General features: G+C 59.0%; 49 protein-coding genes, 4 tRNA genes and 1 riboswitch. Of the genes, 19 read left to right on the top strand and 34 right to left on the bottom strand.

The genetic code is table 11. The annotated features are described in order from the left end of the window. The first annotated feature begins 209 nt into the window (after positions 1–209). The gene (locus tag ACP7E4_RS02855) at positions 210–539 is read left to right on the top strand and encodes an Arc family DNA-binding protein (protein WP_020290519.1); all 330 of its coding nucleotides are present in this window, start codon (positions 210–212) and stop codon (positions 537–539) included. Positions 540–670: 131 nt separating this feature from the next. On the opposite strand, the gene mgtE is transcribed toward ACP7E4_RS02855, so the two are convergent. Continuing rightward, complete coding sequence (gene mgtE / locus ACP7E4_RS02850; protein ID WP_020290520.1) at positions 671–2,113, bottom strand: magnesium transporter; 1,443 nt, start codon at positions 2,111–2,113, stop codon at positions 671–673. A gap of 322 nt (positions 2,114–2,435) precedes the next feature. On the opposite strand from mgtE, the gene ACP7E4_RS02845 reads away from it, so the two are divergent. After that, a complete protein-coding gene (locus ACP7E4_RS02845) occupies positions 2,436–2,942 on the top strand; it encodes a cell envelope protein SmpA (protein WP_426111452.1) in 507 nt (168 codons plus the stop codon). Positions 2,943–2,983: 41 nt separating this feature from the next. Here the strand turns inward: ACP7E4_RS02845 and ACP7E4_RS02840 are convergent. From ACP7E4_RS02840 to ltaE, 7 genes are all read right to left on the bottom strand, one after another. Then, positions 2,984–3,060: transfer RNA gene (locus tag ACP7E4_RS02840), tRNA-Arg, on the bottom strand. 72 nt (positions 3,061–3,132) lie between these two features. Further along, positions 3,133–3,209, bottom strand: a tRNA-Arg gene (locus tag ACP7E4_RS02835). A 106-nt stretch (positions 3,210–3,315) separates the two neighbouring features. After that, positions 3,316–3,406 (bottom strand) — tRNA-Ser (locus ACP7E4_RS02830). 62 nt (positions 3,407–3,468) lie between these two features. Next, a complete protein-coding gene (csrA, locus tag ACP7E4_RS02825; protein ID WP_020290522.1) occupies positions 3,469–3,657 on the bottom strand; it encodes a carbon storage regulator CsrA in 189 nt (62 codons plus the stop codon). A 169-nt stretch (positions 3,658–3,826) separates the two neighbouring features. Next, positions 3,827–5,059 (bottom strand): aspartate kinase, encoded by a 1,233-nt coding sequence (locus tag ACP7E4_RS02820; RefSeq protein WP_426111450.1) that lies wholly within the window; start codon positions 5,057–5,059, stop codon positions 3,827–3,829. Positions 5,060–5,152: 93 nt separating this feature from the next. Next, positions 5,153–7,777, bottom strand: a complete 2,625-nt coding sequence (gene alaS, locus ACP7E4_RS02815; RefSeq protein ID WP_426111448.1) for an alanine--tRNA ligase — start codon at positions 7,775–7,777, stop codon at positions 5,153–5,155. 144 nt (positions 7,778–7,921) lie between these two features. Further along, on the bottom strand, positions 7,922–8,926 hold the full coding sequence (gene ltaE, locus ACP7E4_RS02810; protein ID WP_426111446.1) for a low-specificity L-threonine aldolase: 1,005 nt from the start codon (positions 8,924–8,926) through the stop codon (positions 7,922–7,924). Positions 8,927–9,121: 195 nt separating this feature from the next. Then, positions 9,122–9,277: riboswitch (FMN riboswitch) on the top strand. A 127-nt stretch (positions 9,278–9,404) separates the two neighbouring features. Between ltaE and ACP7E4_RS02805 the strand changes: the two genes are divergently transcribed. Beyond that, positions 9,405–9,917, top strand: a complete 513-nt coding sequence (locus ACP7E4_RS02805; RefSeq protein WP_426111444.1) for a 6,7-dimethyl-8-ribityllumazine synthase — start codon at positions 9,405–9,407, stop codon at positions 9,915–9,917. A gap of 159 nt (positions 9,918–10,076) precedes the next feature. Here the strand turns inward: ACP7E4_RS02805 and astE are convergent, their stop codons facing one another. From astE to acs, 14 genes are all read right to left on the bottom strand, one after another. Further along, positions 10,077–11,087 carry a succinylglutamate desuccinylase gene (astE, locus tag ACP7E4_RS02800; RefSeq protein WP_426111442.1) on the bottom strand — a complete coding sequence of 337 codons (1,011 nt, stop codon included), beginning with the start codon at positions 11,085–11,087 and terminating at the stop codon, positions 10,077–10,079. A gap of 12 nt (positions 11,088–11,099) precedes the next feature. Then, positions 11,100–11,390, bottom strand: coding sequence for a hypothetical protein (locus ACP7E4_RS02795; RefSeq protein ID WP_020290528.1), 291 nt, complete (start codon positions 11,388–11,390; stop codon positions 11,100–11,102). A gap of 65 nt (positions 11,391–11,455) precedes the next feature. Then, on the bottom strand, positions 11,456–12,802 hold the full coding sequence (astB, locus tag ACP7E4_RS02790) for an N-succinylarginine dihydrolase (protein WP_426111439.1): 1,347 nt from the start codon (positions 12,800–12,802) through the stop codon (positions 11,456–11,458). Between the two features lie 46 nt (positions 12,803–12,848). Continuing rightward, entirely contained in the window at positions 12,849–14,318 is a 1,470-nt protein-coding gene (gene astD / locus ACP7E4_RS02785; protein WP_426111501.1) for a succinylglutamate-semialdehyde dehydrogenase, read from the bottom strand. Then, the gene (gene astA, locus ACP7E4_RS02780) at positions 14,315–15,340 is read right to left on the bottom strand and encodes an arginine N-succinyltransferase (protein WP_065834962.1); all 1,026 of its coding nucleotides are present in this window, start codon (positions 15,338–15,340) and stop codon (positions 14,315–14,317) included. Before astA ends, astD begins: the two co-directional genes overlap by 4 nt. Positions 15,341–15,417: 77 nt before the next feature. Beyond that, positions 15,418–16,449: an arginine/ornithine succinyltransferase subunit alpha gene (aruF, locus tag ACP7E4_RS02775; protein ID WP_426111437.1), complete on the bottom strand. Its 1,032-nt coding sequence runs from the start codon at positions 16,447–16,449 to the stop codon at positions 15,418–15,420. 149 nt (positions 16,450–16,598) lie between these two features. Then, positions 16,599–17,819, bottom strand: a complete 1,221-nt coding sequence (locus tag ACP7E4_RS02770) for an aspartate aminotransferase family protein (RefSeq protein WP_426111435.1) — start codon at positions 17,817–17,819, stop codon at positions 16,599–16,601. A gap of 245 nt (positions 17,820–18,064) precedes the next feature. Then, positions 18,065–19,045 carry a transcriptional regulator ArgR gene (gene argR / locus ACP7E4_RS02765; protein WP_426111433.1) on the bottom strand — a complete coding sequence of 327 codons (981 nt, stop codon included), beginning with the start codon at positions 19,043–19,045 and terminating at the stop codon, positions 18,065–18,067. A 158-nt stretch (positions 19,046–19,203) separates the two neighbouring features. Continuing rightward, positions 19,204–19,968: an ABC transporter ATP-binding protein gene (locus ACP7E4_RS02760; RefSeq protein ID WP_426111431.1), complete on the bottom strand. Its 765-nt coding sequence runs from the start codon at positions 19,966–19,968 to the stop codon at positions 19,204–19,206. Positions 19,969–19,990: 22 nt separating this feature from the next. Continuing rightward, positions 19,991–21,103, bottom strand: coding sequence for a succinylglutamate desuccinylase/aspartoacylase family protein (locus ACP7E4_RS02755; RefSeq protein WP_426111429.1), 1,113 nt, complete (start codon positions 21,101–21,103; stop codon positions 19,991–19,993). 1 nt (position 21,104) lies between these two features. Continuing rightward, a complete protein-coding gene (locus ACP7E4_RS02750) occupies positions 21,105–21,803 on the bottom strand; it encodes an ABC transporter permease (protein ID WP_426111427.1) in 699 nt (232 codons plus the stop codon). Further along, on the bottom strand, positions 21,800–22,489 hold the full coding sequence (locus tag ACP7E4_RS02745) for an ABC transporter permease (protein ID WP_020290538.1): 690 nt from the start codon (positions 22,487–22,489) through the stop codon (positions 21,800–21,802). Before ACP7E4_RS02745 ends, ACP7E4_RS02750 begins: the two co-directional genes overlap by 4 nt. 84 nt (positions 22,490–22,573) lie before the next feature. Further along, positions 22,574–23,350, bottom strand: a complete 777-nt coding sequence (locus ACP7E4_RS02740; RefSeq protein WP_426111425.1) for an ABC transporter substrate-binding protein — start codon at positions 23,348–23,350, stop codon at positions 22,574–22,576. Positions 23,351–24,415: 1,065 nt separating this feature from the next. Beyond that, the gene (gene acs, locus ACP7E4_RS02735) at positions 24,416–26,371 is read right to left on the bottom strand and encodes an acetate--CoA ligase (protein WP_426111423.1); all 1,956 of its coding nucleotides are present in this window, start codon (positions 26,369–26,371) and stop codon (positions 24,416–24,418) included. Positions 26,372–26,780: 409 nt separating this feature from the next. Here acs and ACP7E4_RS02730 point away from each other — a divergent pair, with 409 nt between their 5' ends. Next, a complete protein-coding gene (locus ACP7E4_RS02730) occupies positions 26,781–27,047 on the top strand; it encodes a DUF2790 domain-containing protein (RefSeq protein ID WP_426111421.1) in 267 nt (88 codons plus the stop codon). 183 nt (positions 27,048–27,230) lie between these two features. On the opposite strand, the gene ACP7E4_RS02725 is transcribed toward ACP7E4_RS02730, so the two are convergent. Next, positions 27,231–28,790, bottom strand: coding sequence for a sigma-54-dependent transcriptional regulator (locus ACP7E4_RS02725; protein ID WP_426111419.1), 1,560 nt, complete (start codon positions 28,788–28,790; stop codon positions 27,231–27,233). A 221-nt stretch (positions 28,791–29,011) separates the two neighbouring features. Between ACP7E4_RS02725 and phhA the strand changes: the two genes are divergently transcribed. The 6 genes from phhA to ACP7E4_RS02695 all read left to right on the top strand — a co-directional run bounded on the left by phhA (position 29,012) and on the right by ACP7E4_RS02695 (position 33,621). After that, positions 29,012–30,010: a phenylalanine 4-monooxygenase gene (phhA, locus tag ACP7E4_RS02720; protein ID WP_426111417.1), complete on the top strand. Its 999-nt coding sequence runs from the start codon at positions 29,012–29,014 to the stop codon at positions 30,008–30,010. Between the two features lie 13 nt (positions 30,011–30,023). Continuing rightward, positions 30,024–30,380 carry a 4a-hydroxytetrahydrobiopterin dehydratase gene (locus ACP7E4_RS02715; RefSeq protein WP_426111415.1) on the top strand — a complete coding sequence of 119 codons (357 nt, stop codon included), beginning with the start codon at positions 30,024–30,026 and terminating at the stop codon, positions 30,378–30,380. Then, positions 30,380–31,576, top strand: coding sequence for an amino acid aminotransferase (locus ACP7E4_RS02710; protein ID WP_426111413.1), 1,197 nt, complete (start codon positions 30,380–30,382; stop codon positions 31,574–31,576). The genes ACP7E4_RS02715 and ACP7E4_RS02710 overlap by 1 nt, the downstream gene beginning before the upstream one ends. A gap of 195 nt (positions 31,577–31,771) precedes the next feature. Beyond that, a complete protein-coding gene (locus tag ACP7E4_RS02705) occupies positions 31,772–31,915 on the top strand; it encodes a hypothetical protein (RefSeq protein WP_170826372.1) in 144 nt (47 codons plus the stop codon). A gap of 84 nt (positions 31,916–31,999) precedes the next feature. Then, positions 32,000–32,179 carry a hypothetical protein gene (locus ACP7E4_RS02700; protein ID WP_426111411.1) on the top strand — a complete coding sequence of 60 codons (180 nt, stop codon included), beginning with the start codon at positions 32,000–32,002 and terminating at the stop codon, positions 32,177–32,179. 239 nt (positions 32,180–32,418) lie between these two features. Continuing rightward, on the top strand, positions 32,419–33,621 hold the full coding sequence (locus ACP7E4_RS02695; RefSeq protein ID WP_426111409.1) for an MFS transporter: 1,203 nt from the start codon (positions 32,419–32,421) through the stop codon (positions 33,619–33,621). On the opposite strand, the gene arfB is transcribed toward ACP7E4_RS02695, so the two are convergent. The 5 genes from arfB to ACP7E4_RS02670 all read right to left on the bottom strand — a co-directional run bounded on the left by arfB (position 33,622) and on the right by ACP7E4_RS02670 (position 38,359). Then, positions 33,622–34,035 carry an alternative ribosome rescue aminoacyl-tRNA hydrolase ArfB gene (gene arfB / locus ACP7E4_RS02690; RefSeq protein WP_020290549.1) on the bottom strand — a complete coding sequence of 138 codons (414 nt, stop codon included), beginning with the start codon at positions 34,033–34,035 and terminating at the stop codon, positions 33,622–33,624. A 110-nt stretch (positions 34,036–34,145) separates the two neighbouring features. Beyond that, on the bottom strand, positions 34,146–35,555 hold the full coding sequence (locus tag ACP7E4_RS02685) for an amino acid permease (protein ID WP_426111407.1): 1,410 nt from the start codon (positions 35,553–35,555) through the stop codon (positions 34,146–34,148). A 326-nt stretch (positions 35,556–35,881) separates the two neighbouring features. Next, positions 35,882–36,673, bottom strand: a complete 792-nt coding sequence (locus ACP7E4_RS02680) for an ABC transporter permease (protein ID WP_426111405.1) — start codon at positions 36,671–36,673, stop codon at positions 35,882–35,884. After that, a complete protein-coding gene (locus tag ACP7E4_RS02675; protein ID WP_426111403.1) occupies positions 36,670–37,602 on the bottom strand; it encodes an ABC transporter ATP-binding protein in 933 nt (310 codons plus the stop codon). The genes ACP7E4_RS02680 and ACP7E4_RS02675 overlap by 4 nt, the downstream gene beginning before the upstream one ends. Positions 37,603–37,735: 133 nt before the next feature. Further along, positions 37,736–38,359 (bottom strand): glutathione S-transferase family protein, encoded by a 624-nt coding sequence (locus ACP7E4_RS02670; protein ID WP_426111401.1) that lies wholly within the window; start codon positions 38,357–38,359, stop codon positions 37,736–37,738. A 303-nt stretch (positions 38,360–38,662) separates the two neighbouring features. On the opposite strand from ACP7E4_RS02670, the gene ACP7E4_RS02665 reads away from it, so the two are divergent. Both ACP7E4_RS02665 and ACP7E4_RS02660 read left to right on the top strand, forming a co-directional pair. Next, the gene (locus ACP7E4_RS02665) at positions 38,663–41,110 is read left to right on the top strand and encodes an acyl-CoA dehydrogenase (RefSeq protein ID WP_426111399.1); all 2,448 of its coding nucleotides are present in this window, start codon (positions 38,663–38,665) and stop codon (positions 41,108–41,110) included. Positions 41,111–41,195: 85 nt separating this feature from the next. Then, the gene (locus ACP7E4_RS02660) at positions 41,196–41,606 is read left to right on the top strand and encodes a PA2817 family protein (protein ID WP_426111397.1); all 411 of its coding nucleotides are present in this window, start codon (positions 41,196–41,198) and stop codon (positions 41,604–41,606) included. A 107-nt stretch (positions 41,607–41,713) separates the two neighbouring features. Here the strand turns inward: ACP7E4_RS02660 and ACP7E4_RS02655 are convergent, their stop codons facing one another. After that, positions 41,714–42,619: a LysR family transcriptional regulator gene (locus tag ACP7E4_RS02655; protein ID WP_426111395.1), complete on the bottom strand. Its 906-nt coding sequence runs from the start codon at positions 42,617–42,619 to the stop codon at positions 41,714–41,716. Positions 42,620–42,830: 211 nt separating this feature from the next. Between ACP7E4_RS02655 and ACP7E4_RS02650 the strand changes: the two genes are divergently transcribed. The 5 genes from ACP7E4_RS02650 to ACP7E4_RS02630 all read left to right on the top strand — a co-directional run bounded on the left by ACP7E4_RS02650 (position 42,831) and on the right by ACP7E4_RS02630 (position 48,838). Beyond that, complete coding sequence (locus ACP7E4_RS02650; protein WP_426111393.1) at positions 42,831–43,439, top strand: cysteine dioxygenase; 609 nt, start codon at positions 42,831–42,833, stop codon at positions 43,437–43,439. Beyond that, positions 43,436–45,019, top strand: a complete 1,584-nt coding sequence (locus ACP7E4_RS02645) for a rhodanese homology domain-containing protein (RefSeq protein ID WP_426111391.1) — start codon at positions 43,436–43,438, stop codon at positions 45,017–45,019. The genes ACP7E4_RS02650 and ACP7E4_RS02645 overlap by 4 nt, the downstream gene beginning before the upstream one ends. A 92-nt stretch (positions 45,020–45,111) precedes the next feature. After that, positions 45,112–46,116: an ABC transporter substrate-binding protein gene (locus ACP7E4_RS02640; RefSeq protein ID WP_426111389.1), complete on the top strand. Its 1,005-nt coding sequence runs from the start codon at positions 45,112–45,114 to the stop codon at positions 46,114–46,116. A 46-nt stretch (positions 46,117–46,162) separates the two neighbouring features. Continuing rightward, positions 46,163–47,515 (top strand): LLM class flavin-dependent oxidoreductase, encoded by a 1,353-nt coding sequence (locus ACP7E4_RS02635; RefSeq protein ID WP_426111387.1) that lies wholly within the window; start codon positions 46,163–46,165, stop codon positions 47,513–47,515. A 129-nt stretch (positions 47,516–47,644) separates the two neighbouring features. After that, positions 47,645–48,838: an acyl-CoA dehydrogenase family protein gene (locus tag ACP7E4_RS02630; protein WP_426111385.1), complete on the top strand. Its 1,194-nt coding sequence runs from the start codon at positions 47,645–47,647 to the stop codon at positions 48,836–48,838. Positions 48,839–49,026: 188 nt separating this feature from the next. Here ACP7E4_RS02630 and ACP7E4_RS02625 read toward each other — a convergent pair whose 3' ends face one another. From ACP7E4_RS02625 to nirB, 4 genes are all read right to left on the bottom strand, one after another. Beyond that, positions 49,027–51,297 carry a molybdopterin guanine dinucleotide-containing S/N-oxide reductase gene (locus ACP7E4_RS02625; RefSeq protein WP_426111383.1) on the bottom strand — a complete coding sequence of 757 codons (2,271 nt, stop codon included), beginning with the start codon at positions 51,295–51,297 and terminating at the stop codon, positions 49,027–49,029. 37 nt (positions 51,298–51,334) lie between these two features. Beyond that, positions 51,335–52,255 (bottom strand): ABC transporter substrate-binding protein, encoded by a 921-nt coding sequence (locus tag ACP7E4_RS02620; protein WP_426111499.1) that lies wholly within the window; start codon positions 52,253–52,255, stop codon positions 51,335–51,337. 333 nt (positions 52,256–52,588) lie between these two features. Beyond that, complete coding sequence (nirD, locus tag ACP7E4_RS02615; RefSeq protein WP_426111381.1) at positions 52,589–52,939, bottom strand: nitrite reductase small subunit NirD; 351 nt, start codon at positions 52,937–52,939, stop codon at positions 52,589–52,591. Continuing rightward, positions 52,936–55,500: a nitrite reductase large subunit NirB gene (gene nirB, locus ACP7E4_RS02610; protein ID WP_426111379.1), complete on the bottom strand. Its 2,565-nt coding sequence runs from the start codon at positions 55,498–55,500 to the stop codon at positions 52,936–52,938. The genes nirD and nirB overlap by 4 nt, the downstream gene beginning before the upstream one ends. Here nirB and ACP7E4_RS02605 point away from each other — a divergent pair. Both ACP7E4_RS02605 and yegQ read left to right on the top strand, forming a co-directional pair. Next, a complete protein-coding gene (locus ACP7E4_RS02605) occupies positions 55,490–55,909 on the top strand; it encodes a hypothetical protein (RefSeq protein ID WP_426111377.1) in 420 nt (139 codons plus the stop codon). The genes nirB and ACP7E4_RS02605 overlap by 11 nt on opposite strands. A 120-nt stretch (positions 55,910–56,029) precedes the next feature. Then, complete coding sequence (gene yegQ, locus ACP7E4_RS02600; RefSeq protein ID WP_426111375.1) at positions 56,030–57,355, top strand: tRNA 5-hydroxyuridine modification protein YegQ; 1,326 nt, start codon at positions 56,030–56,032, stop codon at positions 57,353–57,355. Between the two features lie 197 nt (positions 57,356–57,552). On the opposite strand, the gene ACP7E4_RS02595 is transcribed toward yegQ, so the two are convergent. After that, positions 57,553–57,628 (bottom strand) — tRNA-Gly (locus ACP7E4_RS02595). Positions 57,629–57,671 lie beyond the last annotated feature (43 nt).

The following is a 57,671-nucleotide window of genomic DNA, read 5'->3' as shown; positions in this document are numbered from 1 at the left end:
TCGCAATTCTGACAATCGGTGCTGGCAAATCGCCTTTATGTAGGTCAACATTTGTCACAGAATTGACGCCAAGGATCCGGCGTATTGAGGCATGATGGCGGCCTCTGAGACCAATCCGGATTGAACATTTTGCCAAATTGACTGTCAGAGAATGACATATTGCGGCGACTTGCTAGAACCGCTCCCCCCTGAACTAACCGGTTAAATATATGAGCCCTATGAAACAGGCTACTTATTCCAGCCGTACGGCTGACAAGTTCGTTGTACGCCTACCAGACGGCATGCGGAATCGTGTGCAAGAGGTAGCCAAAAATCATCATCGCAGCATGAACTCCGAGATCATTGCTCGCCTCGAACAAAGCTTGATTCAGGAAGGTGCGCTGGGCGATGAGCCAAGCCTGCGCCTTGATAGCCCTGAGCTGTCCCTGCATGAACGGGAATTGCTGCAACGTTTCCGGCAACTTTCGCACCGCCAACAGAATGCTCTTGTTTCCTTGATCGCCCATGACACCGAACTTGCTGCAGATAACGAAGCCTGACAGCAAGATCAAAAAACTAGCCAGCACGCTACTGGTTTTATTGTTGTAGTCATTTTCTTTAATGCCTGTAAGACGTATTTTCAAGACAAAAAAAACCGCCTCTCAGGAGGCGGTTTTTTTATGCATGCAAATCAAAGCAGGAAGATGGTTGCCAGACCCAGGAAGATAAAGAAACCACCGCTGTCGGTCATCGCGGTAATCATCACACTGGCCCCCATAGCCGGGTCGCGCCCCAAACGAGCCAGAGTCATAGGGATCGTAACGCCCATCAGCGCAGCCAGCAGAAGGTTCAGGGTCATCGCAGCAGTCATGACCACACCCAATGACCAGCTGCCATACAGCATGTAGGCGACAATACCGATTACCCCGCCCCACACCACGCCGTTGATCAAACCTACGACCAACTCCTTGCGCAGCAGACGCGACGTATTACCGGTACTGACCTGATCCAGTGCCATCGCCCGAACGATCATGGTAATCGTCTGATTGCCAGAGTTTCCGCCAATGCCCGCAACGATAGGCATCAAGGCAGCCAGCGCCACAAGCTTTTCGATCGAGCCTTCGAACAAGCCGATGACCCGGGACGCAATGAAAGCAGTCACCAGATTGACTGCCAGCCAGGCCCAACGGTTACGCAACGACTTCCAGACGGAGGCGAAGATATCTTCTTCCTCACGCAGACCCGCCATGTTGAGGACTTCGGTTTCGCTTTCTTCACGAATGAGGTCGACCATTTCGTCAATGGTCAGACGGCCGATCAACTTGCCGTTCTTGTCCACCACCGGCGATGAAATCAAGTCATACCGCTCAAAGGCTTGCGCGGCCTCGTAGGCATCGCCGTCCGGGTGAAAACTCACCGGATCATTAGCCATGACCTCGGAAACCTGCTTCTCAGGGTCGTTGACCAACAGACGCTTGATAGGCAGCACACCCTTGAGCACACCGTCGTAATCGACAACGAAAAGTTTGTCAGTGTGGCCAGGCAGTTCTTTGAGACGACGCAGATAACGCAACACGACTTCGAGACTGACGTCCTCCCGAATGGTCACCATCTCGAAGTCCATCAGGGCGCCGACTTGCTCCTCATCGTAAGACAAGGCCGAACGCACGCGCTCACGTTGCTGGCTATCCAGAGCCTCCATGAGCTCATGGACAACATCACGAGGTAATTCGGGGGCAAGGTCAGCGAGTTCGTCGGCGTCCATCTCCTTGGCCGCAGCCAACAGTTCGTGATCGTCCATGTCGGCGATCAGCGTTTCCCTGACGGAATCGGAAACTTCGAGGAGGATGTCGCCGTCGCGCTCAGCCTTGACCAGTTGCCAAACCGTCAGACGATCTTCAAGTGGCAGCGCTTCAAGAATGTAGGCGACGTCGGCGGAGTGAAGATCATCGAGCTTGCGTTGCAACTCGACGAGGTTCTGCCGGTGAACGAGATTTTCTACGCGGTCTTGATTCTGACCCTCCTGGCGGTGGGTCAGATCTTCAACGATACGCTGGCGCTGCAGGAGCTCGATGACTTGAGCCAGACGATCCTGCAGACTTTCCTGCGTTTTTTTTACTTCAATTTGAGTCATAGGCGAACTCCACTCCCAGCAGCGGAGCACGCCAGGAGATCAATCAGTTAATGCATGATTGTTGAAAAAAACTGTTGAGTAGCTACTGGGTAAGTCCATGGAGGGATTCCACAAGCCCCGGCGGGGCTGACGCGCGCAATCATACACCGCCTGAGCATGTCGCACGCTACAAAATTCAGCCTGGAACAAGCGCTTGCAACACAAACTTAAACAATGCGGGAGTCAGTACTACGACAACGCAACATCCGGCCAAGAAAACACGCTCGTCGACCAATCTGCATTTGTTTAGCCTTGGGGCCAGACACGTCACGGAGGACGCCGCATGAACTTCCAAACCCGCCAGTTACTACTGTGCAGCGCCCTGCTCTGCCTACCGCTATCCCTGCATGCGACCATCGTGCAGCGCTGCGAAGATCCTGCTGGCAATGTCACCTACACATCCCTTGGATGCCCAAGCGATCATGGCATGCAATTACAGAACGCCTTCAACGCTTCGCCTGGAAGCAGCGGCAATCCCGCGCTACTCCCGCCCCACGAGCCATCACTACGCCGACAAACCGCAGCAGCTCGCCAGGAAAAGGAACTGACGGTTGTAGGGCAGCGCGACGACGGCTGCGGCAACCGCTTGAGCGCTGAACAACGGCGCCGGGCGATCATCAATCAACAGACTCCAGCCGGAATGACCAAGCGCGACGTCGAAAGCTTGCTGGGCAGACCAGACAAAGTGGTGAGTCGAAACGGAGAAACTCGCTACACATACAACGAGAAGAAGGGCCGCAGCAGTCAGGTCACTTTCGATGAGATGGGCTGCGTAAAAGGCAAACGCTAGACGGCAAAAAGCCCGCATCGAGATGCGGGCTTTTTGGTGTTTGGTGCACTCGACAGGATTCGAACCTGTGACCGCTCGGTTCGTAGCCGAGTACTCTATCCAGCTGAGCTACGAGTGCATTGGCGTTTGATAAACCAGACCACCGCTGGCTTGAAGCAAGTTATCTGCATTACTGCAAACAACCTTTAAATGGTGCACTCGACAGGATTCGAACCTGTGACCGCTCGGTTCGTAGCCGAGTACTCTATCCAGCTGAGCTACGAGTGCATTTGTTGCCGCGCATTATAGGCCGTTGAATCTTCTGGTCAAGCACTTTATCTAGTAAATTCAAACACTTACAGATTAAGCCAGAAACAACGTACTACGCAAATAATGGCGGAGAACGGGGGATTCGAACCCCCGACACCCTTTTGAGGTGTACTCCCTTAGCAGGGGAGCGCCTTCGGCCACTCGGCCAGCTCTCCGCAACACGGGGCGTATAATAACCACCCTTTTCCCCGTTTGCAAACCAAAAATTCAATAAAAATTAATGGCTTGGTTCCTGGTCCTTCTCTTTCTTGATGCGCAGGTAAATCTCTTCACGGTGAACAGCGACTTCCTTGGGCGCGTTGACACCAATTCGCACCTGATTACCTTTGACGCCGAGCACGGTCACGGTAATTTCGCCATCACCAATAATCAGGCTCTCTGCGCATCGACGAGTCAGAATCAGCATACCTTTCTCCTCACGCATTACATTCAGGGACAACAGTCGTCAGAACCGGCAGGCCGCATCAGCGTTCGAGCGGGCGCAGCCTGAGTATTGACCAGCGCAAAGAAAAGAACAGGCTTTGCGCCATCAATAAACCAAAAGGCGCGGTCAAGCCGCGCCTTTTGACCATGCATTACTCACCCTGTCGGGGCGCATCCAGCTCGAACGCAGTGTGGAGGGCACGTACTGCCAGCTCCAGATACTTTTCTTCGATCACCACGGAAACCTTGATTTCCGACGTCGAGATCATCTGGATGTTAATGCTCTCTTTCGCCAACGCTTCGAACATACGACTGGCAACACCCGCGTGGGAACGCATACCGACGCCGACAATCGACACCTTGGCAATCTTGGTATCGCCAGAAACCTCACGCGCACCGATTTCGCTGGCGGTCTTTTCAAGCACCTGCAAGGCCGCCTGATAGTCATTGCGGTGAACGGTGAAGGTGAAGTCGGTGGTGTTATCGTGCGCAACGTTCTGCACGATCATGTCGACTTCGATATTCGCGCCACTGATCGGCCCGAGAATCTTGAAGGCCACGCCCGGCGTGTCTGGCACACCACGGATGGTCAGCTTGGCTTCATCGCGGTTGAAAGCGATGCCGGAAATGATCGGCTGTTCCATGGATTCCTCTTCATCAATGGTAATGAGGGTGCCCGGACCCTCCTTGAAGCTGTGCAATACGCGCAGCGGAACGTTGTATTTGCCGGCAAACTCGACAGCGCGGATCTGTAGCACCTTGGAACCGAGGCTGGCCATTTCCAGCATCTCTTCGAAGGTGATCTTGTCCAGGCGTTGAGCTTGCGACACCACTCGCGGGTCAGTGGTATAGACGCCATCGACGTCGGTATAGATCTGGCACTCATCAGCCTTGAGCGCTGCTGCCAGCGCCACGCCAGTGGTATCGGAACCACCACGACCCAGGGTCGTGATGTTGCCGTTCTCATCGACGCCCTGGAAACCGGCGACAACTACCACACGACCGGCCTTCAGGTCAGCGCGAATTTTCTGATCGTCTATCTGCAGGATACGCGCCTTGTTATGCGCGCTGTCCGTCAAGATACGAACCTGATTGCCGGTATAGGAAACCGCTGGCACACCACGCTTGATCAAGGCCATGGCCAGCAACGCGATGGTTACCTGCTCACCCGTGGAAACGATCACGTCCAGTTCACGAGGAACCGGCTGATCGCTGATCTGCCTGGCCAGTTCGATCAGACGATTGGTCTCACCGCTCATGGCCGACAGCACCACGACCAGGTCATCGCCTGCTTCGCGGAATTTTTTGACCTTGTCAGCGACCTGCTCGATGCGCTCAACGGAGCCTACCGAGGTGCCTCCAAATTTTTGTACGATTAAAGCCATCTCAAAGCCGCCTCAGCCCATTAAGGGCGCCCATTAAACGTTCAAACCCAAGCGCCAAGGCCTGCTGCCGCGCAACAGGCCTGGAAGGTCGACTTAAATACCCTGCTCGACAAAAGGAACAGTCAACGCCAGCGCTGCATCCAGCGCACTCGCATCGACGCCGCCGCCTTGCGCCATATCAGGACGACCGCCACCTTTACCACCCACGGCGGCGGCCGCCTGCTTCATCAAATCACCGGCTTTGAGTTGGCCAGTCAGGTCCTTGGTCACGCCTGCAACCAGTACGACCTTATCTTCATGAACACCGCCGAGCAGGATCACTGCGCGACCGAGCTTGTTCTTCAACTGATCGACAAGCGCCAGCAGCGCCTTGCCATCCTGACCGTCCAGGCGTACGGCCAGTACTTTCACGCCTTTGACATCCAGTGCAGCAGACGACAGATCGTCACCCGCAGCGCTGGCAGCCTTGGCCTGCAATTGTTCCAGCTGTTTTTCCAGCAGACGATTGCGCTCGAGCACAGCCGCAAGCTTGTCCAGCAGGTTGTCGCGATTGCCCTTGATCAGGGTCGCGGCTTCCTTGAGTTGATCTTCGGCCGAATTAAGGTAGGCCAGGGCCGCAGCGCCAGTCACCGCCTCGATACGCCGTATGCCGGCAGCAACGCCGCCTTCGCTGACGATCTTGAACACCGCGATGTCGCCGGTGCGTTCGGCGTGAATGCCACCGCACAGCTCAACGGAGAAATCACCGCCCATGCTCAGGACCCGCACGCTGTCGCCGTACTTCTCGCCGAACAGCGCCATGGCGCCTTTCTGCCTGGCGGTCTCGATATCGGTTTCAATCGTCTCGACAGCGGTGTTCTTGCGCACCTGCTCGTTGACGATTTCTTCCAGGGCTTTCAACTGCTCCGGCTTGATTGCTTCAAAGTGGCTGAAGTCGAAGCGCAGACGCTGACTGTTGACCAGCGAACCCTTCTGGGTCACATGTTCGCCCAGCACCTGACGCAAAGCGGCGTGCAGCAAGTGCGTCGCCGAGTGGTTCAGCGAAGTGGCATGGCGAACCTCAGCCTCCACTTCGGCATTCACCGCAGCGCCAACCTTCAGGCTGCCAGCCGCCACAACGCCATGATGCAGGAACGCACCACCGGTCTTGGTGGTGTCACGCACGTCGAAACGCACGTCGCCCGCCTGAATGAAACCACAATCGCCGATCTGACCGCCGGACTCGGCATAGAAAGGCGTGGTGTCGAGGATCACAACGCCCTCTTCACCTTCGCCCAACTGTTCAACCGCCTTGCCGTCCTTATAAAGAGCAACGACGCTGGCATCACTGCGGGTGGCTTTGTAGCCGATGAAGTTGGTCGCCACGTCAACCTTGACCAGGCTGTTGTAGTCCATGCCGAACGAACTGGCCGAACGGGCGCGCACGCGCTGGGCCTCCATCTCGCGCTCGAAACCTTCCTCGTCGAGGGTCAGGTTGCGTTCGCGGGCGATGTCGCCGGTCAGGTCCATCGGAAAACCGTAGGTGTCGTAGAGTTTGAACACTACGTCGCCGGGAACCACGGTGCCTTTGAGCTCAGCCAGATCCTGTTCGAGGATTTTCAGGCCCTGTTCAAGGGTCTTGGCGAACTGCTCTTCTTCAGCTTTGAGCACACGTTCAATGTGCGTCTGTTGCTGGGTCAGTTCCGGGAAGGCAGTGCCCATTTCGGCGACCAGCGCGGAGACGATCTGATAGAAGAAACTGCCCTTGGCGCCCAGTTTGTTACCGTGACGGCACGCACGACGAATGATGCGCCGCAGCACGTAACCGCGACCGTCGCTGGACGGCAGCACGCCATCGGCGATCAGGAAACCGCAGGAGCGAATGTGGTCAGCCACGACTTTCAGCGAAGCCTGGTTGTCATTGGTGCAGCCGATGGCCCTGGCCGCAGCGGCCAGCAGGCTCTGGAACAGGTCGATCTCGTAGTTGGAGTTCACGTGCTGCAAAACGGCGCTGACCCGCTCCAGGCCCATGCCGGTATCCACCGACGGCGCTGGCAACGGGTGCAACACGCCATCGGCAGTGCGATTGAACTGCATGAACACGTTGTTCCAGATTTCGATGTAGCGATCGCCATCTTCCTCCGGCGAGCCTGGTGGCCCGCCCCAGATGTCAGCGCCGTGGTCGAAGAAAATCTCGGTGCACGGGCCACACGGGCCGGTATCGCCCATGGTCCAGAAGTTGTCCGAGGCGTAGGGCGCGCCCTTGTTGTCGCCGATACGGACCATGCGCTCGGCAGGTACGCCGATTTCCTTGGTCCAGATATCGTAGGCTTCGTCATCGGTGGCATAGACCGTGACCCAGAGTTTTTCCTTGGGCAGGTTCAGCCATTTGTCCGAGGTCAGGAACGTCCAGGCGTAGGTGATGGCGTCGCGCTTGAAATAATCGCCAAAACTGAAGTTGCCGAGCATTTCGAAAAAAGTGTGGTGGCGCGCGGTGTAACCGACGTTGTCCAGGTCATTGTGCTTGCCACCGGCGCGCACGCACTTCTGGCTGCTCACGGCACGGGTGTAGGCCCGTTTTTCCTGGCCCAGGAAGCAATCCTTGAACTGGTTCATGCCCGCGTTGGTGAACAGCAGGGTTGGGTCATTGCCCGGGATCAAAGAGCTGGAGGCGACACGGGTGTGGCCCTGCTCTTCGAAGAAGCCCAGGAAGGCTTCACGGATTTCTGCGCTTTTCATAGGTTCTTCCACGGAGACTGCGGCCAGAGGCAAGTGCAAAACGTCAATTGACGTAGCGACGGCAAAGGGCCGCATTATATAGGCGTTGCGTCGTCGGTACAGCGTGTTTGTTCGATAGAAACAAGCTACTGGACTATCGGCACTTCAAGCACGGGCAAACTCGGCGAACGTCGCGATGACTTGTTCGATCTGGGTACGGGAAACATTCAGGTGCGTGACCATACGCAGGCGCGGTGCGGCGCTGAGCCGGATGCCACGCTCGGCGCAGAATGTCTTCAGCGCTTCTGACCGATTATCGATCTGCACATAAACCATGTTGGTCTGTACTGGCTCCACCTGATAGCCAAGATCGGCCAGACCCCGGGCGAGAAACTCCGCATTGTCGTGGTCATCCGCCAGGCGCTCGACCTGATGATCCAGCGCATACATCCCCGCCGCAGCGAGCATTCCCGCCTGACGCATGCCGCCACCGACCATCTTGCGCAGACGGCGCGCCTTGCCGATCAATTCCCGCGAGCCGCACAGCACTGAACCAACGGGCGCACCCAGGCCTTTGGACAGACACACCGAAACCGAATCGAAATGCTGGGTGATGTCCCGCGCACCGACGCCCAGTTTGACCGCTGCGTTGTAAAGACGCGCGCCATCGAGATGCAGCGCAAGGCCTTGCTCCTGCGTCAGCTTGCGCGCGGACGCCAGATAAGCCAGCGACAGCACTTTGCCTTGCATGGTGTTTTCCAGTGCCAGCAAACGCGTGCGGGCGAAGTGAAAATCATCCGGTTTGATGGTCGCCAGCACCTGCCCCAGATCCAGCGAGCCATCGGGCTGCACCTCAATTGGCTGAGGCTGAATGGAACCGAGCACCGCCGCGCCGCCACCTTCGTATTTATAGGTGTGCGCTTGCTGGCCGACGATGTACTCGTCGCCACGCTCGCAATGGGCCATCAATCCCAGCAGATTGCTCATGGTGCCGGAGGGTACAAACAATGCAGCGGCAAAGCCCAGTTCTTCGGCAAGCCGCGCTTCCAGAGTGTTGACGCTCGGATCTTCGCCATACACATCGTCACCCAACGGTGCTTGCGCCATGGCGGCCAGCATGCCGGTGGTTGGCTGAGTAACTGTGTCGCTGCGCAGATCAATGACCGTCACGTGAAGCTCCTTGGGAACGAATTCGGGGTTTGAATCAAGGTATTACTAAGGCCATCGAGCGAGATAATCAAGGCGGCGCAACGCCAATGCATCAATTCGTTATAAGAAAAACGCAGCACTACCCGACTAAAGCGTTTATGCATATTTCAGAAACTGTGATAAAAACTGCCCGCCGACACATTATTGCTATCGGTAAAACGTTCTCAGGGCGGGGTGCGACTCCCCACCGGCGGTAATGACGCGCAATGCGTTTAGCCCGCGAGCGCTTGCACTGCCAAAGCGGTGCAAGGTCAGCAGACCCGGTTGGATTCCGGGGCCGACGGTTATAGTCCGGATGAAGAGAGAACGGGATTGGCAGCAAAGGACCGTCCGTACAGCAATGCCATGAACTCAATCGTTCTGGCGAAGTGTGTTCGTACCCCTTGAATCCCTTTCGATCCAAAGCGCCCTGTTTTTTCACAAACAGGAGACAGAACACATGCAACCCACCGCAATAGACAGCAAAAGCAAAAACCATTCGAACGAACGTATCGCGTTTATCCAGGCCTGCTGGCACAAAGAAATTGTCGATCAGAGCCGAATCGGCTTTGTCGCTGAAATGGCCACGCATGGCTACACCGAAGCCGATATCGATTTCTTCGAAGTCGGTGGTGCGTTTGAAATCCCTCTGCACGCCAAGTTGCTGGCCAATAGCGGTCGCTATGCGGGCATTGTCGGTGCCGCGCTGGTGGTTGACGGCGGCATCTACCGACATGATTTCGTCGCCCAATCGGTGGTCAGCGCCTTGATGCAAGTGCAGCTGGAAACCGAAGTACCGGTGTTCTCGGTGGTGCTGACGCCGCATCACTTCCACGCCGGCGAAGAACATCAGAAGTTCTTCTTCGAGCATTTCCTGCACAAAGGCCAGGAAGCGGCGAAGACTTGCGCCGATACCGTGAACAAGCTGCGCGACCTGCGTCGCGGCCTGACCTTGCAGAAGGCCGTAGGCTAAACAGCAAAACTGTGGGAAAGGCCTGGTGTGGGACCGGCTTTAGCCGGGAAGGCAATTGATGCCTTCGCGACTAAAGTCGCTCCTACGGCCGATTCGTGGGCAAGCCTCGCAACAACGGATCTACGGATAGGACGTCCAGGCGACGCAGAGATTGCTTCTCTACACGCCCAACCCATCATCCGTAGTCGGCACAATCAATATCCCCGCACGCAGGCCATTCTTGACCTTGGGATTAGGGAAAATGATGCGCGCACCCTCCTCCTCGACGATCCAGCGCGAATCGGCCAGATCTTCAGCCAGCACGTAGCCTTTATCCAGTTCGGAAAAGTTTTCCACGTCGACCGGCAAGTGCAGCCGGAACGCATCGCTGTGCTTGATGATTTCCCGCGCCACGCTGAACAGCTGCAAACCATCCAGACTTGCTTCGTCCTCGGTTTCGCTGCCATCGATGATCTGCACCAGCCGCGCATGCAAAGGCTTGATGTTGACCTGCTGGTTCTGCCCGAAAGGCCGGGCTTTGCCCAGTTCCAGGGTGAAAGACTCAGCGCCGAGCTTGTCGTAGGTATAAGAGCTGAACACGATGGACGGCTTGTTCTGCAACAGCACCGCTTCCATCCCCGCTGCCCGCAGCCGCGCCAGTTCACGACGGGAATGCTGGCGACCTTCTTTCCAGGGGTACAACGCGAATTGCTCGATCTTCGAGCCGCGAATTGCGGTGTGCAGGTCGTAATGCAGGCGATAGCGGTCCGGCAGGCTGAAAAAGGTATCGGCCAGACGCTCCAGCTCACAGGCACGCAGCGCTTCCGGGCCGCCGCTGAGTTCGTGACCGCCGTTAAACAACCGGTTGACGTCCTGTTCGACGTAGCGCTCGCCGCGACGAATCGCTTCGGGATTGCCAAACAGAAAAAGAATTCGTGCGCGAGGCTTGAGCTCGTTGCGCGCAATGCTGTGGATCAATTCGTCCAGCAGCTCGATGGGCGCGGTTTCGTTGCCGTGGATACCGGCGGACAGCAGCAGGTCAGTGCCGTTGTCCAGATCCTGCGGCGGACGCACTTCCAGCGCCCCTTCGCTCAGCCAGCGCAAGCGCACGCCGCCGACAGTCGTTTGAGTCTTTTCCGCTGGTTCACGTCCAGCCAGGGTCAGTTCAAGCAGTTTGCCGAGGGCGAGCATTGGCGGTGTTCCTTAGTGATCGTGATTGCAGTCCGGACCGTGGACGTGCTCTTCGTCGTCGCCAACCTCAGCCGGCTCCATTTCCAGTTGCAGGCTGACCAGATTGGTGGCCAAAGGGCGCAGCAACAGATTGGCGTATTCGGCATCGCCTTCTTCGACGTCAACGCCGATCAGCAACTGGCCACGGCCATCGTGCTGGATCCACAATTCCTTGCCCTGCCACATGACAGCGACGCGGGTGCAGGAAGTTTCCAGCTGGGTGCCATCGGTGTCTTCAAGGATCAACTGCAGGGTGTCGCTCATAATCGAATTCTCTATAGAGAGGAAAAATCTGGCGCCCGATGTCTTGCATCAGACGCGCCTCGGGGTCAAACACACTGGAAAGGATAGACCGCGCCCAGTTTAAGGATCTGGGTCAATTCATCCAGTGCCGCGCGACATTCAAGCAACAGTTGCGGATCGGCCAGATCGGTTTCGCTCATGCGATCGCGATAGTGCTTATCGACCCACTCCGTCAGCGTGGCGTACAACGGCGCCGTCATGATAACCCCTGGGTTGACCGCCGCCAGCTCGGTTTCATTGAGCGCGACGCGCAAACGCAGGCATGCCGGGCCACCGCCGTTTTGCATACTCTGCTTGAGATCGAAGACTTTCACTTCCGCCACCGGGTTTGCACCGGCGATCAGGCCTTGCAAATAGCGCCAGACACGCTCGTTGCCGCGACACTCTTCCGGCACGATCAGCAGCATCGAGCCATCGGCGCGGGACAGCAATTGACTGTTGAACAAGTAAGAGCGCACTGCGTCCTCGACCGTAACTTCGGCGCGGGGCACGCAAATCGCACGCAACTGGCCGCCGCAAGCGGCGAGCTTTTCCTGCAACTCGGCGAGCATGCTGTCAGTGTGGATGAACGCATCCTCGTGATAGAACAACACCTCGCCATTGCCGACGGCGATCACATCGTTGTGGAACACGCCCTGATCAATGACCGACGGATTCTGCTGGCCATAGACCACTCCGCTGTCGCTCAAGCCATGCAGGCGCGCCACGGCTTGCGAAGCTTCCAGCGTCTGGCGGGCCGGGTATTTCTGTGGTGCGGGATAGCGCGTGTCGAACGCGCTGCGGCCGAACACGAAAAACTCGACGCCGGCTTCGCCGTAATCACGGCACAGGCGGGTGTGGTTGGCTGCACCTTCGTCGCCAAACTGCGCAACCGCAGGCAAGGCGGCATGATGGGCAAAGTGTTGCTGATTGGCGAACATCGCCCCGAGCACACGGCTCGTCGTGGGGTGTTCGATGCTGCGGTGATATTTGCAGTTGAGGTTGGCGGCCGTGAAATGCACGCGGCCATCGGCAGTGTCGGCGCTCGGGCTGACCGTTGCGGCGTTGGCGACCCACATGCTCGATGCGGAGCAGCTGGCGACCAACAAAGGCATGGCTTGCTTCGCCGCTTGCTCGATCACTTGCGCATCGCTGCCGCTGAAACCCAGCTTGCGCAGGCCGCCAACATCCGGACGCTCCTGCGGGGCCAGTACACCTTGGGTAAAACCCATCTCCATCAGCGCTTTCATTTTCGCCAGGCCCTGCAACGCCGCTTCACGCGGGTTCGAGGACTGCTGGCTGTTGCTCTGGGACGCGACGTTGCCGTAGGACAGTCCACCGTAGTTGTGGGTCGGCCCTACAAGGCCGTCAAAATTGACTTCACAGGATTTCATCGGCACGGCTCCGTGGATCTTTTTTTATAGGCGTCAGGACGGCACATCAGGAAAGCCGCACGCCCGGCGTCAGGGTTGCAGGCAAGGTCAGGCTGCTGCTTTCCAGTGAAGCCACCGGATAGGCGCAATAATCGGCCGCGTAATAGGCGCTGGCACGATGATTACCCGAGGCGCCAACGCCACCAAACGGCGCGCTGCTGGCTGCGCCGGTCAATTGTTTGTTCCAGTTGACGATGCCCGCCCGGCTTTGCAGCCAGAACTGCCGGTAACGGCTTTCCGAGTCGGACAACAAGCCTGCGGCCAAGCCGTATTGAGTGTCGTTGGCTTCGGCGATAGCCGCATCGAAATCAGCGTAGCGGCTGACTTGCAGCAATGGCCCGAAAAGCTCTTCGTCGAGACGATCACTGACTTTGGTCACTTCGAGGATGCCCGGTGTCAGCAAGGCTGCCGAAGTCTGCGGTTGAGTCATTTCCAGCAAGGCAACGGCGCCATTGGCCAGCAGTTGTTCCTGCGCGGCCAGCAATGCCTGGGCGGCATGCAGGGAAATTACCGATCCCATGAACGGCGCAGGCTGTTGGTCGAAGGCACCGACTTCAATCGTGCGCGTCACTTCAACCAGACGCTCGATAAAGGCATCGCCCCACTTGCCTTGCGGCACCAGCAGGCGACGGGCACATGTGCAGCGCTGGCCGGCAGAAATGAACGCAGACTGGATAACGGTGTACACCGCCGCTTCGACATCGGCGACCTGATCCACCACCAGCGGGTTATTGCCGCCCATTTCCAGGGCCAGAATCTTGTCCGGGCGCCCGGCGAATTGTTGATGCAGCGCGTTGCCGGTGCGGCTGGAGCCAGTGAAGAACAAACCATCGATGCCGGAATTGGCTGCCAGCGCGATACCGGTTTCACGGCCGCCTTGCAGCAGATTCAGCACGCCTGCAGGCAAGCCGGCTTCGATCCAGCATTTGACGGTCAATTCGGCGACTTTCGGCGTCAGCTCGCTGGGCTTGAACAGCACGCTGTTGCCCGCCAGCAAGGCTGGAACGATATGGCCGTTGGGCAAATGCCCGGGAAAGTTGTAAGGCCCGAACACCGCAACCACACCATGAGGCTTGTGGCGCAGCACGGCAGTGGCGTCACCCAACGGGCCGCTCTTCTCGCCGGTCCGCTCACGGTAGCTCTGCACGGAAATCGCGATCTTGTTGACCATGCTGGTGACTTCAGTCGCGGATTCCCAAAGTGGCTTGCCGGTTTCTGCGCCGATGCAGTTGGCAAGGGCGTCGGCGTTGTTTTTCAGGCTGGCGGCGAACGCTTCCAGCACGCTGATGCGCTCGTCCAGCGAACGGCTGGCCCAGGCCGGAAAGGCCTGACGTGCCGCGCGTACCGCGACATCCACCTGCGCAGCCGACGCGCCTTGTCCGGACCACAGCACTTGCTGGGTCACCGGATTGAGAGATTCGAATGCTTCGCCATGCCCGGCCTGCCAGGCGCCAGCGATATACAGTGTGCTCATCAGATTGCCTCCCGGGCTGCGGACAACGGCACGGCGCGGACTTGATCCCCGGCACTGAGGCGCAGGCGCTTCGCCGTCATCGGGTCGACCACCAATGTGCCAGCAGCCAGCCGCGCTGCGGCCGCAGTGATGCGACAGCCTTCACGTTTGCGGTTGTGGATAAGAAATGGCGTCGCGTCATCACCCGGCGTGCCAATGGCCAGCACCAGCGCCTGACTGTCGCGCACGGCGCGGATTTTCGCGGTCTCGCACTCGATGGCCGGACCGGCATCGAAAATATCGACGTAACCCTGATAGCTGAAGCCTTCGCTCTTGAGCATGGCAAGCGCCGGTTCGGTATCGGCGTGTACGCGGCCAATAATGTTGCGCGCGTCTTCAGAGAGGAAGCAGGTGTACAGCGGGAACTTGGGCATCAGTTCGGCGATGAAGGCCTTGTTGCCGACGCCGGTCAGGTAATCGGCCTGGCTGAACTCCATCTTGAAGAAGTGCCGCCCCAGACTCTCCCAGAACGGCGAGTGACCTTCTTCGTCGGACATGCCACGCATCTCGGCAATGATCTTCTTGCCGAACAGCTGCGGGAACTCGGCAATGAACAGCATGCGGGCCTTGGCCAGCAAACGGCCGTTGAGGCCGGTACGCGAATCACTGCGCAGAAACAGCGAACAGAGCTCGGAGTTGCCGGTGAGGTCATTGGCCAGGAACAAGGTCGGGATTTCCCGATAAATGTTCAGTTCCTGGGAAGCGCTGACCGTCAGGCCGACCCGATAGTTGTACCAAGGCTCGCGCAGGCCGACCGCACCGGCAATTGCCGAAATGCCGACAACGCGCCCGTCGTCGTCTTCAAGCACGAACAGGTAATCGGCATCGCCACGCTCGGCTTCGCCACGGAAAGTTTTTTCCGCCCAGCCGACCCGATGCGCCAGGCGTTCTTCATTGGCGGGCAAGGTCGTCAGGCCGGCGCCTGTGCTGCGCGCTAACTCGATCAGCGCCGGCAGGTCACTGCTGCTTACGGGACGAACGATCATGCTATCTCCTCAGCGCGGATTCCCCGAAGGAGCCCGCGAAACTCGCTAAACCTGCAATCCAGAATCAATCGGCTGTCTCAGACCGCCACGATGCGCACGCTGGCGCCTTCACCGACGCCCAGGGCTTCGGCGGCTTCCAGACTCAACAACACCGGTTTGCCGGGTGCCCAGTCCAGTTCCAGCAAGACTGCGCGGTAATCCTGCAACAGGCCGTTTGCCACCAGATACAGCCGGCCGCCAGTGCCCGCGTCAGTGGACTTGTTCTGGTCGACTTTGACCGGCACCAGTCGGCTCTGGGCAATGGAGCGAATCCCCGAGACTCGTGCATGCAGGGTCGGCCCGCCGTCGAAGATATCGATGTAATGATCGGTCTCGAAGCCTTCGCGCATCAGGATGTCGAAGGTGATTTGCGCCCGTGGATGCACCTGGCCCATGGCTTCCTGGGCGGCGTCCGGCAACAGCGGCACGTAGATCGGGTAATGCGGCATCAGCTCGGCGAGGAAGGTCCGGCTTTTAAGGCCGCACAAGCGCTCGGCAGCAGCGTAGTTCAGGTCAAAAAAGTTGCGACCGATGGCATCCCAGAAGGGCGAATCGCCGTTTTCATCGCTGTAGCCAACGATCTCGGTCACCACGGAATCGGCAAAACGCTCCGGATGGCTGGCGACGAACAACAAGCGGCCACGGGAATTAAGCTCCGACCATGCGCTGCCCACCAGTTCGGGAACCACATAAAAGCTGGTCAGCAAGCTGTTGCCAGTCAGGTCATGGCACTGGGAAAGCACGTGAATCTTGTTGTGGATCTTCAGTTCGCGGGAAGCGTGAACGAAGGTCTCGTTGCGAAAGCTGTAGAAGGGTTCGGAATAGCCTGCCGAGGCGACAATCCCCGAGCAGCCGACCAGACGCCCGGTTTCGCTGTCTTCGAGGACGAAGAAGTAGCTCTCCTCACCGTTGAAGCTCACTTCGGCGGAGAACGACGCTTCGGAAGCGCTGATCTTGTCGCTGAGACGGCCAGCATCGTCGGGCAGGGACGTGACACCGATCGGGCTGTCGGCGGCGAGGCGTTGAACCTCCGCCAGATCAGCGATTTGCGCGGGGCGCATCACGAGCATGGTGCCACTCCTTACCAGAAAAAACGGCCGGACAGTTCCGGCACAGAAAAAAAGCGCCCTGTGAATCGCTATCCACACGGCACCCGAAAAATGCCCGACGCCCGCTCAAGGGGCAAGCGTCGGGGAGTGTTGCGCTGCAGCAGCTGTTATCAGGCTTGCGTCAGTTTGGCGACGGCACGCTCGAAGCGGTCCAGCCCTTCGTCGATGTCGGCATCTTCAATCACCAGACTTGGCGCGAAACGCATCACGTCGGGACCGGCCTGCAATACCATCACGCCTTCATGCTCGGCGGCATTGAAGAAGTCCTTGGCCTTGCCCTTCCACGCGTCGGTCAACACACAACCGATCAGCAGACCCAGGCCGCGCACTTGGCTGAATACGCCGTATTTCTCGCCGATCTGCTCCAGACGCGTCTTGAATTTCTCGTGTCTGGCTTTGACGCCGTCGCGCACTTCCTGAGTATGGACGACGTCCATCACTGCATTGCCGACCGCGCAGGCCAGCGGGTTGCCACCATAAGTAGTGCCATGGACACCGACCGAGAGGTGCTTGGCGAGTTTTTCCGTGGTCAGCATGGCCGCCATCGGGAAACCGCCGCCCAGGCTTTTGGCGCTGGAAAGAATGTCCGGCGTCACGCCGTAATGCATGTAAGCAAACAGGTGGCCGCTACGGCCCATGCCGCTCTGCACTTCGTCGAAAATCAACAGCGCATTGTGCTCGTCGCACAGCTGACGGGCGCCTTGCAGGAACTCCAGATCAGCCGGCATCACGCCGCCTTCACCCTGGATCGGCTCCAGAACCACTGCGCAGGTCTTGTCGGTAACAGCGGCTTTCAGTGCATCCAGGTCGTTGTACGGGATATGGCTGATGCCCGTGATCTTCGGACCAAAACCATCGGAATACTTGGGCTGACCACCGACACTGACCGTGAACAGCGTGCGACCGTGGAAGCTGTTGAGTGCGGCGACGATTTCGTATTTTTCCGGGCCATACAAGTCGTGGGAAACCCGACGCGCCAGCTTGAAGGCGGCTTCGTTGGCTTCGGCACCGGAATTACAGAAGAACACACGCTCGGCGAAGGTGGCATCCACCAGTTTTTTCGCCAGGCGCAACGCCGGTTCGTTGGTGAATACGTTGGATACGTGCCAAAGCTGATTGCCCTGCTCGGTCAAGGCACCGACCAGCGCCGGATGGCAATGGCCCAATACGTTGACGGCGATCCCGCCGGAGAAATCGACCAGCTCGCGGCCCGATTGATCCCAGACGCGGGAACCCGCGCCACGCACGGGAATAAAACCGGCTGGAGCGTAATTGGGGACCATTACCTGGTCAAAGTCGGCGCGGTTCACCGCAGCTTGCTCAACGGACATCGGAGTCTCCTGAAGAGGAACGCCTGCCTGAAACTGGCGAGCGATGGGGGGATTGTAAGGACTGATTTCCATTCGGCCTTGTCGCCAGGCGACAACTTGTTACAGCACAAAACCGAGAATTTCGGTGGCTTTCGGCAATGCGACATATAGGTTCGCAAAGGCGCAGTTTAAACGTTGGCCCAAGGTAATTGCAGATACAGATGCTTTGATTTCCGAGGCGGGTCTGTTGGAGCGAGGCTCCCGCCTTACCCGCGCTCGGCAGGCACCGAGGACAATTCGAACGGGCTGCTGCTGCGGCGCTGGTTGCGATCTTCCCGGGGCGTGGCGCCGAAGAAGTTGCGGTAGGCGCTGGAAAAATGCGGGCCGGAGGAGAAGCCGCAGGACAGGCCGATCTGAATGATCGACTTGCTGGTCTGCATCAGCATCTGCCGCGCCTTGTTGAGGCGCAGCTCCAGGTAATACTGGCTCGGAACGCGATTGAGATACTGCTTGAAGATGCGTTCCAGCTGGCGACGGGACACGCACACGTGCTGGGCGATTTCATCGGTGGTCAGCGGTTCTTCGATATTGGCTTCCATCAACAGCACAGCCTGGGTCAGCTTGGGATGGCTGGAACCCAGGCGATTCTGTAACGGGATGCGCTGGCGCTCGCCGCCTTCACGAATCCGCTCGACAACCAGCTCTTCGGAAACCGCACCGGCCAGCTCGGCACCGTGGTCACGGGCCAGGACCGCCAGCAGCAGATCAAGCACCGACATACCGCCGCAGGCCGTCAGGCGGTCGCGGTCCCAGTCGAACAAATGGCTGGTGGCGATAACCTTGGGAAACCGTTCGCTGAAATCATCCTGCCAGCGCCAATGCACCGCCGCGCGATAACCATCCAGCAAACCCAACTGCGCCAGCGGATAAACCCCCGCCGACAAGCCGCCGATGACGCAACCGGAACGCACCAGTTGCTTGACCGCGCTGCTCAGCGCCAGAGGCATCGGCGCCGGCGGCTCGTCTGCCAGCAGAAACAGCTTTTGCAGGCCGTCGAGGCGACCGGTCCATGGCTCGCCGGGCAATTGCCAGGCGCCTTCGGTCGGCGCTTCCGCTTGCAGGAAGGTCAACTCATAAAGCACGTCGGGATGGACGCGCTGCGCCACACGCAAGGCTTCCTCGGCTAGCGCCAGAGTCAAGGCTTTGGTGCTGGGCCAGATGAGAAAACCTATTCGATGGGCAGTCATGGCGTGCAATCCGGAACGTATCGCTATTGAACAAACTGAGTGAACAGCCTGCAAGGTTCGAGCACAGAAAACGGCTCACTGTGAATCTTGAACGGTCAGTCTGGCGCGCAGCATGACCTGTTCTATTGCTAAAGGCATCGCGAAAACGACGCCAATCGTTACTTGAGGCTACCGGACAAAAATTGCTGCAGACGCTCGGACTGCGGGTTGACCAGCACTTCCCGTGGATCGCCGCACTCCTCGACCATGCCTTTGTGCAGGAAGATCAGTTGATTGGAGACCTCCCGGGCAAAGCCCATTTCGTGCGTCACCACCACCATGGTCCGACCTTCCTGGGCCAGGGCCTGCATCACTTTGAGCACATCGCCGACCAGCTCCGGATCGAGGGCTGAAGTGGGCTCGTCGAAGAGCATGACTTCCGGCTCCATGGCCAGTGCCCGGGCAATCGCCACCCGCTGCTGTTCGCCGCCGGACATATGCCCCGGATAAGCGTCCTTGCGATGCGCGACGCCGACCTTGGCCAGATAATGCTCGGCCTTTTCCAGCGCTTCTTTTTTCGACAGGCCCAGCACATGGATCGGCGCTTCGATGATGTTTTCCATCGCGGTCATGTGCGACCACAGATTGAAATGCTGAAACACCATGGACAGCCGCGAGCGCATGCGCTGCAACTGTTTCGGGTCGGCGGCCTTGAGGCTACCGTCTTTATTGGCAACCAGCTTCAGCTCTTCATTGTTGAGCAGGATTTTGCCGGCGTGGGGCTGCTCCAGCAGGTTGATGCAACGCAAGAAGGTGCTTTTGCCAGAACCACTGGAACCGATGATGCTGATCACATCTCCGGCCTTGGCGGTCAGGGACACACCCTTGAGCACCTCGTGGCTGCCATAGCGTTTATGCAGATCCTGGACTTCCAGTTTGTTCATGCTTTCGATTCTCACAAAACAGTCAGTCGTTGAGCAGACGGCCATGACGGCGCGGCGTACGCCCCGCCACTTTAGCCAGCCAGAAACCCGGTTGTGCGTAACGCAGCCGCTCGATGGCAAACAGCACGCCAGCAGTGTTGGAGCAGACCGTGCTGACCTTGTCGGACAGCGGATCGATGACTTCGAACAGCGGATCACCGACGTCGACCCAGTCGCCGGCCGAACGCAGGAACGTCACCACGCCGGGATGCGGCGCGAACAACAATTCGGTGCCTTCGAACGGCATGCCTTCGCAGGCTTCATGGGCCGGTTGCGGCCAGTCGCCACTGATAAAACCTTGCTCGGCCAGAAACGCCAGAATGCCTGCGGCGTGAGCCTCGGCTTCGGGTTTGCCAGTATCGGCCTGACCGCCCAACTCGATGGTGGTCGCCAGACACGCCAGAGGAATCTGCGCGTCCGGAAAAATCCGCGACAGCCGCAACCATGGCAACGAGCAGGCCTCATCGAACGAACTGCCGCCCGAGTCTTCGGCCAGCAACGCCACCCGGACATCCAGATGCGCCGTCAGGGAACGCCATTGCGGCCAATGCTGCGGCAAGGCATAGAGGTGAAGCGCGGCGTCAGCGTCGCAATGCAGATCCAGCACCACATCAGCGGTGCAGGCATGACTGAGCAGCAAATGCTGCAAGCCGCGCAGCTCGCCTTGTGGTGGCGGCAGGTTTTCCAGCGCAGTGGTCATGGCCTGGCGGATCAACTGCACATTACTGTGCGGATCGTCGCCCAACTGGCCTTCAAGCAACTCGGCGACCGGCTCGCTCAACTCGGCAAAGTCTCGGTTGAAATTCTTGCCGCTGCCGAATTCGAAACGTCCTTGATGGGCGCCTTGCAGCAATTGCCCCAGGCCGATCGGATTAGCCACCGGCACAAGCTCGATGACGCCTTTGAGCGCGCCCTGCTCTTCCAGCTCCAACAGACGTTTTTTCAGCTCCCAGGCGGTGCGCATGCCCGGCAGTTCGTCGGCGTGCAGGCTGGCCTGGATGTAGGCCTTGCGTTCGCCGCTGCCGAAACGGAACACGCTCAGCTGGCGTTCGGTGCCGAGGGTGCTCCACGGCAATACATGATCGGTTCTTTGCATGTCAGGCCTTCCGGGGCGCGAGGTAGCCCAGCCAGCGGTGTTCAGCCAGCTTGAACAGTCGCACCAGAATGAATGTCAGGCACAGGTAGAACACGCCTGCGGTGATGAACGCCTCGAAAGGCAGATAATACTGAGCGTTGACCGAGCGGGCCGCGCCGGTAATGTCGAGCAGCGTGACAATGGACGCCAGACTGGTGGTCTGCAGCATCATGATCACTTCATTGCTGTACTGCGGCAGCGCACGACGCAGCGCCGAGGGCAGCAGAATCCGGCGATATAGCATGGCCTTGGACATACCCATCGCGCGGGCGGCTTCGATTTCACCGGCCGGCGTGGCCTTCAGGCTGCCAGCGATGATTTCGGCGGTATACGCGCTGGTATTGACGGCGAAGGCCAGACAGGCGCAGAAGGTCGCACTGGACAGCATCGGCCAGAGAAAACTCTCCCGCACCGCCGAAAATTGCGCCAGGCCGTAATAGATGAGGAACAGCTGCACCAGCATCGGCGTGCCGCGAATCACATAAGTGAACAGCCATGCCGGCAGGTTTATCCAGCGGTTTTTCGAGACCCGCATCAAGCCCAGGGGCAAAGCGGCAAGCAGGCCGAAAAACAGGGAAATCGCCAGCAACTTGAGGGTGATCAGCATGCCGCTGAAATACATCGGCAGGCTATCCCAGACGACGGTGTAGTCGAAGATCATAGGTCAGCCGCCCTTACGCCTACCGAGTAGCGTTTTTCGATGAAGCGCAGAATCAGCAGCGAGACACTGGTGATCACCAGATACATCGCCGCCACGGCGAGGAAAAAGGTAAACGGCTCGCGGGTCGCGTCGGCCGCCTGTTTGGCCTTGAACATCATGTCCTGCAGACCGACCACGGAAATCAGCGCGGTGGCCTTGGTCAGCACCAGCCAGTTATTGGTGAAGCCGGGAATCGCCAGGCGAATCATCTGCGGCACCAATATCCGGAAAAATACGTTGAAGCGGCTCATCCCGTACGCCATGCCGGCTTCGGACTGGCCTTTGGGAATCGCCATAAAGGCACCGCGAAAGGTTTCCGAGAGGTAGGCGCCGAAGATAAAACCGAGCGTGCCAATACCAGCCGCCAACGGGCTGAGCTCGATGTAGTCGTCATAGCCGACCATCGGCGCAACAGCGTTGAGCACACTTTGCCCGCCGTAGAAAATCAGCAGAATCAGCACCAGATCGGGAATCCCGCGGATTACCGTGGAATACAGATCACCCAACACTGCAAGTTGTCGCACCGGCGACAAACGCAGCGCCACGCCAATCAGGCCGAGGACAATGGCCAGCGCCATCGACGACAAGGCCAGTTGCAGCGTCAGCCATGCACCTTCGAGGATGACAGCCCCGTAGCCTTTCAACATGATGTGCGGTCCTCACGGATGGGTATGAAAATGGCGCAAGAACGACCGTTGCTTGCGCCATTTCGAGGGGTAGCTTCAGACGACTTACTTGCCGTAAACGTCGAAATCGAAGTACTTGTCCTGGATTTTCTTGTACTCGCCATTGGCGCGAATTGCAGTGATGGCCGCGTTGATCTTGTCCAGATTGGCCTTGTCGCCTTTACGCACGGCAATACCGATACCGTCGCCGAAGTAGGCGGCGTCAGTGAATGCCGGGCCAACGAAAGCGTAGCCCTTGCCTGCGTCGGTTTTCAGGAAACCGTCTTGCAACAGGGTCGCGTCAGCCACGGTGCCATCAAGACGACCGGCCTGAATGTCCAGGTAGATTTCGTTCTGCGATGCGTAGGATTTGATCTCGGCGCCCAACGGCTCGAGTTTTTCCTTGGCGAAACGGTCATGGATCGAACCGCGCTGCACGCCGATCTTCTTGCCCTTGAGTTCAGCAAGGCTGTCGCTGATCGTGGTGCCGTCCTTCATTACCAGACGCGCCTGGGTGCTGTAGTAGCGATCAGTGAAATCCACGGATTTCTTGCGGTCTTCGGTGATGGACATCGAGGACAGGATCGCGTCGATCTTACGCACTTTGAGCGCGGGGATCAGGCCATCGAATTCCTGCTCGACCCAGGTGCACTTGACCTTCATCTCGGCACACAGGGCGTTGCCGATGTCGTAGTCGAAACCCACGATGCTGCCATCCGGCGCCTTGGAGGCAAACGGAGGGTAAGCGGCTTCGATGCCGATTTTCAGCGGTTTTTCGTCAGCAAACGTTGGCTGCGCCAGCACAGACAGCGCCAGTGCACCAAGAAGCATGAGCTTTTTCATTCTTAGGACTCCGTCGGTAAACACGACAAATGGCAGAGTGAGCTAGAGCCCAAAATGCGGAGAGATGATTGAAGACTGTGACGCCTGCCAGGCGAGGCCGGAATCCGGGCCCGCAAACCTTGGGCGAGTGATCGGCATTTTAACGACACGCTCGAAGTCGATATTTCTTCAATGCGACAACTAGTTACAAAAGCATCGAAAAAACAGACCGGGCTTATTGACAGCTATTGCAGGTTATGCAATGCGAAAAGAAGACTAACCGATCTATACAGCAAAATACGCGCCCATTATTGGCAAAGCCTTGTAATACGGCAAGCGCAGCGTTGATCGGGTTTATTTCCTGGACAATAACGCACCCATTTCCTACAAAAACTGAGGCGTATCGCCTCACAAATGCGCGGAGGGTTACAGACCGTTGCTCGTGGGTAACATGTGGATATATATCTGTTGGAGGTAAGGCATTGCGCCTGCGTAGACACCGAGACCGCCTCGCGAACACGTTCACTGCTGCAGCGCTATTTGTTGGAGATTCTATGTCTGAGGGCAACCGCCAGGCGCCGCAGATGTATTGTCTGAACCGACGCCTTCCCGGCTAAAGCCGGTCCCACTAGATCGCGCTGGTTTTGTGGGACCGGATTTATCCGGGAAGACGGCATTCCAGTAGACGCAAATGCATCGGCTTTATGTCCTATCGCGAACGTTGCGTAGATCCGTTGGAGATTCTATGTTCGTGAGCAACCCCCAGACATGAAGTTTGGGGTGTACTCCGTTTGGTTTTTCATTAGGGCGTACCCACCCCACGGCACCGGAGCGAAGGAACCGCTGCGAAGCAGGGGCCGGACGTCAGCGCAAAATGGTTTCGTCCTTTTGCCGAAACAAAAGGACTCGACCGTCAGGGCAAAACCTCAATAAGCCGCACCGCAAATGCTGTTGGCGCAACCCGATTCGAAGCGCGCGGGCAACATACAAGTTCGCTCCCACAGGGATCGCGCTTCACATGCAATAACGGGGCACATAAAAAACCCCGCCAGGCTTACACCGGGCGGGGTTTTTGAGCGGCCTTTATCAGGCGGCGGTCATGGTCTTGTGTGTTTCGATCAAATGCTGCACGACACTCGGATCGGCCAGGGTGGAGATATCACCCAAGGTGTCGTATTCGCCAGTGGCAATCTTGCGCAGGATGCGGCGCATGATTTTCCCCGAGCGGGTTTTTGGCAGGCCCGGCGCCCACTGGATGACATCCGGGGAGGCAATCGGACCGATTTCCTTGCGCACCCAGTTACGCAGTTCGAGACGCAACGCCTCATCCGGCACTTCGCCGCCATTGAGCGTGACGTAGACGTAGATGCCCTGCCCTTTCAAGTCGTGAGGCACGCCGACCACGGCAGCTTCGGCGACTTTCGGGTGGGCAACCATCGCGCTTTCGATTTCGGCAGTACCCATGCGGTGGCCGGACACGTTGAGCACGTCGTCCACGCGACCGGTGATCCAGTAGTAGCCATCTTCATCACGACGCGCACCGTCACCGGTGAAGTACATGCCACGGAAGGTCTTGAAGTAAGTGTCGACGAAACGGTCGTGATCACCGTACAGCGTGCGCGACTGGCCCGGCCAGGAATCGAGGATGACCAGATTACCTTCGGCTGCGCCTTCGATCAGGTTGCCCAGGTTATCCACCAGGGCCGGAATCACGCCAAAGAAAGGACGTGTCGCCGAGCCCGGCTTCAGGGCAGTAGCGCCTGGCAGCGGGCTGATCAGGATGCCGCCGGTTTCGGTCTGCCACCAGGTATCGACAATCGGGCAGTTCTTCTTGCCGACGGTGTTGTAGTACCAGTTCCACGCCTCGGGGTTGATCGGCTCACCGACCGAGCCCAACAAGCGCAGGCTCGAACCGTCAGCGCCGTCTACGGCTTTGGTGCCTTCGGCCATCATGGCGCGAATGGCGGTCGGCGCGGTGTAGAGGATATTGACCTTGTGCTTGTCGACGATTTTCGACACGCGAGTAATGTCCGGGTAGTTCGGCACACCTTCGAACAGCAGCGTGGTTGCGCCGTTGGCCAGCGGGCCGTAGACGATGTAGCTGTGACCGGTGACCCAGCCCACGTCAGCGGTACACCAGTAAACTTCGCCCGGACGGTAGTCGAACACCCGCTCGTGAGTCAGCGCGGCGTAAACCAGATAGCCAGCTGTGGTGTGCAGCACGCCCTTGGGTTTGCCCGTGGAGCCGGAGGTATAAAGAATGAACAACGACTCTTCGGCGCCCATTTCTTTCGGTGCGCAGGTGGCCGATGCCACTTCCAACAGCGAGTGGTACCAGATGTCGCGATGGCGGTTCCATTCGATATCGCCGCCGGTGCGCTTGCAGACGATGACTTTCTGCACGCTGGCGGTTTCAGGGTTGGTCAACGCACGGTCGACGTTGGCTTTCATGGCGGTTTTCTTGCCACCACGCAGGCCTTCATCGGCGGTGATCACCACCTTGGACTGGCAATCGATGATGCGTCCGGCCAGCGCTTCAGGAGAAAAGCCGCCGAATACCACAGAGTGAATGGCTCCGATCCGGGCGCACGCCAGCATGGCGACCACAGCCTCGGGGATCATCGGCATATAGATAGTCACCACGTCGCCGCGATGCACATCCTGGCCGCGCAGGGCGTTGGCGAATTTGCAGACTTCCGTATGCAGTTCGCGATAAGTGATGTTGCGGCTCTCGGAAGGATCGTCGCCTTCCCAGATGATGGCGATGGAGTCGCCGCGTTCTTCCAGGTGACGGTCCAGGCAGTTATAGGCAACGTTCAGCGTGCCGTCAGCGAACCATTTGATATCGACCCGGTGATCGTCGAAGGAGGTCTGTTTGACCGAGGTGAAAGGCTTGATCCAGTCGAGGCGTTTGGCCTGCTCACGCCAGAAGCCATCGGGGTTGACCACTGACTGCTGATACATGGCCTTGTAGGTCGCCTCATCGGTCAGCGTTGTCGCTGCAACATCTGGGCGGACGGGGTACAGGGAAGCTGCACTCATCTTGGTTACCTCGGTGGATAGTTGTTGTTTTATGTGTCCGTTGTAACCGGCTGCCGGTCTCGGGACCATTCGACGATGGTCTTACCGCTTTGCAACCCTACACCACAATCGGCTTGCAGGCGCCGTATCCCGGCGCAGTACGCCGAACGAAGCAAGACTAAAGAACGAGCAACACTCATGATTCGAGCAGCAGTGAAACGGATTATTACGGATTTGCTCAATAGTGTTTATCAAAACTCTTTCTATATGAATCAGGCACAGAGGCATAGAATCAATCTCACCAACACGGCAAACCGATTAACAACTGACAGCCCCCACAGGCTTGTTAATCCACGATACCGACACTCGATTCACACATGACCCCACAAGGGTTGTGTGACCCATTTCGAACTAAAGAAGGTAATACGCAATGAAAGCTTCACTGCTGGTTCTGGCCCTTTGTGGTTTCAGTGCATTTGCAATGGCTGAAGAGTCAGGTGCAAAAGTTGCTGTACAACAAGCCCGCGCCGAGCAATACACCTATGGCAGCCACCTGGACATCGCCAAAGTGGTCTCCGTCAGCAATGTTCCAAACGTCTGCGCCGTAGTGCCGATGCGCATGACCTACCTGGATTCCCAAGGCAATCAGCACATCATGGCTTATCAAGTGATGGGCAACGGTTGCAGCAACGGTTGATCCAGACCGCTCGCGCATGATGCCAACGTCTCCGGGAGCACTCCCCCGAGACGTGGCCTCGTTTCTGTCGCTATTACAAGCAGCGCTTGCTTAACCTTGAACATTAAACTTTATTTATAAAGATGAAGTTCTGCCACGTTTGATCTCCGCAATAACTCACACCCTCACCTGATGTTTGAAAACTTATTTCTTTTCCGCACCCAATCCATAATCGCGCAACTTGTTGGCGATGGTGGTGTGGGAAACGCCGAGGCGTTTGCCTAATTGTCGACTGCTGGAATACTCCGGATAAAGGCGCTGTAAGACAGCCTTTTCAAAGCGTCCGACTATTTCGTCCAGCCCGCCGTCCAGGGAAAACTCACGCAACGGTTCCCGCACGCCATATTCTGGCAATCGGACATGTTCAGCCTTGACCGTGCCGCCCTCGCACAATGAAACGGCCTGAAACAACACATTCTCCAACTGACGGATATTGCCCGGCCAGTGGTAATGGGTCAGCCGCTCCATTGCAGCCGGGCCGATTCGCGGCAGCGCGCAGCCGATCTGCCGACTGGCCTGATCGAGGAAGTGCTCAACCAGCGGCCCCAGGCCGTCCAGGCATTCGCGCAACGGCGGGATATGCAGCGTCAGCACGTTGAGGCGGTGGTAGAGATCCTGGCGAAACTCGCCTCTGGCGCACAGTTCGGACAGATCGCTCTGGGTCGAGCAGATGACCCGCACATCCAGATAAACCTCTTCATCGCTGCCCACCCGACGAAAGCAGCCGTCCTGCAAGAAGCGCAGCAGTTTGGCCTGCATCCGCGCACTCAGTTCGCCGACGCCATCGAGAAACAACGTGCCGCCCGCCGTCAATTCCAGCAGGCCAAGCTTGCCTTCGACTCGCGCGCCATCGAAAGCGCCCGGCCCGTAGCCGAACAATTCCGTTTCGGCCATGGATTCGGACAAGCCCGCGCAATTCATTGCCATCAACGGCGACTGCCCGCGCGGGCTGGCCAGATGACACGCGCGAGCCAGCAGCTCCTTGCCGGTGCCGGTTTCACCCTCGATCAACAACGGCGCATCCAGCGGCGCCATGCGTCGGGCTTCACGCACCACCGCAGCCATGACCCGAGAACTCTGAAAGATGCTGTCGAAGCCACGCAATTCCTGCTTGCGCACTTGATAGATGCGCTCGCCGACCAGATCCGCGCGATGCAAGGTCAACACCGCACCGGCCATGGCTTCGCTGTCATCATGCTGGGACTGCAACGGCGCAATATCGGCGAGGAACACATCGCCGCGCACCTTGACCCGCAGGCCATTGATTCGCGATTTATTAGTGCGCACCAGTTCCGGCAGATCAAAGTCTTCGGCGTAACGCGACAGCGCAATGCCCGGTACTTCATCGACCCTGACCCCGAGCAACTGCGCGGCGGCCCGATTGGCGGCAACGATGGAGCCGCCCATGTCGATGGACATCACCGGAAACTCCAGGGCGCCCAACAGCGCGTTCAACTCCATGTGCCGACGCTCACTGGGCATAAGCCCTACGCGCTTCACGCCGAAAACGCCGGGGATCGCTTCAAATTTCGGGCGCAAGGCCTGGAACTGCATGTTGATCAGGTTGGGGCAGTGCAGGTAGATCGCATCACCCTGCTCACCGCCCACTTCACCACGAGCGACATTGACGCCGTAGTTGACCAGCAGATCGAGGATATCGCGGGTCATGCCGATGCGATTGAGGCAATGGACTTTGATGCGCATGGCGGATTGATCCTGTGATGCAAGAAGGCTGCTGGAGCGCACTTGGTGGGAGCGAGCTTGCTCGCGAAGGCTGTTGAACAAGCACTGAATATCTCAATGCCTGTACCGGCCTCTTCGCGAACAAGTTCGCTCCCACAGGCTGGAATGCGCCCTACAATTTTTTTGTATCGAGAATATTATCGTCAAGAATACGTGACAGTACAGGCAGGTTTTGCCCAGCCATGACAAGAAGATTCGAGGCCCCCGCTCGTACCGTAAAGTATTCGTTACGATTCAAAGCGAAAACCCAGCTCCAGTACTCGGCGATCCACTTACCAAATTCGCAGAAAAAGGTATTCATAGCCTCAGGCGTTCGACACAAATCGAAGAACAGAACCCAGGAGAGCAGCATGAGCCAGACGCGTTATGTGGCACGCGAGCCCGATGAGAACGGATTCATTGAATATCCGGCTGCCGAGCATGCGGTGTGGAATACCTTGATCACCCGCCAGATGAACGTCATCGAAGGCCGCGCCTGTCAGGAATATCTGGATGGTATCGAGCAGCTCGCGCTGCCCCACGATCGCATTCCGCAGTTGAGCGAAATCAACGCAGTGCTAGCGGCTACGACCGGCTGGCAAGTCGCGCGCGTTCCTGCGCTGATCCCCTTCCAGACTTTTTTTGAGTTATTGGCCAGCAAGCGCTTTCCTGTCGCCACGTTCATACGCAGCAAAGAGGAACTGGACTACTTGCAAGAGCCCGATATCTTTCACGAAATATTTGGTCATTGCCCACTGCTGACCAATCCCTGGTTTGCGGAATTCACCCACACTTACGGCAAGCTCGGACTCAGCGCGAGTAAAGAGCAGCGCGTCTATCTGGCGCGGCTGTACTGGATGACCATCGAATTTGGCCTGGTGGATACACCCGAAGGTCGGCGAATCTATGGCGGCGGCATCCTTTCATCACCTAAAGAAGCGGTTTATAGCTTGTCCTCCGAGCCTGTGCATAAAGTGTTCGATGCGCTGGACGCGATGCGCACGCCGTACCGTATCGATATCCTGCAACCTCTGTATTTTGTCCTGCCCAACCTCAAGCGACTGTTTGATCTGGCCCACGAAGACATCATGGGCATGGTTGAGCAAGGCATGCAGCTGGGCTTGCACGCGCCGACCTTTGCACCGAAAAATCCATCAAGCTCTTCATCCGCCTCTACAGCTAACAAGACCCATGCGGCCTGAACAGGAATTCACCATGACTACGCTCAACCAAGCCCACTGCGAAGCCTGCCGCGCCGACGCGCCGCAAGTCAGCGATGCCGAATTGCCCGCGCTGATCAAGCAGATCCCGGACTGGAACATCGAGGTTCGCGACAGCGTGATGCAGCTGGAAAAAGTCTTCTTGTTCAAGAATTTCAAATTTGCGCTGGCATTTACCAACGCGGTCGGCGAAATTGCCGAAGCCGAAGGTCACCACCCCGGCCTGTTGACTGAATGGGGCAAGGTGACCGTCACCTGGTGGAGCCACTCGATCAAAGGGCTGCACCGTAACGACTTCATCATGGCTGCCCGCACCGACGAGGTGGCCAAAGGCGCCGAGGGCCGCAAGTAATGCATTTCACCGATATCCAGCGAGTACCGGGCGATCCGATTCTGGGCCTGATTGACGCCTACGCCGCCGACACCAATCCCGAAAAATTCGACCTGGGCGTTGGCGTCTACAAGGACGCCATGGGTTTGACCACCATTCCCCGCGCGGTGAAGCTGGCCGAGCAGCGTCTGGTCGATGCGCAAATGACCAAGACCTATATTGGCGGTCACGGCGAACCGCGCTTCGGCCGCTTGATCAGCGAACTGGTGCTGGGCGCCGGCTCGCCGCTGCTGACCGAAAAACGCGTGAGTGCCACCCAGACACCGGGCGGCACCGGGGCCTTGCGCCTGGCCGGTGATTTCATCGCTGAATGCCTGCCGGGACGCGGTATCTGGCTCAGCACGCCGACCTGGCCGATCCATGAAACCATCTTCGCCAAGGCCGGATTGAAGGTCAGCCATTACCCTTACGTGGGCAGCGACAATCGGCTGAACGTCGAAGCCATGCTGGAAACACTGAACAGCGTGCCAACTGGGGACGTGGTGCTGTTGCATGCGTGCTGCCACAACCCGACCGGGTTCGATCTGTCTCATGACGACTGGCGCCGGGTGCTGGACATCGTGCGCAGTCGTAACCTGCTGCCGCTGATCGACTTCGCTTATCAGGGCTTCGGCGATGGCCTGGAAGCAGATGCCTGGGGTGTTCGGCTGCTGGCCGCCGAGCTGCCGGAGCTGCTGATTACCAGTTCCTGCTCGAAAAACTTCGGCCTGTATCGGGATCGCACCGGCGCCTTGCTGGTAGTAGCCGGCGACGCGGAAAAATCCCAGGACGTGCGCAGCCAGTTGTCGTCGATTGCCCGCAACCTGTGGTCCAGCCCGCCGGATCATGGCGCTGCGGTGGTCGCGGAAATTCTCGGCAATCCCGAGCTGAAAACCCTGTGGGCCGATGAAGTGGAGGAAATGCGCCAGCGCATCGCGCAACTGCGCAGCGGGTTGGTGGAGGCACTGACGCCGCTGGGCCTGGGCGAACGCTTCGCGCACATCGCGACGCAACGCGGGATGTTTTCCTACACCGGGCTGAACAACGATCAGGTGGCGCGCCTGCGTCACGAGCACAGCGTGTACATGGTCAACGCCGGCCGCGCCAACGTCGCCGGCATCGATGCAGCACGCCTGGATCAATTGGCGCTGGCGATTGCGGCGGTGTGTCGGGATTAAATGGGCGAAATCCGTTGGACGGGCGGAGTTCTTGCGTGCTGACCCCGGACAGTGAAATCCGCTTTTTGTTTCCGCACATGACCAACGGTACCTATAAAAGTCTGTTTGTCATTTGCGGTGCTGTATCCTGCCCAAGCTTTTTAGAAGCACGGTTCTGTCCAGCAACCAGAAAAATCTTGCGAAGGAGCGACGACGATGCATGAAATCCCAAACTTCCCCCCGAGCCAGAGTGAACCCGAGCAGTCAACATTGGCGCAGCTGGAACTCGGTCAAGTGGTCGAGATGAAAGCCAGCAGCACGCAGGTTGAAGACTGCCAGCCAGCCTCCAGCGAAGACTGAAGGCGATTTTTTTCAGGCGTATCGAAAACCGGTTTTGCTGAGTTTCCATACGCCTGAAAATGCCGAGACAAGTAGACACCCTCCATGACCGAATTTACCGAAACCCAGGCCAACGCCCTGATCGGCACCGCCGAGAAGATGATCAACGTCTGGTCGCGCTTGAGCCCTGAGAAGAAACAGGCCTTGCTCGAACGCTTCGGCAGCCAGGAAAAAGCCCTGGCCGCACTGGTGACCACGCAGTTGGTCGCGCCTGCTAAAGATTGACTGCAAATGAATAGGTGGGAGCGAGCTTGCTCGCGAAGAAGCCATTTCATCCAACTTGGTTTCCAGCGCCTGATACATTGCCTTCGCAAGCAAGCTAGCTCCCACAAGGCTCTGTTCTGAATTTTCGCCCGGTATTTTTCTGCCCCCCTCCCGATTGCTCCCCATACGCCGCTATCATGGCGCACTTGATTAGCCTGCTAAGCTTCTACCCTCTCCGCCGTAACCTGGACCGCTTATTCATGCCAGAGATCCACTCTCCAGAACGCCCCATGGCCGTCACGCTGCAGGTCGTTTCCATCGTTTTGTTCACCTTCATCGGCTATCTGAATATCGGCATACCGCTGGCCGTCTTGCCCGGTTATGTCCATACCGATCTGGGTTTTGGCGCCGTTGTCGCCGGCTTGGTCATCAGCGTGCAGTACCTGGCGACCCTGCTGAGTCGCCCGTACGCCAGCCGCATCATCGATAACCTGGGCAGCAAAAAAGCAGTGCTGTTCGGCCTGGCAGGTTGCGGGCTGAGTGGCGTACTGATGCTGTTGTCGAGTTGGCTGCAAGGCTGGCCCGTGGCAAGTCTGGTCTGCCTGTTTATCGGTCGAGTGGTGCTGGGCAGTGCGGAAAGCCTGGTGGGTTCGGGGTCGATTGGCTGGGGTATCGGTCGCGTCGGCGCGGCTAACACCGCCAAGGTGATTTCCTGGAACGGCATCGCCAGCTACGGCGCACTGGCCATTGGTGCGCCCCTGGGTGTGCTGATGGTCGGTGAACTGGGTCTGTGGAGCATGGGCGTGAGCATCATGCTGCTGGCCGGGTTGGGCATCGCGCTGGCCCGGAAGAAGGAGCCCGCGCCCATCGTGCACGGCGAGCGTCTGCCTTTCATGCATGTGCTGGGCCGAGTCTTTCCCCACGGCATGGGCCTGGCGCTGGGATCAATCGGCTTCGGCACCATCGCCACTTTTATTACCCTGTATTACGCCAGCCACGGCTGGCCCAACGCCGTGCTTTGCCTGAGCCTGTTCGGCGGCTGCTTTATCGCGGCGCGACTGCTGTTCGGCAACTTGATCAATCGCCTGGGCGGTTTCCGGGTGGCGATTGCCTGCTTGTCGGTCGAGAGCCTCGGCCTGCTGTTGCTGTGGCTGGCACCGTCACCCGAACTGGCGCTGGCCGGCGCGGCGCTGACCGGTTTCGGCTTCTCATTGGTGTTCCCGGCGCTGGGCGTCGAAGCCGTCAACCTTGTGCCGGCGTCCAGCCGTGGTGCAGCGGTGGGCGCCTATTCGCTGTTCATTGATCTGTCGCTGGGGATCACTGGCCCGGTGGCAGGCGCAATCGCTGGCGGCTTTGGCTTCTCGTCGATCTTCCTCTTCGCCGCCATCGCCTCCCTCAGCGGGCTCGGGGTAAGTGTTTACCTGTTCAAGCAGGCCAAAGCGATGCGCCAACGAAACGCCTGATCAGAAGTCGACCTTGCCGCGCCCGGCCTTGATCGAGCCACGCTTGGTCTTGCCCTCAAGCCGCCGCTTCTTCGAGCCCAACGTCGGCTTGGTCGGGCGGCGTTTCTTTTCGACCTTGGTAGCGCTGACGATCAGCTCGACCAGACGCTCCAGCGCATCGGCGCGATTCTGTTCCTGAGTGCGATATTGCTGAGCCTTGATGATCAGCACGCCATCGCTGGTAATACGGCTGTCGCGCAGGGCCAGCAGACGCTCTTTATAGAACGGCGGCAAGGACGACGCGTTGATGTCAAAGCGCAAGTGCATCGCGCTGGAAACCTTGTTGACGTTTTGCCCGCCCGCACCCTGAGCGCGGATCGCAGTCAATTCAATTTCGGCATCCGGCAGATGCACATTGTTGGAAATCACCAGCATGGGTCAAAGCTACAGTCGATCAAGGGCGATCAGGATAACCGTTGCACCCATAAAAAACCCGGTTGCAGCGCGTGGGCACTGCAGACCGGGTGTGTTGAGCATCGAGAAACTCAGCCAGCGTGATTCAGCGCAGCCGCCGCGCTGCGTTTGCTCTTGATGCGGTAGCAAACCAACATCAGCAGCAGCCAGACCGGTATCGCATACACCGAGACCTGAATACCCGGAATCATCAGCATGATGCCGAGAATGAACACCACGAACGCCAGGCACACGTAGTTGCCGTACGGATACCACAACGCCTTGAACAGCGGCACCTGTTGGGTACGGATCATGTGCTGGCGAAACTTGAGGTGCGAATAGCTGATCATCGCCCAGTTGATGACCAATGTAGCCACCACCAGCGACATCAGCAGCTCAAGGGCACTGTGCGGGATCAGGTAGTTGAGCAGCACCGCGACGAAGGTCACCAGCGCCGAGACGAAAATCGCCCGCACCGGCACGCCGCGCTTGTCGACCTGCGCCAGGGAACGCGGCGCATCGCCCTGCTCGGCCATGCCCAGCAGCATGCGGCTGTTGCAGTAAGTGCCACTGTTGTAGACCGACAATGCGGCCGTCAGGACCACAAAGTTGAGGATGTGCGCGGCGGTGTCGCTGCCCAGCATCGAAAACACCTGTACAAAAGGGCTGCCGCTGTACTCGTCACCCGAAGCATTGAGGCTGGCCAGCAGGCTGTCCCAAGGCGTCAGCGAGAGCAACACCACCAACGCGCCAATGTAGAAAATCAGGATCCGGTAGATCACCTGATTGATCGCTTTGGGAATCACGGTGCGCGGCTGATCGGCCTCGGCGGCGGTGAAGCCAAGCATTTCCAGGCCACCGAAAGAGAACATGATGATCGCTAGCGCCATCACCAGCCCCATGACGCCATTGGGAAAGAAGCCGCCGTGTTCCCAGAGGTTGCTGACCGATGCTTGTGGCCCGCCATTACCGCTGACCAGCAGATAGCTGCCCAGGGCGATCATGCCCAGGATCGCCACGACCTTGATGATGGCGAACCAGAACTCGGCTTCACCGAAGACTTTGACGTTGGCCAGGTTGACGGCGTTGATCATCAGGAAGAACACCGCCGCTGAGGCCCAGCTGGGGATTTCCGGCCACCAGTAGTGGATGTACTTGCCTACGGCGGTCAGCTCGGACATGCCCACCAGGATATACAGAATCCAGCAGTTCCAGCCAGACAGAAAACCGGCAAAGCCGCCCCAGTATTTGTGCGCGAAATGGCTGAAGGAGCCAGCGACCGGCTCTTCGACGATCATCTCGCCGAGCTGGCGCATGATCATGAAGGCAATGAAGCCGCAGATGGCGTAACCGAGGATCATCGACGGACCCGCCGACTTGAGCACGCCTGCCGAGCCCAGGAACAAGCCTGTGCCGATGGCGCCGCCCAGGGCGATCAGTTGGATATGACGATTTTTCAGCCCACGTTTCAGCTCGCCGGAGGACGAGAGGTGTTCACTCATTGATAGTCACCTGATTGTTATTGTCTGTGACGGAATCGAACCCACAGCGCTTGTGGCGTCAGGGAATGAAGTGCACAAGGCGGATGGCCCTGAACGAGTTGGATGCGCGAAGAGGTCAGCAAGCCACAGAAAAACGCGAGGGATTGTACACCCCTGGAGGGAGTTGAGGGGGCAGCGCAAGACTGTCACATCCTGGATTGTTGGAGCGAGGCTTGCCCGCGAAGACCATTAGCCGGTTTTAGAAAACCGGCGAATGTATCGGCCTCATCGCGGGAAAGGTGGATCGCCACCCCGGTCGCTCCAGGGCGTCCTGGGTGTTGCTGAAACTACTGCCGCATCCCACGCCCACTTACCAGCAACCGCGCGCAGCCCACATACAGGACGATGGTCGCGATGACCATGAACGCCATGGCGATGCTGATGCGGATGTCGGACACACCGAGGATGCCGTAACGGAAGGCGTTGACCATATGCAGGACCGGGTTGGCCATGGACACGGTCTGCCAGAACGGCGGCAGCAGGTTGATCGAGTAGAACACGCCACCGAGATAGGTCAGCGGTGTCAGCACGAAGGTCGGGATGATCGAGATGTCATCGAAGTTGCGCGCGAACACGGCATTGATGAAGCCCAACAGCGAGAAGATTGTCGCCGTCAGCACCACGACGATCACCGTGATACCCAGGTGATGGACTTGCAGGTCGGTGAAGAACATCGACAGCAGGGTCACGATGACGCCGACCATCAGGCCGCGCAACACGCCGCCCAACACATAACCGATAAGAATGGTGTGCGGCGAAACCGGCGACACCATCAGCTCTTCAACTGAGCGCTGGAACTTGGCGCCGAAGAAACTCGACACCACGTTGCCGTAGGAGTTGGTGATCACCGACATCATGATCAGGCCCGGCACGATGTACTGCATGTACGTGAATCCGCCCATGTCGCCGATCTGCCGGCCGATCAGGTTGCCGAAGATCACGAAGTACAGAACCATGGTGATCGCAGGCGGCAGCAGCGTTTGCGGCCAGATCCGCATGAAACGACGCACTTCGCGATAGACGATGGTGTTCAGGGCAATCAGGTTGGGGCGCAGCTCGGAGGTGGTTTCGTGACTCATACCGCCACCTTCGCCAGATTTTTTTCCACCAGGGACACGAACAGCTCCTCAAGGCGATTGGTTTTATTGCGCAGGCTCGCCACTTCGATGTTCTGTGCAGCGAGTTGGCCGAACAACGCAGTGATGCCGATATTCTTGTCGACCTGGACTTCCAGGGTATGGCTGTCGAGCAGCTTGCTTGGATAGCCAGTTAGCTGCGGCGCGCTCTGATGCGAATCCTTGAGATCCAGCAGGAAGGTTTCAACGGTCATTTTGTTCAGCAACTGCTTCATGCCGGTGTTCTCGACAATCACGCCGTGGTCGATGATGCCGATGTTGCGGCACAGTTGCTCGGCCTCTTCCAGATAGTGCGTGGTGAGGATGATCGTCGTGCCCTGCTCGTTCAGCTCGGTGAGGAAACCCCACATTGAACGACGCAGCTCGATGTCCACGCCCGCAGTCGGTTCGTCGAGGATCAGCAGGCGCGGTTCATGAATCAACGCACGAGCAATCATCAGACGCCGCTTCATGCCGCCGGACAGTGAACGCGAAGGCACATCGCGCTTGTCCCACAAGCCCAGCTGCGTCAGGTAACGCTCGGCGCGCTCCTTGGCGATCTTCAGCGGGATGCCGTAGTAGCCGGCCTGGGTCACGACGATGTCGAAGGCTTTTTCGAACTGGTTGAAATTGAATTCCTGGGGCACCACGCCAATGCAGCGCTTGAGCGCCGCTGGCTCGCGGTCCAGGTCATGACCAAAGATATTCACCGTGCCGCTGGTCTTGTTGACCAGGGTCGAGATGATGCCGATGGTAGTGGATTTGCCGGCACCATTGGGGCCGAGCAAGGCGAAGAAGTCACCTTCAGCGACGTCCAGATCGATACCACTCAGGGCCTGGAAACCGTTGCCGTAGGTTTTGGTTAGCTGCCGGATGGACAGAGCGGAACTCATATCGGAAAACGCACCAATGAAGGAAAGAAAAGAATAGATGAGGGCTGAAGCCACCGATTACAACCGCGGCACAGCCAGGCAATGGTGCTTGGCTATGCCATTCAAGTACAGCGACATATATTGATAATACTTATCAGGTCAACGCGGTCATCACTGCCGATTGATAAGCTGGCCGCGCTTTCAGGCGCTCATACCAGGCTTGGAGATGATGCATCGCCGGACGTTCAATCGGCATTTCGAACCAGGCATAGATAAAACTGCCCAGGGGAATGTCGCCCATGCCGAATTCGTCGCCGGAAAGATAAGGCTGGGTCGCCAAAGCTTCGTCCGCAACTATTAACAACGCTTGCACAGTCTTGATCGCGCCATTGATCTGCACCCAGTCCTGCTGCTCCGCCGGAGTGCGCAACACACCCCAGAACACATGCCGAAACGGTTCGGCCAAGGTCGAGGTGGTCCAGTCCATCCACTTGTCTGCCGCTGCCCGCGCCTGAGGATCGGCTGGATACAGTGCCGAATCCGGGGCGTATTGCGCCGCCAGATAGCGCACGATGGCATTGGACTCCCAGAGCACGAAGTCGCCGTCTTCGATCATCGGCACGCGACCGTTGGGGTTTTTCGCCCGGTATTCTTCACCGTCCACCAGACCGAACGCCCCGCCGGCATCGACCGTTTCGTATTGCAGGCCAAGTTCTTCGGCGATCCACAGCGCCTTGCGCACGTTGGTCGAGTTTTTTCTGCCCCAGATTTTCAGCATTGGTAATCCTCTGTAAACCGACATTCGAAGAAGTGCTGGGGAGTTTACGCTGAACCAGACCAGTGTTATCGAAACCTGTGGGACCGGCTTTAGCCGGGAAGGCGGCATTTGCGCCAATACTCATGACGTGACTGCCTTGGCCTCTTCCCGGCTAACGCCGGTCCCACGAAGACAGCCAGCCAGACACCGAACTCCCGCGCGCGGCCAGGGTCACTATCGATGCTCGCCGTGCTGTTCGCTTGACGGAACAGGACCTGGCTATTGATAGTGGTTCCTTGCTGCTGTCATCACGGAGGATTACTTATGCTGTTGTTGTGGATTGTTGCGCTGGTTGTCGGGATTGCCTGGCTGGCCCACCGGCGTGTCGCACCAATGCCCGCCCTGGGCGCGGTTGCCGTGTTCCTGCTGGCGATGGGCACTTTCAGCCATGCGCCGGGCTGGTTGCTGGCAATTTTCTGGATCCTGCTGCTGGCCGTGGCCTTGCCCCTGACGCTACCGGACCTGCGCCGCAAGCACTTCACTGCGCCAATGTTCTCCTGGTTCAAGAAAACCCTGCCGCCGATGTCCCAGACCGAACGCGATGCCATCGATGCAGGCACCGTATGGTGGGACGGCGAGCTGTTCAGCGGTCGCCCGGACTGGGACCAGCTGCTGGCCTATCCGAAGGTCCAACTGACCGAGGAAGAGCAAGCGTTCATCGACGGCCCGACCGAAGAGCTGTGCGCCATGGTCACTGACTGGCAAATCGGTCAGGCCATGGATCTGCCGCCGCGCGCCTGGGCGCATATCAAGGAACACGGCTTCTTTGCCCTGATCATTCCCAAGGAGTTTGGCGGCAAAGGCTTCTCGGCCTACGCGCACTCGCAAGTGGCGATGAAACTGGCGACCCGCAGCGGCGACCTGGCGTCCACGGTCATGGTCCCCAACTCCCTCGGCCCGGCCGAACTGCTGTTGCATTACGGCACCGACGAACAGCGCAATCATTACCTGCCGCGTCTGGCGCGGGGCGATGATATTCCGTGTTTCGCCCTCACCGGCCCGCTGGCCGGCTCCGATGCTGGCGCCATGCCCGACACCGGAATTATCTGCAAAGGCCAGTGGCAAGGCGAAGAAGTCATTGGTCTGCGCCTGAACTGGGAAAAACGCTACATCACCCTCGGGCCGGTCGCCACCCTGCTCGGCCTGGCGTTCAAGGCCTTCGACCCTGAGCATCTGTTGGGCGACGAGGAAGATATCGGCATCACCCTGGCGCTGATCCCGACTGACACACCGGGCGTGGAAATCGGCCGTCGTCACCTGCCATTGGGCGCGGCGTTCATGAATGGCCCGAACTCTGGCAAGGATGTATTCATTCCGCTGGACTACCTGATTGGCGGCCAGGAAATGCTTGGCAAAGGCTGGATGATGCTGATGAACTGCCTGTCCGTGGGCCGTTCCATCTCGCTGCCCGCCGTAGGTACCGGCGCGGCCAAGTTCACCAGTCTGGTGACCGGGCAATACGCGCAGGTTCGCGAGCAATTCAACGTGCCGCTGTCGGCATTCGAAGGTATCCAGGAATCCCTGGCGCGGATCGGCGGCAACGCCTGGCTGATGGACAGCGCGCGCATGCTCACCGCCAATGCGGTAGATCTGGGCGAAAAACCGTCAGTGCTGTCGGCGATCCTTAAGTATCACCTGACCGAACGCGGCCGCGAATGCATCACCCACGCCATGGACGTGCATGGCGGCAAGGGCATCATCATGGGCCCGAACAACTATCTGGGGCGCAACTGGCAGGGCGCGCCGATTTTCATCACGGTTGAAGGCGCGAACATCCTGTCGCGCAACTTGATGATCTTCGGTCAGGGCGCGATTCGCTGCCATCCGTTCGTCCTCAAGGAAATGGCGTTGGCCAGCCGTGAAGACCACGACCAGGCATTGGCCGAGTTCGACACGCTGCTGCTCAAGCACATCGGTTTCGCGGTGAGCAATGCGGCGAGTACCTTCATTCTCAACCTGGGCTTCGGTCGATTCGAAGCCGCGCCGGGCGATACTCTGAGCCAGGGCTATTTCCGGGCGCTGAATCGCCAGGCAGCGGCGTTTGCCATGCTGGCGGACTTGAGCATGATGCTGCTGGGCGGCGAGCTGAAACGTCGGGAACGCCTGTCGGCGCGCCTCGGCGATGTGTTGAGCCACTTGTATCTGGCATCAGCAGCGCTCAAGCGTTATCACGATCTGGATTACCCGCAACACTTGCAGCCGCTGTTCCGCTGGGCCATGGAAGAAGCACTCGGCGAATCGGAGCGTGCGCTGGACGAGTTGCTGACGAACTTCCCGAGTCGTGTATTGGGCGCAGTGTTGCGCGTGGTGACCTTCCCGTTCGGCCGCCGCCACAAAGGACCGTCGGACGCACTGGATGCCGAAGTCGCTGGTGTTCTGGGGCGCGCCAAAGGCGATCCGACCCTCGAAGAGTTGCTGGCTGGCTGCTATCGCCCGCAAGATCCCGACGATGCCGTCGGCGCCTTGCAACACGCCAGCGATTTGCTCAACGCCGCTGCGCCGTTGCACAAAAAGCTGCATGTCGCGGTAAAAGGTGGCCAGCTGCAACCGGCTGCCGGCGAGCACATCATCGATGCGGCGCTGCATGCTGGCGTGTTGCAGCCGCTGGAAGCCGAGAATCTGCGTGCCGCCGAAGCCGCACGCCGCAAGGTCATCGACGTGGATGATTTTGCCAAGGAAGAGCTGACGTTGACCGAGGGCAAGATCCGTTAATCGATAGATCTTGTCAGGCCAACCACACAGCGGGCGCGCAGAGCTTTATACTCTCGCGCCCGTTTTTGCTATTGAGGATTGAACCATGGCCGACGCCACTCTCGACCACCAACTGAACCTGCTGGCACACCTGCGCAGCATCCTGGTCGCGCTGGGCGAGGCCGAGCAGGTTCCCGAAGAAAGCCATGCGCTGTTCATGGAGCGTTTCGACGAACTGATGACGCTGCTGCCCCAAGACCCGATCGAAAGCCAATACCTGGGCCAGGATATTCTCTGCCAGGTGATCCAGCGCTATCCGCAGATCGCCCATATGGTGCCGCGCGACCTGCTGTGGTTTTTCGCCGGTGATTGCCTGCACTTCATGCCGGACGAAGAAATCGCCCTGTACCAATCGCTGGAAGAGCGCCGCTACGAAGCCGAACAGAACGAAGAACCGTTTGACTGGAATCGTGAGAAACAACTTCTGTCGATGCCGACCCAGGGCAGCAAACACTAAGCTGACTGACGGGCTGCTGCAATCGGATGTGGAAAACGCTGATTCGCGGACAAGTCCGCTCCGAGTATGGTGTTGAACCTGTGGGAGAGGACTTGTCCTCGATAAGGTCAGGCAGCGTTCTTGACCGGTTTCAATGACTGCGCCACCAGACTGCCAAACGACGCGACAGCGCCCTGCAAGTTGCCCAGGAAACGTGGATAAATCAGCCACAAGTCCATTACTGGCTTGAAATCCTTGACCGGCATCACCGCCAGTTGATCGCGATGGGTGCTGCGCTCCAGCAACGGACGCGGCACCAGGCCAAGGCCCATGCCGTCTGCCACCAGTCCCAGCTGCAATTCCGTGCCGAAGGTTTCCAGATTGACCTTCAGGCTCAGACCCTGATCAGTCAGTGTGCGCTGCAAACCGGCCCGGAACCCGCAACCATCGGGATTGAGTACCCAACCCTGCTCATAACAATCGGCCAGCTTGACGGCTTTTTTCGGCAACGCCGATTTGGCACAGACCACCACCAGCTCCATCTTGCCGATGGACTCGCCAATGATGTTCTCCGGGAAGATCTTGCCTGCCGGGAACAACGCTGCTGCGGCATCCAGCTCGCCATTCTCGATCTTGTTGACCAGATGACTGCCCCAACCGGTCACCACTTGCGCGCGCAGGTCGGGAAATTCACTGCGCATGTATTTGAGCGCGTCCAGCAACACCGCGTCGCCAATGGTCTGCGGCACACCCAGACGCAACAGGCCGCTGGGCGGCGTATCACTGGCAACCAGTTCGCGCAGGGAGTCCATTTCCCGCAGGATCGCCAGGCACTTCTGGTAAACCTGTGTACCCATTTGGGTGGGTTTGAGCGGCTTGGTGTTGCGGTCGAACAACTCGACTCCCAATGCCTGCTCGAAATTCTGTACCCGGCGGGTAATCGCCGGCTGGGTCAAACCCAGGGATTCCGCTGCATGGCTGATCGACTGGCAACGAATCACCGCCACGAAAGCATCGATATCATCAATTTTCATTCGGACCGCACATAAAGAAACGCGAAAGAGATAGGCGAAAAGCATAGTTGGAATTTGGTTGGGTGGAAAGGTCCTCGCGAGTCAGGCCTCGCTCCAACAAATCCAAGTCCAACCAATAATTTGGTTATATCCTAATCATAAAAAAATAGCATATTAAACACCTCCATTATGCTTATATTCATCCATAGCTTAACAACGCGCTGGATTCGATATGACGCAGACCCGACACCCGGAAAGACTCAGAGCTTTTATTGGCGCGCTGGCCGAGCTGATTGACAGCAACCCTCGCGAAGGCGACCTGCTGCATCGCGGCGGCAAGCTGCTGTCCCAGCTGGTCAGTTACGACGACTGGCTGCCCGATGAATATGCCGTTCCCGATCCGCAGCGCTATCAGCAGTTTTTGCTGCATGCCGACTCCCGGCAGCGTTTCTCGGTAGTCAGCTTCGTCTGGGGGCCGGGACAGAGCACGCCGATTCATGACCATCGCGTCTGGGGTTTGATCGGCATGCTGCGCGGCGCTGAGTTCTCCCAGGGTTTCGCCCGCAGTGAAGGCGGCCGTCTGGAGCAGGAAGGCCCGGCGATTCGCCTGGAACCTGGCCACGTCGAAGCCCTGTCGCCGCGCAGCAACGATATTCATCAAGTCAGCAACGCCTACAGTGATCAGGTATCGATCAGCATCCACGTCTACGGCGCCAACATTGGTGCGGTGCGCCGCGCGGTGTATCAGCCTGACGGTACTGAAAAGCTGTTTATTTCCGGCTATTCCAACGCCTATTTGCCCAACATCTGGGACCTGTCTAAAGAGAGCCAAGCACAATGACCCAGCCAACTACCCGATCCTTTGCCGATATCCGCCAGGCGCTGCTCGACCACCAGGAACTGGCGCTGCTGGACGTACGCGAAGAAGCGCCGTTCGCCGAAGCCCATCCATTGTTCGCAGCCAATATCGCGCTGTCAAAAATCGAACTGGAAGTGTTCTCCCGAATTCCTCGCCGTGATACCGCCGTCACGCTCTACGACAACGGCGAAGGCCTGGCGCAGATCGCCCTTGAGCGTTTGCAAGCCTTGGGTTACAGCGACGTGAAGCTGCTCGAAGGTGGTCTGCAAGGCTGGCGCGATGCGGGCGGCGAGCTGTTTATCGACGTCAACGTGCCGAGCAAGGCGTTTGGCGAACTCGTGGAGCATCATCGGGATACGCCGTCGCTGGCCGCTGAAGAAGTGCTGCAACTGATCGAATCCAAGGCCGACGTGGTCGTCCTCGACGCACGCCGTTATGACGAATACCAGACCATGAGCATTCCCAGCGGGATCAGCGTGCCCGGTGCCGAACTGGTGCTGCGCGCCCGGGAGCTGGCGCCGGACCCGAACACGCGGATCATCGTCAATTGCGCCGGGCGCACCCGCAGCATCATCGGCACCCAGTCACTGGTCAACGCCGGTCTGCCCAATCAGATCAACGCCCTGCGCAACGGCACCATCGGCTGGCTGCTGGCCGGGCAAACCCTGGATTACGGCCAGGCCCGGCGCTTTGCCGCGGTCAGCGAAGAAACCCGCGAAACCGCCAGCGCCGACGCGCGCCGGGTGGCCGACAAGGCGCGGGTGAAACGCGCCAGCCGGGCCAACCTGCACAGCTGGCAAGCAGATGCTGCGCGCACGACTTATCTGTTCGATGTACGCACCCCGGAAGAATTCGCCAAAGGCCACTTGCCGGGCGCGCGCTCGACACCGGGCGGGCAACTGGTGCAGGAAACCGATCACTTCGCCAGCGTACGCGGCGCACGTCTGGTGCTGGTGGACGACGACGGCGTGCGCGCCAATATGTCGGCTTCGTGGCTGGCGCAACTGGGTTGGGAAGTGTTCGTCGTCGATGACCTGCACGCTGCTGACTTCAGCGAGCAAGGCGACTGGAACGCACCGATCCCGACGCCCGCCCAGGTCGAAGAAATCAGCGCGCAAACCCTGGTCGAATGGCAGGCCCATGGCGGCGTTGCTGTACTGGATTTCACCGCCAGCGCCAACTACGTCAAGCAGCACATTCCCGGTGCATGGTGGACGCTGCGTGCGCAGCTCAAGGCGGCGCTGGACAAAATCCCCGCTGCCGAGCGCTACGTACTGACCTGCGGCAGCAGCAAGCTGGCGCGTCTGGCGGTGGCCGAAGTCGAAGCCCTGACCGGCAAGCCGGTGTTCCTGCTCAAGGACGGCACGGCCAGCTGGATTGCCGCCGGGCTACCGCTGGAAACCGGCGAAAGCCAGCTCGCCTCGCCGCGTATCGACCGCTATCGCCGCCCTTATGAAGGCACCGACGCACCGCGCGCAGCCATGCAGGCGTATCTGGACTGGGAATACGGTCTGGTGGCGCAACTGGCACGCGATGGCACGCACGGCTTCTACGTGATCTGAACCACACCACAACGCCATTCAAATAATTCAACGGGACCGACCCCTCCAGGCGGAGGTCCCTGCTGCACTGTCCTCTAGCCTGGAGAAACCCCATGACCCTCGTCCGCAAGTCCGCACAGTCCTTGAAAAGCCGGCACCTGAAAAGCTTGCTGCTGGGTGCGCTGTTGAGCGTGACACTCGGCCAGCAGGTTCAGGCCGCAGACCTGGAACCCTTGCTGGTCGCCAATCAGAAATCCTCGATCAAGACCTTGCTGCAAGTCTCGGGCGAGCTCAAGGACGTGCCCTACGAGATCAAGTTTTCCGAATTCCCCTCCGCTGCGCCGCTGGGTGAAGCACTCAACGCCGGAGCTGTGGACATCGGCGCGCTGGGTGATGCGCCTTACGTATTTGCCCTCGGCGCGGGCGCACCCTTGAAAGTGGTGAGCATCACCCACGCCGAAGGGCGCTTCACCACGGCCCTGTTGGTGCCTAAGGACTCGCCGATCAAGACCGTCGCCGACCTCAAGGGCAAGCGCATCGTCACCGGGCGCGGCTCGATCGGCCACTTCCTGGCGATCAAGGCGCTGCGTGAGGCAGGCCTGAAAACCAGCGACGTGACCTTCATCAACCTGCTGCCCGGCGAATCAAGAATCCTGCTGTCCAGCGGCGGCGCCGATGCCTGGGCCACCTGGGATCCGTACACCACCGTCGCCATCACCCAGAGCCAGGATCGCGTGCTGATCAGCGGCAACGAGCTGCTGACCAATCACCTGTACCTGGCGGCGACCGGCAAGGCCATTGCCGACAAACGCATACAGCTGGATGACTTTGTGGCACGGGTCGAGCGCGCTTACTTGTGGAGCAACATCCATTCGGACGAATACGCCGCAGCCGTGGCCAAGACCACCGGTTTGCCCATCGAAGTGCATCAGGCCATCGCCCGCGCCACCAAGATGCAGCGGGTCGAGATCGACGACAAGATCATCAAGGGCCTGCAAGCCACGGCAGACATTTACCTGGAGGAAGGCATCCTCGGCAAAAAGATCGACGTCTCAAAAGGCTTCGACAAAAGCTTCAACGCATCGCGTGCTCAGGTCGTGAAGACGGCCGCCCAGTAACACCTAACCACTCTGTTCACACAATTCGATTCCGGAGAGCACGTTCATGAGCAAGCAAAGACAATTGAAATTCGGCGCCATGGTGCATGGCGTCGGTCACGGCTGGGGCGAATGGCGCCACCCGAACGCGCTGGCCGATGCCAGCGTCAATTTCGGCTTTTACAAGCAGCAGGCGCAATTGGCCGAAGCGGCGAAATTCGACTTCGTGTTTATCGCCGACAGCCTGCATATTCATGAAAAATCCAGCCCGCATTACCTCAACCGTTTCGAGCCGTTGACCATCCTTTCGGCGCTGTCGGCAACCACCGAGCACATTGGTCTGGTGGCCACGGTCACGGTCAGCTACACCGAACCCTTCCAGGTCGCCCGGCAGATTTCTTCCCTGGACCACATCAGTGGCGGTCGGGCCGGCTGGAACGTCGTCACGTCGTGGCTCAGCGGCACCGCTGACAATTTCAGCAAGGCAGAACACCCGCCGCACGCGGTGCGCTATCGCATTGCCAAGGAGCACGTGTCGGTGGTCAAAGGCCTGTGGGATTCCTGGGAAGACGACGCCTTCGCCCGCAACAAGCAGACTGGCGAGTTCTTCACCCCCGGCAAGCTGCACGCGTTGAATCACCAGGGCGAGTTCTTTTCGGTCAAGGGACCGCTGAACATTTCCCGCTCGAAGCAAGGCCATCCACTGATTTTTCAGGCGGGCACCTCTGAAGACGGCCGCAACTTCGCCGCCGAGTATTCTGACGCAATCTTTGTCCATGCCGAGACGCTGGAAGAAAGCCAGGCCTACTATCAGGACTTGAAGAAACGCGCTGTGGGCTTTGGTCGCGACCCGTCGGACTTGTCGATTTTGCCAGGCATCCGCCCTATCGTCGGCCGCGATGACGCGGAAGTGGAAAGCCGCTACCAGCAAGCCGTGGAGCTGGTGAGCATCGAAGACGCCATTGTTGCGCTGGGTCGCCCGTTCAACGACCACGACTTCAGCCAATACCCGCTGGACGCGCCCTTCCCTGAACTGGGTGACCTGGGTTCCAACAGCCAGAAAGGCGGCTCGGACCGGATCAAACAACTGGCCAAAGATGAAGGTTTGACCCTGCGTGAAGTCGCGCTGCACTTCTCCCGGCCACGACGTGAATTCGTCGGCACCCCGAATCAGGTGGCTGACGCGATCCAGACCTGGTTTGAACAAGACGCGGCCGATGGTTTCATCATCAATTCGCTGCTGCCCGATGGCTTGAAGTACTTTACCGAGCTGGTGGTCCCGGTCTTGCAGAAAAGAGGCTTGTTCCGCAGCGACTACAGTGGTTCGACGTTGCGCGAGCATTTCGGCCTGCAAGTGCCGGTCAATCGTAATGCACAACAGCAAGAGTCGGTTGATCAGCAACAGCCAGAGCTGGCCTGACATTATCGGACTGTTGGAGCGAGACTTGCCCGCGAAGGGGTTGGTAAAACCGCTGCATATTGCGAATCAGATCCAACGATTTCGCGGGCAAGCCACGCTCCAACAGATTGTAAAAAAGGATAAACCTAGATGACCGCATCTCCCCTTCGCCCCGTTGTCGTGCGTCCCGGTGGTATCGAGTCCGCCGAGGCGTTCGCCGCCAGACTGACGACCATCACCGCGCTACTGGCAGAATCAGCCGAGCGCTATGACGCCAGCGGGGAGTTCCCCCACGCCAATTTCCGCCTGTTGCACGAGCACGGCCTGCTGGGCCTGACCGTCCCCACCGAGCTGGGCGGCGGCGGTGCCGACTTGCTGCAAGCGCAACAAACCATCAGCGCCGTGGCCCAGGGCGAGCCTTCTACCGCGCTGATTCTGGTCATGCAATACATCCAGCACGCGCGCCTGCAAGACAGTAAAAGCTGGCCCGCACATCTACGCCTGCAAATCGCGCAGCAAGCGGTGCAGGAAGGCGCGTTGATCAATTCGCTGCGGGTCGAACCCGACCTCGGTACGCCGGCCCGTGGCGGTCTGCCTGCGACCACGGCGCGACGCACCGCTGAAGGCTGGCGGATCAGCGGCAGCAAGATTTACTCCACCGGCAGCTACGGTCTGACCTGGTTCAATGTCTGGGCGCGCAGTGACGATCCGGACCCGCTGGTGGGCGCGTGGCTGGTGCACAAGGACACGCCGGGGATTCGCATTGTCGAGGACTGGGATCACCTGGGCATGCGCGCCACCTGTAGCCATGAAGTGATTTTCGAAGACGTGCTGGTGCCGCTGGAACATGCAGTCAGCGTCAGCCCATGGAGCGCGCCGCAGGCGGAGCTAGACCCGTCGGGCATGCTGTGGATGTCGGTGTTGCTGTCGTCGGTCTACGACGGCGTCGCCCGTTCGGCACGGGAATGGTTCGTGCAATGGCTGGAACAACGCAAGCCGTCCAATCTTGGGGCGGCGCTTTCGACCTTGCCACGCTTTCAGGAAGTGGTCGGCCAGATTGACACCCTGCTGTTCAACAATCACAACCTGCTGCACTCCGCCGCCCAAGGCCTGACCCCGGCCGCGCATGCCGCGCAGATCAAATACCTGGTCACCACCAACGCCATCCGCGCCGTGGAACTGGCCATCGAAGCGTCCGGCAATCCCGGCCTGTCGCGCAGCAATCCCCTACAACGCCACCTGCGCAACGTGCTCTGCGCGAGGATTCATACCCCGCAAAATGACGTGACCTTGATTGGCGTGGGCAAGGCGGTGTTTGCGCAGCGGGCTAAACGCGACTCTTAGACTCGTGGGAGCGAGGCTTGCCCGCGAAGGGTCATTTCAGGCGATCCGTCTTCCCGGATAAATCCGGTCCCACAAAACCAGCGCGATCTAGTGGGACCGGCTTTAGCCGGGAAGGCGTCGGTTCAGACAATACATCTGCGGCGCCTGGCGGTTGCCCTCAGACATAGAATCTCCAACAGATGTTGTGGTTAAACCATCACCGGCGGCTCAAACGCCGTAATCGGCGGCAACGCCTCGTTCCACTTCACCACCTCCACCGACGCAGTTTGCGCCGAGCAGCCTTGGGACAGGCACGATGAGCCGATATCAGTGGTCACCACATTGGGGTTGCCGTGCTTCTCAAGGCTGTTGAGCTGACCATGCACCAACGGATCGAACCAGGCACCCGTGGCGATCTGCACCACGCCAGGCCGGATGTCTTCCGAAACGATCACCCCCGCGAGAAACGCCCCACGCTCGTTGAAGACCTTGACCACATCCCCATCAGCAATGCCCCGCGCCAAAGCGTCGTCGCGGTTCAGGGTCAGTGGCTCGCGCTGCTGGATTTTCGAAGCGCGGCTGTACGCGCCATGATCGTATTGGCTGTGCAAGCGGGTCTTGGGCTGATTGGACAACAGATGCAAAGGAAAGGACCGCTCTGCTTGACCCAGCCACACCGGATGGCCGGGGCAATCGGCGTAGTCGAAACCGGCGATGCGCTCTGAGTAAATCTCGATCTTGCCGGACGGCGTTGGCAGCGGGTTGGCTGCGGGATCATCGCGGAAAGGTTTGAGCAACACCGTATCGGTTTCGGGATAGGCAACCTCGAACAGCCCATCACGCCAGAACTGATCATAATCGGGCAACTCAACGCCGAAATCCTGCGCTCTGCCCCGAGACTCTTCATAGATAAAGCGCAGCCAGCCGGCCGCATCGCGGCCTTCGGTGAACGTGTCGGCAAAGCCAAGCCGCTGCGCCACTTCGGCAAGAATCGAATAATCGTCACGGGACTCGCCTACAGGCTCGATGGCCTGCTGCATGGCGATCATGAAGCGATCCGATGCCGAACTGCCAATATCGTTGCGCTCCAGCGCCGTGGTGGCTGGCAATACGATATCGGCGTACTTGGCCTGAGCGGTCCAGAACTGTTCGTGGACGACAATGGTTTCCGGCTTTTGCCAGGCGTGCAGCAGACGGTTGAGGTCCTGATGGTGGTGAAAAATATTGCCGCCGGCCCAATACACCAGACGAATATCCGGGTACTGCCGCTGCTGGCCGTTGTAGTCGAACGCCGCACCAGGGTTGAGCAGCATGTCGACGACCCGGGCCACCGGAATGAAATCCTTGACCGGATTCGCCCCTTGGGAAAATCGCGGCCCGGAAAACGCCTTGCGGCCGCTGCCGGTGTTGTTCATGCAGCCGTAACCCAGCCCGAAACCACCGCCCGGCAAACCAATCTGCCCAAGCAAGGCGGCCAGGGTCACGGTCATCCAGAACGGCTGCTCGCCGTGGACCGAGCGCTGCAATGAATAGGCGATGTTGATCATGGTGCGTTTGCTGGCCATGCGCCGCGCCAGTTCGGTGATCTGCCCGGCAGGAATATCGGTCAGCGCTTCGGCCCACTCCGGCGTTTTCGGCTGGCCGTCAATCACACCCAGCAGATAATCGCGGAAACGTTCGTAGCCGACGGTGTAGTGCTGAACAAACGCCTCATCATGCAGGCCTTCGCTGATCAGTACGTAGGACAACGCCATCATCAATGCCGTATCGCTGCCGGGGCGAACGGGCAACCATTCAACCTGTTGCGGGCCTTGCAGGTCGTCGCGCAGCGGGCTGACGTTGACGAACTGCACGCCGGCTTCGGACATGTCATCCAGGGCGCTGGCGAGCAGGTGATCACTGGCGCCACCGGGACTGGTCTGGGCGTTTTTCGCCGGCAGGCCACCAAAGGCAACGAACAGTTCGCAATGCTGCGCCAGATTCTTCCACGAGGTATGGGCGGCCAGCAGCCAATCCATGTTGCCGACGATGTGCGGCATCAGCACCCGTCCAGCGCCCAGGCTGTAGCTGTCGACGCTGGCGACGTAACCGCCAAAGCCATTGAGGAAGCGATGCAGTTGGCTTTGCGCATGGTGAAAGCGCCCGGCACTGCCCCAACCGTAACTACCGCCGAAAATCGCCTGATTGCCGTGGGCGGACTTGACCCGTTGCAGCTCGCTGGCTACCAGATCCAGGGCCACTTCCCAGCTGACTTCGACAAACGGCTCCAGGCCACGCAACTCAGGGCTGCCGCCTGATCCGTCGAGAAAGCTGCGGCGCACTGCGGGACGCATGATGCGGGTCGGCGAGGTCAGCGCCTCGGCGACCGAATCACCGATCGGCGAAGGGTCGCGGTCCCACTCGACCGGCAGCAATGCCTCAAGCTTGCCGTCAACGACCTGCGGGCGATACGCGCCCCAATGCAGCGAGGTAAAACTCATGGCGCAGGTCTCCTGAAGACAGTGAACGCTTGGTCAATCAACGTGAGACCTGAGCCTTGGCTTGGCTCTTCAAGGCCGCGTTGAACGAGTCGTCGAACACATTGCCTGCCGGATAGGATTTAGTCAGCCCCGCGCCGTTGAAAAAATCGATGGTCTGTTGCGCTTCGGCAATGACCTGCGCCGTGATCGGCACCACCACGATCTGCGAGCGTTCAAACCAGCGCCGGGCAACTTCGGCATCCGCCTTGGTCAAGGCTGACCAGGCATTGGCGTAAGTGTCGGTGTTTTGCGCGCTGCTCACCGACCACGCGCGGGCCGCCTGCAGGCGTTGGAGGAAATCACTGATCTGGGCGCGCTTGTCTTTGATCGCCCGTTCGTTGGCGACGATGAAACTCTGGGCCGGAATCAGGCCTTTGGCAGTGGCAATGACCCGCGCGCCCTGGCGTTCCTGTTGCGTGACGTAAGGATCCCACGTGGCGATGGCGTCCACTGAGCCGCCATCCAGAGCATGGGAAGAATCCAGCGCGCTGAGGTAGCGGTAGTCCACGGCATCACGTGGCACGCCCGCGCGGTCCAGCGCGGTGAGCATCAATTGCTGGCTGAACGAGCCTTTCCAGATCGCGACTTTCTTGCCGGCCAGATCGGCGACAGTCTTGATCGGGGAATCCTTGGCCACGACGATTGCCACGCCATCAAGGTTTTGCCGGGACACACCGATCACTTTGATCGGCGCACCCAGCGCGCCCATGAACAACGCCGGTGCATCGCCCAGCAGGCCGACGTCCAGGCTGCCCACGTTCAACGCCTCGGCCACTGGCGAACCGGCGGTGAATTGTTTCCATTCCAGCGTGTAGGGTAAGTCCTTGAGCACGCCGGCCGCTTCCATCACGGTGCGGGCGCTGTAGCTTTGGTCGCCGACAATCAGGTCACTGGCCTGAACCGCCAGCGAGGTGGTCATGGCCAGGGCCAGAGCGAGCAAAGTGCTGTTCTTTCGAAGTTTGAGCGTGAGGGACAAACGGCTCTCCACAGGCTCATGCAGAGCCGGATCATAGGAATGAAGTCCGGATCCGTGCGTACGGTAGCCGAGAATCGGCCCAGCGCTGAAGTCAGGCTTGGGCCACGCGGCAAACCATAGCAGCTGCCGCGTTATTCCCTAAATTCATTTTTATTCTAGGTTTATATGCAAAAAACTATTGATTGTGCAGGAGCCAACTTGTTGGCGAGGCGAGGTGTCAGGTAAGCCTTTTCGCGAGCAAGCTCGCTCCCACCAAGTTCGCTCCAACATCGCCCATCACGCAACCGCGATCTCAACATTCTGCCCACTCAAGCGCACCGGCCAGACCCGCAAGCGTTGTTCCGGGTATTCCAGACAGCCGCCGTCGTGCAGGCGGAAATGCTGCTTATACAGCGGCGAAGCGATGACCAGCTCGCCCTTGATGTTGCCGATCAACCCGCGACCTATGACGTTGACGCCCGATTGCGGGTCGCAATTATCGACGGCGTAGAGGTTTTTGCCCTCGGCGTCCGGCAGGTAGAACAGTGCGACTTGCTCGCCATCCAGCCACACCACCACTCCGGAGTTGCGCACCAGGTCTTGCTTGCTGCACACCGGGCGCCATGCGTGGGTATTTGTCTGGCTCATGAGAGTGCCTCCTCGGTGACTGGGATCAGGTTGAGTTCGGCGGCTGTTGCCGGGCGGCGCTGGCCGCGTTCCTTGACGAAATGGATGTCCGGATCGCCGCGCTTATCGTTGACGAAGGTGCGGAAGCGCTTGAGTTTTTCCGGGCTGTTAAGGGTGTTGGCCCACTCGCACTCGTAGCGGTCGACCACCAGTTGCATCTGCGATTCCAGCTCGGCACCGAGGCCGAGGCTATCGTGGATGATCACGTCCTTGAGGTAATCCAGGCCGCCTTCCAGGCTTTCACGCCAGACCGAAGTGCGCTGCAACTTGTCGGCCGTGCGGATGTAGAACATCAGGAAACGGTCGATGTAGCGGATCAGGGTATCGTCGTCCAGGTCCGTGGCAAACAGTTCCGCATGACGCGGACGCATGCCGCCGTTGCCGGAGATGTACAAATTCCAGCCTTTCTCGGTGGCAATTACGCCGACATCCTTGCTCTGTGCCTCGGCGCACTCGCGGGTGCAACCGGAAACCGCGAATTTGAGTTTGTGCGGCGAACGCAGTCCTTTGTAACGATCCTCGATGAGCAAGGCCATTTTCACGCTGTCCTGAACGCCGTAACGGCACCAGGTGCTACCGACACAGGACTTCACCGTGCGGGTCGACTTGCCGTACGCATGCCCGGTTTCAAAACCGGCGGCGATCAGCTCGGACCAGATGTCCGGCAACTCATGCAGCTGGGCGCCGAACAGGTCGATACGCTGGCCGCCAGTGATCTTGGTGTACAAATCGTATTTCTTGGCGACCACACCGATGGCGATCAGCTTGTCGGCGGTGATCTCCCCACCAGCGATACGCGGCACGACGGAATAAGTACCGTTTTTCTGCATGTTGGCCATGAACGTATCGTTGGTGTCCTGCAGCGGCACCAGGGAAGCGTCCATGATCGGCTGGTTCCAGCAAGAGGCGAGAATCGAACCCACCGCAGGCTTGCAGATGTCGCAGCCGGTATGGCCGTGGCCGTGCTTGGCGAGCAATTCTTCGAAGGTCAACACACCCTCGACCCGAACCAGCGCGTAAAGCTCCTGGCGGGTGTAGGCGAAGTGTTCGCAGAGACTCTTGTCGACACTGACGCCACGGGCGATCAGCTCATGCTCAAACACCGTCTTGACCAAGGCCGCGCAACCACCGCAACCGGTGGCCGCCTTGCACTGCGCCTTGAGCACGCCCAGATCGGTACAGCCGCCGTCGATGGCCGAACAGATCGCGCCCTTGGTGACGTTGTGGCAGGAGCAGATGGTCGCGGTTTCCGGCAGCGCTGCCGGGCCCAGGGTTGGCGCACCTGCGGAGGAAGGCAAAATCAGGCTGGCCGGTTCTTTAGGCAGAACGATGTTGTTCTGCATGTATTGCAGCAGAGTGTCGTAATAACTGTTATCGCCCACCAGCACCGCACCGATAACGTGCTTGCCGCTGGCATCCACTACCAGGCGTCGATAGCTGGCGGTGGTCTGGTCGATGAATTGATAGCTGCGCGAACCGGGCGTATGACCATGGGCATCGCCGATGGAGCCGACGTCCACGCCGAGCAGCTTGAGTTTGGTGGACATGTCGGCGCCCATGAACGGCTCGCCTTCGCTGCCACACAGCAGTTGGGCAACACCACGGGCCATTTGGTAACCGGGTGCCACCAGACCGAAGATGCTGCCATTCCACGCCGCGCACTCACCAATCGCGTAGATATGCGGGTCGCTGCTCTGGCACTGGCTGTCGATGACCACGCCACCGCGCGGGCCGATCTCCAGGCCGGACTGGCGAGCCAGCGCATCCTGGGCGCGAATGCCCGCGGAGAACACAATCAGGTCGGTTTCGAGGAATTCATCGTTGCCGAAGTTCATCCGGTAGCGGTACTCCTCGCCGGCCGTGATCGACTGCGTGCCGCGAGACAAATGCACGCCGACGCCGAGTTTCTCGATCCGGTCCTTGAGGGCGATACCGCCCTGCTCGTCCAGTTGCACCGGCATCAGGCGCGGCGCAAATTCCACGACATGGGCTTCCAGCCCGAGGCTTTTCAGCGCGTTGGCAGCTTCCAGACCCAACAAACCGCCGCCGACCACTACGCCGCGGATCGCGTTGGTGGCTGCGGCGCGGATGGCGTCCAGATCTTCCAGGGTGCGGTAGACCAGACGCGAATCGCCGTGCGCGCCTTCAATCGGCGGCACGAACGGATAGGAACCGGTGGCCAGGACCAGCTTGTCGTAATGGACACTGCCAGTCGCCGTGATCACCTGCTGGCCGTCGCGATCAATCTCCAGCACTTGCGTGCCGAGATGCAGGGTGACGCCCGGCGTTTGATACAGCGAGATATCGGAAAGCGCCAGCGACTCGGCATCACGCCCGGAGAAATACTCGGACAAATGCACCCGGTCGTAGGCCCGCATCTGCTCTTCACCGAAAACATGCAGTTGGTAGTGGTTCAGGGCGCCACCGGCGATCAACTGTTCGACACAATGATGTCCAACCATGCCGTTACCGATCACGATCAAGGTTTGCAGCGAGTCCAAAGGAGCAATATTGGAGTTCATAGATAGCACCCAGCCAAAGCCAATCACGGATAAAAAAGCAAAAAAAACGCCTGAAACCTTGCGGTTCCAGGCGCCTTTGCCTGTTCATTTGTGGTGTCGATCCGGCCTCTGTGCCCGATTCACCCATCTTGCCCACGGCCTGCTGGCTGCTCGATCTTCGTTGACCGACGGGGCTGTCCACTCGACTGCGTATGCGGTGGACCTGATAAGTGATAAGCAGAATGTGTGCCAGCTTGTACTCTCGAACAATCAGCCTGGCTCGATGACCCCGCTGGCAGGTGCGGGTTTAAAGTCTTCGGGCACGATTTCATCGGTTATCACCAGCGTGATCAGGACGGCAGCTGACGCCTCGCGCAGGGATTGGCTCGCCTCCGCTTGGTGCATATCCAACATGCGCGGCTATATATAAGTGCATTTGCCGGGGGATTTGCAGTGTGGTTGGCGCCGATGCTCAACCCGCATAGACGCAGATCAATGAAGCCTGTGGGCAAGCTGATTATCCTCGGCGGTTTTGCGACCGACCTTTCCCATGCCTCTGCCTACTCCCGAACTGCTCGCCCCCGCCGGCACCCTGAAAAACATGCGTTATGCCTTCGCCTACGGCGCCGATGCGGTCTACGCCGGCCAGCCGCGCTACAGCTTGCGCGTGCGCAATAACGAATTCGATCATGCCAATCTGGCCGTGGGTATCAACGAAGCCCAGGCTCAGGGCAAGCGATTCTACGTGGTGGTCAACATCGCGCCGCACAACGCCAAGCTCAAAACCTTTCTCAAGGATCTGGAGCCGGTGATTGCCATGGGCCCGGACGCGCTGATCATGTCCGATCCTGGCCTGATCATGCTGGTGCGCCGCCATTTCCCGCAGATGCCGATCCACCTGTCGGTGCAGGCCAATACGGTGAATTGGGCCAGTGTCGAGTTCTGGCAGCAGCAAGGCTTGAGCCGGATCATTCTGTCCCGCGAGCTATCCCTGGAAGAAATCGCCGAAATCCGCCAGCAAGTGCCCGCCATGGAGCTCGAAGTGTTCGTCCACGGCGCGTTGTGCATGGCCTATTCCGGTCGCTGCCTGCTGTCGGGCTATATCAACAAGCGCGACGCCAATCAGGGCAGCTGCACCAATGCTTGTCGCTGGAAGTATTCGGCGGAGCAAGCCACGGAAAATCAGCTCGGCGACATTGTGCAGACTTTCCAGCCCCAACCGACCCTCGGCGAAGGTGCGCCGACCGATCAGGTGTTTCTGCTGCAGGAATCCAATCGACCGGGCGAACTGATGCCGGCGTTCGAGGACGAGCACGGCACTTACATCATGAACTCCAAAGACCTGCGCGCCGTGCAGCATGTGGAGCGCCTGACGCAAATGGGCGTGCACTCGCTGAAAATCGAAGGCCGGACCAAATCCCACTTCTATTGTGCGCGGACCACTCAGGTGTACCGCCGCGCCATCGACGATGCGGTGGCCGGTCGCGCGTTCGACCGCAGCCTGATGACGGATCTGGAATCCCTCGCCCAGCGCGGCTACACCGAAGGCTTTTTGCGGCGGCACGTGCATGACGAGTATCAGAACTATCAAAATGGCAGTTCGGTATCAGAGCGGCAGCAGTTTGTCGGCGAACTCACCGGCGAGCGGCGTAACGGGCTGGCCGAAGTGAAGGTCAAGAACCGCTTCAATCTGGACGACAACCTGGAACTGATGACGCCGGCTGGCAACTTCCACTTCGACCTGGAGTATTTACAGAACACCCAGGGCGAAGCGATCGGCGTGGCGCCTGGAGACGGGCATACGGTGTACATACCGATCCCGGAAGCGGTGGATTTGCGGTTTGGATTGTTGATGCGGGATGTGAGCGACGACTGACCTGACGCACGGCTGGGTCAAACAACACATCACTGACTAAATAAAACCGAGGTGGGACCGGATTTATCCGGGAAGGCGGTGCCCGAGGCGCAGGACATGCCTAGGATGCACCGGCTTCGTCGCGAATGAATCGGTTCCCGGAGCCATAAAACGCACACACAAAAACGCCGCTCTATTGAGCGGCGTTTTCGTAAATATGGAGCGGGAAACGAGACTCGAACTCGCGACCCCGACCTTGGCAAGGTCGTGCTCTACCAACTGAGCTATTCCCGCAATGGCGTCCCCTAGGGGACTCGAACCCCTGTTACCGCCGTGA

It is taken from the genome of Pseudomonas sp. DSP3-2-3 (assembly GCF_049898225.1).
GTDB lineage: Bacteria > Pseudomonadota > Gammaproteobacteria > Pseudomonadales > Pseudomonadaceae > Aquipseudomonas.
Note: the sequence above shows the minus strand (reverse complement) of the source record. Positions and strands in the feature narration are given on the sequence as shown.

Coding starts and splice junctions, on each gene's coding strand:
- ACP7E4_RS02855 (WP_020290519.1), top strand. CDS start 210: ATGAGCCCTATGAAACAGGCTACTTATTCCAGCCGTACGGCTGACAAG.
- mgtE (WP_020290520.1), bottom strand. CDS start 2,113: ATGACTCAAATTGAAGTAAAAAAAACGCAGGAAAGTCTGCAGGATCGT.
- ACP7E4_RS02845 (WP_426111452.1), top strand. CDS start 2,436: ATGAACTTCCAAACCCGCCAGTTACTACTGTGCAGCGCCCTGCTCTGC.
- csrA (WP_020290522.1), bottom strand. CDS start 3,657: ATGCTGATTCTGACTCGTCGATGCGCAGAGAGCCTGATTATTGGTGAT.
- ACP7E4_RS02820 (WP_426111450.1), bottom strand. CDS start 5,059: ATGGCTTTAATCGTACAAAAATTTGGAGGCACCTCGGTAGGCTCCGTT.
- alaS (WP_426111448.1), bottom strand. CDS start 7,777: ATGAAAAGCGCAGAAATCCGTGAAGCCTTCCTGGGCTTCTTCGAAGAG.
- ACP7E4_RS02805 (WP_426111444.1), top strand. CDS start 9,405: ATGCAACCCACCGCAATAGACAGCAAAAGCAAAAACCATTCGAACGAA.
- astE (WP_426111442.1), bottom strand. CDS start 11,087: ATGCTCGCCCTCGGCAAACTGCTTGAACTGACCCTGGCTGGACGTGAA.
- ACP7E4_RS02795 (WP_020290528.1), bottom strand. CDS start 11,390: ATGAGCGACACCCTGCAGTTGATCCTTGAAGACACCGATGGCACCCAG.
- astB (WP_426111439.1), bottom strand. CDS start 12,802: ATGAAATCCTGTGAAGTCAATTTTGACGGCCTTGTAGGGCCGACCCAC.
- astA (WP_065834962.1), bottom strand. CDS start 15,340: ATGATCGTTCGTCCCGTAAGCAGCAGTGACCTGCCGGCGCTGATCGAG.
- aruF (WP_426111437.1), bottom strand. CDS start 16,449: ATGCTCGTGATGCGCCCCGCGCAAATCGCTGATCTGGCGGAGGTTCAA.
- ACP7E4_RS02770 (WP_426111435.1), bottom strand. CDS start 17,819: ATGTCCGTTGAGCAAGCTGCGGTGAACCGCGCCGACTTTGACCAGGTA.
- argR (WP_426111433.1), bottom strand. CDS start 19,045: ATGACTGCCCATCGAATAGGTTTTCTCATCTGGCCCAGCACCAAAGCC.
- ACP7E4_RS02760 (WP_426111431.1), bottom strand. CDS start 19,968: ATGAACAAACTGGAAGTCCAGGATCTGCATAAACGCTATGGCAGCCAC.
- ACP7E4_RS02755 (WP_426111429.1), bottom strand. CDS start 21,103: ATGCAAAGAACCGATCATGTATTGCCGTGGAGCACCCTCGGCACCGAA.
- ACP7E4_RS02750 (WP_426111427.1), bottom strand. CDS start 21,803: ATGATCTTCGACTACACCGTCGTCTGGGATAGCCTGCCGATGTATTTC.
- ACP7E4_RS02745 (WP_020290538.1), bottom strand. CDS start 22,489: ATGTTGAAAGGCTACGGGGCTGTCATCCTCGAAGGTGCATGGCTGACG.
- ACP7E4_RS02740 (WP_426111425.1), bottom strand. CDS start 23,350: ATGAAAAAGCTCATGCTTCTTGGTGCACTGGCGCTGTCTGTGCTGGCG.
- acs (WP_426111423.1), bottom strand. CDS start 26,371: ATGAGTGCAGCTTCCCTGTACCCCGTCCGCCCAGATGTTGCAGCGACA.
- ACP7E4_RS02730 (WP_426111421.1), top strand. CDS start 26,781: ATGAAAGCTTCACTGCTGGTTCTGGCCCTTTGTGGTTTCAGTGCATTT.
- ACP7E4_RS02725 (WP_426111419.1), bottom strand. CDS start 28,790: ATGCGCATCAAAGTCCATTGCCTCAATCGCATCGGCATGACCCGCGAT.
- phhA (WP_426111417.1), top strand. CDS start 29,012: ATGACAAGAAGATTCGAGGCCCCCGCTCGTACCGTAAAGTATTCGTTA.
- ACP7E4_RS02715 (WP_426111415.1), top strand. CDS start 30,024: ATGACTACGCTCAACCAAGCCCACTGCGAAGCCTGCCGCGCCGACGCG.
- ACP7E4_RS02710 (WP_426111413.1), top strand. CDS start 30,380: ATGCATTTCACCGATATCCAGCGAGTACCGGGCGATCCGATTCTGGGC.
- ACP7E4_RS02705 (WP_170826372.1), top strand. CDS start 31,772: ATGCATGAAATCCCAAACTTCCCCCCGAGCCAGAGTGAACCCGAGCAG.
- ACP7E4_RS02700 (WP_426111411.1), top strand. CDS start 32,000: ATGACCGAATTTACCGAAACCCAGGCCAACGCCCTGATCGGCACCGCC.
- ACP7E4_RS02695 (WP_426111409.1), top strand. CDS start 32,419: ATGCCAGAGATCCACTCTCCAGAACGCCCCATGGCCGTCACGCTGCAG.
- arfB (WP_020290549.1), bottom strand. CDS start 34,035: ATGCTGGTGATTTCCAACAATGTGCATCTGCCGGATGCCGAAATTGAA.
- ACP7E4_RS02685 (WP_426111407.1), bottom strand. CDS start 35,555: ATGAGTGAACACCTCTCGTCCTCCGGCGAGCTGAAACGTGGGCTGAAA.
- ACP7E4_RS02680 (WP_426111405.1), bottom strand. CDS start 36,673: ATGAGTCACGAAACCACCTCCGAGCTGCGCCCCAACCTGATTGCCCTG.
- ACP7E4_RS02675 (WP_426111403.1), bottom strand. CDS start 37,602: ATGAGTTCCGCTCTGTCCATCCGGCAGCTAACCAAAACCTACGGCAAC.
- ACP7E4_RS02670 (WP_426111401.1), bottom strand. CDS start 38,359: ATGCTGAAAATCTGGGGCAGAAAAAACTCGACCAACGTGCGCAAGGCG.
- ACP7E4_RS02665 (WP_426111399.1), top strand. CDS start 38,663: ATGCTGTTGTTGTGGATTGTTGCGCTGGTTGTCGGGATTGCCTGGCTG.
- ACP7E4_RS02660 (WP_426111397.1), top strand. CDS start 41,196: ATGGCCGACGCCACTCTCGACCACCAACTGAACCTGCTGGCACACCTG.
- ACP7E4_RS02655 (WP_426111395.1), bottom strand. CDS start 42,619: ATGAAAATTGATGATATCGATGCTTTCGTGGCGGTGATTCGTTGCCAG.
- ACP7E4_RS02650 (WP_426111393.1), top strand. CDS start 42,831: ATGACGCAGACCCGACACCCGGAAAGACTCAGAGCTTTTATTGGCGCG.
- ACP7E4_RS02645 (WP_426111391.1), top strand. CDS start 43,436: ATGACCCAGCCAACTACCCGATCCTTTGCCGATATCCGCCAGGCGCTG.
- ACP7E4_RS02640 (WP_426111389.1), top strand. CDS start 45,112: ATGACCCTCGTCCGCAAGTCCGCACAGTCCTTGAAAAGCCGGCACCTG.
- ACP7E4_RS02635 (WP_426111387.1), top strand. CDS start 46,163: ATGAGCAAGCAAAGACAATTGAAATTCGGCGCCATGGTGCATGGCGTC.
- ACP7E4_RS02630 (WP_426111385.1), top strand. CDS start 47,645: ATGACCGCATCTCCCCTTCGCCCCGTTGTCGTGCGTCCCGGTGGTATC.
- ACP7E4_RS02625 (WP_426111383.1), bottom strand. CDS start 51,297: ATGAGTTTTACCTCGCTGCATTGGGGCGCGTATCGCCCGCAGGTCGTT.
- ACP7E4_RS02620 (WP_426111499.1), bottom strand. CDS start 52,255: ATGACCACCTCGCTGGCGGTTCAGGCCAGTGACCTGATTGTCGGCGAC.
- nirD (WP_426111381.1), bottom strand. CDS start 52,939: ATGAGCCAGACAAATACCCACGCATGGCGCCCGGTGTGCAGCAAGCAA.
- nirB (WP_426111379.1), bottom strand. CDS start 55,500: ATGAACTCCAATATTGCTCCTTTGGACTCGCTGCAAACCTTGATCGTG.
- yegQ (WP_426111375.1), top strand. CDS start 56,030: ATGCCTCTGCCTACTCCCGAACTGCTCGCCCCCGCCGGCACCCTGAAA.